At 37.2% G+C, this 57,671-nt stretch carries 41 protein-coding genes and 3 pseudogenes (1 of these 44 running past the window's edge); 16 read left to right on the top strand and 28 right to left on the bottom strand.

Annotation, left to right across the window (positions count from 1 at the left end; translation table 11 throughout):
- Window positions 1–317 carry the 5' end (the start) of an AAA family ATPase gene (locus FNZ60_RS03935; RefSeq protein ID WP_142416397.1) on the bottom strand. Its footprint begins 715 nt before the window's first position, so only the first 317 of its 1,032 coding nucleotides appear in the window; the start codon lies at window positions 315–317; its stop codon lies beyond the left edge, outside the window.
- 247 nt (window positions 318–564) lie between these two features.
- Between FNZ60_RS03935 and FNZ60_RS03930 the strand changes: the two genes are divergently transcribed.
- A complete protein-coding gene (locus tag FNZ60_RS03930) occupies window positions 565–1,815 on the top strand; it encodes a CCA tRNA nucleotidyltransferase (protein ID WP_142416396.1) in 1,251 nt (416 codons plus the stop codon).
- A gap of 729 nt (window positions 1,816–2,544) precedes the next feature.
- On the opposite strand, the gene FNZ60_RS03925 is transcribed toward FNZ60_RS03930, so the two are convergent.
- Window positions 2,545–3,021: a tRNA (cytidine(34)-2'-O)-methyltransferase gene (locus FNZ60_RS03925; RefSeq protein WP_142416395.1), complete on the bottom strand. Its 477-nt coding sequence runs from the start codon at window positions 3,019–3,021 to the stop codon at window positions 2,545–2,547.
- A 1,042-nt stretch (window positions 3,022–4,063) separates the two neighbouring features.
- On the opposite strand from FNZ60_RS03925, the gene petA reads away from it, so the two are divergent.
- From petA to FNZ60_RS03905, 4 genes are all read left to right on the top strand, one after another.
- The gene (gene petA / locus FNZ60_RS03920; RefSeq protein ID WP_142416394.1) at window positions 4,064–4,612 is read left to right on the top strand and encodes a ubiquinol-cytochrome c reductase iron-sulfur subunit; all 549 of its coding nucleotides are present in this window, start codon (window positions 4,064–4,066) and stop codon (window positions 4,610–4,612) included.
- Window positions 4,613–4,616: 4 nt separating this feature from the next.
- Window positions 4,617–5,873, top strand: a complete 1,257-nt coding sequence (locus FNZ60_RS03915) for a cytochrome b (RefSeq protein WP_142416393.1) — start codon at window positions 4,617–4,619, stop codon at window positions 5,871–5,873.
- Window positions 5,867–6,757 (top strand): cytochrome c1, encoded by an 891-nt coding sequence (locus FNZ60_RS03910; RefSeq protein ID WP_142416392.1) that lies wholly within the window; start codon window positions 5,867–5,869, stop codon window positions 6,755–6,757. The genes FNZ60_RS03915 and FNZ60_RS03910 overlap by 7 nt, the downstream gene beginning before the upstream one ends.
- 133 nt (window positions 6,758–6,890) lie before the next feature.
- Window positions 6,891–7,331, top strand: a complete 441-nt coding sequence (locus FNZ60_RS03905; protein ID WP_142416391.1) for a PRC-barrel domain-containing protein — start codon at window positions 6,891–6,893, stop codon at window positions 7,329–7,331.
- A gap of 177 nt (window positions 7,332–7,508) precedes the next feature.
- Here FNZ60_RS03905 and ychF read toward each other — a convergent pair whose 3' ends face one another.
- Window positions 7,509–8,612 carry a redox-regulated ATPase YchF gene (gene ychF, locus FNZ60_RS03900; protein WP_142416390.1) on the bottom strand — a complete coding sequence of 368 codons (1,104 nt, stop codon included), beginning with the start codon at window positions 8,610–8,612 and terminating at the stop codon, window positions 7,509–7,511.
- Between the two features lie 254 nt (window positions 8,613–8,866).
- On the opposite strand from ychF, the gene FNZ60_RS03895 reads away from it, so the two are divergent.
- A complete protein-coding gene (locus tag FNZ60_RS03895) occupies window positions 8,867–9,613 on the top strand; it encodes a L,D-transpeptidase (protein WP_142416389.1) in 747 nt (248 codons plus the stop codon).
- Between the two features lie 390 nt (window positions 9,614–10,003).
- On the opposite strand, the gene pth is transcribed toward FNZ60_RS03895, so the two are convergent.
- The gene (pth, locus tag FNZ60_RS03890) at window positions 10,004–10,585 is read right to left on the bottom strand and encodes an aminoacyl-tRNA hydrolase (RefSeq protein ID WP_142416388.1); all 582 of its coding nucleotides are present in this window, start codon (window positions 10,583–10,585) and stop codon (window positions 10,004–10,006) included.
- A gap of 76 nt (window positions 10,586–10,661) precedes the next feature.
- On the bottom strand, window positions 10,662–11,291 hold the full coding sequence (locus FNZ60_RS03885) for a 50S ribosomal protein L25/general stress protein Ctc (RefSeq protein WP_142416387.1): 630 nt from the start codon (window positions 11,289–11,291) through the stop codon (window positions 10,662–10,664).
- A 287-nt stretch (window positions 11,292–11,578) separates the two neighbouring features.
- Here FNZ60_RS03885 and FNZ60_RS03880 point away from each other — a divergent pair, with 287 nt between their 5' ends.
- Window positions 11,579–13,084: a helicase HerA domain-containing protein gene (locus tag FNZ60_RS03880; protein WP_142416386.1), complete on the top strand. Its 1,506-nt coding sequence runs from the start codon at window positions 11,579–11,581 to the stop codon at window positions 13,082–13,084.
- On the opposite strand, the gene FNZ60_RS03875 is transcribed toward FNZ60_RS03880, so the two are convergent.
- The 4 genes and pseudogenes from FNZ60_RS03875 to lgt form a co-directional block, all read right to left on the bottom strand.
- Entirely contained in the window at window positions 13,081–14,013 is a 933-nt protein-coding gene (locus FNZ60_RS03875; protein WP_142416385.1) for a ribose-phosphate pyrophosphokinase, read from the bottom strand. The two genes, FNZ60_RS03880 and FNZ60_RS03875, sit on opposite strands and share 4 nt — an antisense overlap.
- Window positions 14,014–15,345: 1,332 nt before the next feature.
- Entirely contained in the window at window positions 15,346–16,128 is a 783-nt protein-coding gene (gene pgeF, locus FNZ60_RS03870; protein WP_142416384.1) for a peptidoglycan editing factor PgeF, read from the bottom strand.
- Between the two features lie 94 nt (window positions 16,129–16,222).
- Window positions 16,223–17,301, bottom strand: a pseudogene (locus FNZ60_RS03865) (class I SAM-dependent methyltransferase).
- Window positions 17,276–18,154 carry a prolipoprotein diacylglyceryl transferase gene (gene lgt, locus FNZ60_RS03860; RefSeq protein WP_142416383.1) on the bottom strand — a complete coding sequence of 293 codons (879 nt, stop codon included), beginning with the start codon at window positions 18,152–18,154 and terminating at the stop codon, window positions 17,276–17,278. The pseudogene FNZ60_RS03865 and the gene lgt overlap by 26 nt, the downstream one beginning before the upstream one ends.
- A 271-nt stretch (window positions 18,155–18,425) precedes the next feature.
- Between lgt and FNZ60_RS03855 the strand changes: the two genes are divergently transcribed.
- Window positions 18,426–18,695 carry an accessory factor UbiK family protein gene (locus FNZ60_RS03855; RefSeq protein ID WP_142416382.1) on the top strand — a complete coding sequence of 90 codons (270 nt, stop codon included), beginning with the start codon at window positions 18,426–18,428 and terminating at the stop codon, window positions 18,693–18,695.
- Between the two features lie 376 nt (window positions 18,696–19,071).
- Entirely contained in the window at window positions 19,072–19,572 is a 501-nt protein-coding gene (locus tag FNZ60_RS03850) for a type III secretion system chaperone family protein (protein WP_142416439.1), read from the top strand.
- Between the two features lie 46 nt (window positions 19,573–19,618).
- Here the strand turns inward: FNZ60_RS03850 and FNZ60_RS03845 are convergent, their stop codons facing one another.
- Entirely contained in the window at window positions 19,619–20,959 is a 1,341-nt protein-coding gene (locus FNZ60_RS03845; RefSeq protein WP_142416381.1) for an ATP-binding protein, read from the bottom strand.
- A gap of 8 nt (window positions 20,960–20,967) precedes the next feature.
- A complete protein-coding gene (locus FNZ60_RS03840) occupies window positions 20,968–21,672 on the bottom strand; it encodes a response regulator (RefSeq protein ID WP_142416380.1) in 705 nt (234 codons plus the stop codon).
- Between the two features lie 146 nt (window positions 21,673–21,818).
- Here FNZ60_RS03840 and FNZ60_RS03835 point away from each other — a divergent pair, with 146 nt between their 5' ends.
- Window positions 21,819–22,469 carry an MBL fold metallo-hydrolase gene (locus tag FNZ60_RS03835; protein WP_142416379.1) on the top strand — a complete coding sequence of 217 codons (651 nt, stop codon included), beginning with the start codon at window positions 21,819–21,821 and terminating at the stop codon, window positions 22,467–22,469.
- Window positions 22,470–22,528: 59 nt separating this feature from the next.
- Here the strand turns inward: FNZ60_RS03835 and FNZ60_RS03830 are convergent, their stop codons facing one another.
- The 3 genes from FNZ60_RS03830 to FNZ60_RS03820 all read right to left on the bottom strand — a co-directional run bounded on the left by FNZ60_RS03830 (window position 22,529) and on the right by FNZ60_RS03820 (window position 27,493).
- The gene (locus FNZ60_RS03830; protein WP_142416378.1) at window positions 22,529–23,251 is read right to left on the bottom strand and encodes a BA14K family protein; all 723 of its coding nucleotides are present in this window, start codon (window positions 23,249–23,251) and stop codon (window positions 22,529–22,531) included.
- Between the two features lie 1,535 nt (window positions 23,252–24,786).
- Window positions 24,787–26,922: an excinuclease ABC subunit UvrB gene (gene uvrB / locus FNZ60_RS03825; RefSeq protein ID WP_142416377.1), complete on the bottom strand. Its 2,136-nt coding sequence runs from the start codon at window positions 26,920–26,922 to the stop codon at window positions 24,787–24,789.
- Window positions 26,923–27,172: 250 nt separating this feature from the next.
- Complete coding sequence (locus FNZ60_RS03820) at window positions 27,173–27,493, bottom strand: SH3 domain-containing protein (RefSeq protein WP_185913469.1); 321 nt, start codon at window positions 27,491–27,493, stop codon at window positions 27,173–27,175.
- 335 nt (window positions 27,494–27,828) lie between these two features.
- Between FNZ60_RS03820 and greA the strand changes: the two genes are divergently transcribed.
- On the top strand, window positions 27,829–28,302 hold the full coding sequence (gene greA, locus FNZ60_RS03815; RefSeq protein WP_142416376.1) for a transcription elongation factor GreA: 474 nt from the start codon (window positions 27,829–27,831) through the stop codon (window positions 28,300–28,302).
- A 14-nt stretch (window positions 28,303–28,316) separates the two neighbouring features.
- Window positions 28,317–29,375 carry a glycosyltransferase family 4 protein gene (locus tag FNZ60_RS03810; RefSeq protein WP_142416375.1) on the top strand — a complete coding sequence of 353 codons (1,059 nt, stop codon included), beginning with the start codon at window positions 28,317–28,319 and terminating at the stop codon, window positions 29,373–29,375.
- A 1,161-nt stretch (window positions 29,376–30,536) separates the two neighbouring features.
- On the opposite strand, the gene FNZ60_RS03805 is transcribed toward FNZ60_RS03810, so the two are convergent.
- The gene (locus tag FNZ60_RS03805) at window positions 30,537–31,931 is read right to left on the bottom strand and encodes a TrkH family potassium uptake protein (protein ID WP_142416374.1); all 1,395 of its coding nucleotides are present in this window, start codon (window positions 31,929–31,931) and stop codon (window positions 30,537–30,539) included.
- A 314-nt stretch (window positions 31,932–32,245) separates the two neighbouring features.
- Here FNZ60_RS03805 and trxB point away from each other — a divergent pair, with 314 nt between their 5' ends.
- Complete coding sequence (gene trxB / locus FNZ60_RS03800; RefSeq protein ID WP_142416373.1) at window positions 32,246–33,202, top strand: thioredoxin-disulfide reductase; 957 nt, start codon at window positions 32,246–32,248, stop codon at window positions 33,200–33,202.
- 42 nt (window positions 33,203–33,244) lie between these two features.
- Window positions 33,245–34,150, top strand: coding sequence for a LysR family transcriptional regulator (locus tag FNZ60_RS03795; protein ID WP_142416372.1), 906 nt, complete (start codon window positions 33,245–33,247; stop codon window positions 34,148–34,150).
- A 1,360-nt stretch (window positions 34,151–35,510) separates the two neighbouring features.
- Here FNZ60_RS03795 and FNZ60_RS10075 read toward each other — a convergent pair.
- The 4 genes and pseudogenes from FNZ60_RS10075 to carB all read right to left on the bottom strand — a co-directional run.
- Window positions 35,511–35,732 (bottom strand): annotated as a pseudogene (locus tag FNZ60_RS10075) (Arm DNA-binding domain-containing protein); the annotation flags it as partial.
- Between the two features lie 2,139 nt (window positions 35,733–37,871).
- Window positions 37,872–39,074: a pyridoxal phosphate-dependent aminotransferase gene (locus FNZ60_RS03780; RefSeq protein WP_142416371.1), complete on the bottom strand. Its 1,203-nt coding sequence runs from the start codon at window positions 39,072–39,074 to the stop codon at window positions 37,872–37,874.
- Between the two features lie 347 nt (window positions 39,075–39,421).
- A complete protein-coding gene (locus FNZ60_RS03775; protein WP_142416370.1) occupies window positions 39,422–39,631 on the bottom strand; it encodes a cold-shock protein in 210 nt (69 codons plus the stop codon).
- A 245-nt stretch (window positions 39,632–39,876) separates the two neighbouring features.
- Window positions 39,877–43,362, bottom strand: coding sequence for a carbamoyl-phosphate synthase large subunit (gene carB, locus FNZ60_RS03770; protein ID WP_142416369.1), 3,486 nt, complete (start codon window positions 43,360–43,362; stop codon window positions 39,877–39,879).
- A gap of 1,134 nt (window positions 43,363–44,496) precedes the next feature.
- Between carB and FNZ60_RS03765 the strand changes: the two genes are divergently transcribed.
- Complete coding sequence (locus FNZ60_RS03765) at window positions 44,497–45,042, top strand: methylated-DNA--[protein]-cysteine S-methyltransferase (protein WP_142416368.1); 546 nt, start codon at window positions 44,497–44,499, stop codon at window positions 45,040–45,042.
- Here FNZ60_RS03765 and FNZ60_RS03760 read toward each other — a convergent pair.
- From FNZ60_RS03760 to thiC, 9 genes are all read right to left on the bottom strand, one after another.
- Window positions 45,029–47,350 carry a sensor histidine kinase gene (locus FNZ60_RS03760; RefSeq protein WP_142416367.1) on the bottom strand — a complete coding sequence of 774 codons (2,322 nt, stop codon included), beginning with the start codon at window positions 47,348–47,350 and terminating at the stop codon, window positions 45,029–45,031. The two genes, FNZ60_RS03765 and FNZ60_RS03760, sit on opposite strands and share 14 nt — an antisense overlap.
- Before the next feature lie 285 nt (window positions 47,351–47,635).
- Window positions 47,636–50,263 carry an aminopeptidase N gene (pepN, locus tag FNZ60_RS03755; RefSeq protein WP_142416366.1) on the bottom strand — a complete coding sequence of 876 codons (2,628 nt, stop codon included), beginning with the start codon at window positions 50,261–50,263 and terminating at the stop codon, window positions 47,636–47,638.
- Between the two features lie 72 nt (window positions 50,264–50,335).
- Entirely contained in the window at window positions 50,336–51,175 is an 840-nt protein-coding gene (locus FNZ60_RS03750; RefSeq protein WP_142416365.1) for a uracil-DNA glycosylase, read from the bottom strand.
- A gap of 346 nt (window positions 51,176–51,521) precedes the next feature.
- Window positions 51,522–52,280, bottom strand: coding sequence for a hydroxymethylpyrimidine/phosphomethylpyrimidine kinase (locus FNZ60_RS03745; protein WP_142416437.1), 759 nt, complete (start codon window positions 52,278–52,280; stop codon window positions 51,522–51,524).
- A complete protein-coding gene (locus tag FNZ60_RS03740; protein ID WP_142416364.1) occupies window positions 52,271–52,876 on the bottom strand; it encodes a thiamine phosphate synthase in 606 nt (201 codons plus the stop codon). Before FNZ60_RS03740 ends, FNZ60_RS03745 begins: the two co-directional genes overlap by 10 nt.
- Entirely contained in the window at window positions 52,876–53,646 is a 771-nt protein-coding gene (locus FNZ60_RS03735; RefSeq protein WP_142416363.1) for a thiazole synthase, read from the bottom strand. Before FNZ60_RS03735 ends, FNZ60_RS03740 begins: the two co-directional genes overlap by 1 nt.
- 5 nt (window positions 53,647–53,651) lie before the next feature.
- A complete protein-coding gene (thiS, locus tag FNZ60_RS03730; protein ID WP_142416362.1) occupies window positions 53,652–53,849 on the bottom strand; it encodes a sulfur carrier protein ThiS in 198 nt (65 codons plus the stop codon).
- A gap of 3 nt (window positions 53,850–53,852) precedes the next feature.
- Entirely contained in the window at window positions 53,853–54,803 is a 951-nt protein-coding gene (locus FNZ60_RS03725; RefSeq protein ID WP_142416361.1) for an FAD-dependent oxidoreductase, read from the bottom strand.
- Complete coding sequence (gene thiC, locus FNZ60_RS03720; RefSeq protein ID WP_142416360.1) at window positions 54,800–56,620, bottom strand: phosphomethylpyrimidine synthase ThiC; 1,821 nt, start codon at window positions 56,618–56,620, stop codon at window positions 54,800–54,802. The genes FNZ60_RS03725 and thiC overlap by 4 nt, the downstream gene beginning before the upstream one ends.
- A gap of 555 nt (window positions 56,621–57,175) precedes the next feature.
- On the opposite strand from thiC, the pseudogene FNZ60_RS10585 reads away from it, so the two are divergent.
- A pseudogene (locus FNZ60_RS10585) lies at window positions 57,176–57,365 on the top strand (hypothetical protein); the annotation flags it as partial.
- Between the last annotated feature and the right edge of the window lie 306 nt (window positions 57,366–57,671).

Here is a 57,671-nt window from a genome sequence, read left to right as displayed (position 1 = left end):
CCAATAATGTCCGATGGCATTAAGTCAGGGGTAAACTGGATGCGTTTTTCATTAAGCCCTAAGACGGTTCCCAATGTTTCAACAAGACGTGTTTTAGCAAGTCCTGGAGCACCGACAAGAAGAGCATGACCACCAGCAAAAAGTGCAATTAAGGCATATTCGATGATATGACTTTGCCCAAAAATAACTTTATCAATTTCTTGTTGTAGAATATCCAATTCTTTGTGTGCTGTATCAATATCCCCAATAATGATTTGAGCATCATGATTGGTATTGACCTTTTTTACAGAATTAGATGATCGATTACAGTGACTCATATTTCTTCCTTAAGGAGTTTGGCGCAAAATGGTAATTTTCTCTGTATGATAATGGATATTTTATTGTTTGTAACAGAAAATGAGAAGAAAAGAAGCATCATATGTCGTTTTTTTTTCATATTTATCTATAAAGGGAAAAGTTTTTTTGGAGGAAAGAGACATGTTTTATAAGGGATGTCTTAAAAAATTTGTTTTATGAAGAGAATTTTTTAAAGCAAGGGAAACAACTTTTTTGAAAGGTTAAAGGGTGAATATAAGGCAGAACTTCAAACAGGTTGCGTGGTTACAACAAAGTGATATTCAAACACTTCTTCGTGTTCTATCTTTAGAGGGGGAAGAAGCGCGTATTGTAGGCGGAGCTGTGCGCAATCAACTGCTAGGGCAGCCTATTAATGATATTGATATTGCGACAACCTGCTTGCCGCAACAAGTTATTACGCGTGTAGAAGAAGCAGGATTTAAAGCTATTCCTACGGGGATTGCTTTTGGTACCATAACAGTGGTTACGCATTCATGTTCTTATGAGGTCACAACGCTTCGCAGTGATATTGAAACAGATGGTCGTCATGCAAAAGTAGCCTTTGGTCGTGATTGGAAAAAAGATGCTGAACGGCGGGATTTTACGATCAATGCCCTTTATTGTGATGCGGAGGGCAACCTTTATGATGATGTGGGAGGTTTGAGTGATATTGAAAGCCGAACAGTTCGTTTTATCGGTGTTGCAGAAAATCGTATTAGTGAAGATTATTTACGTATTTTACGGTTTTTTCGCTTTTTTGCGTGGTATGGAGCAGGGCGACCTGAAGGGCAAGGATTGAAGGCATGTGTTCGTTTAAAACACGGTTTAAAAAAACTTTCTTCTGAGCGTATTTGGGCAGAAATGAAAAAGCTTCTGTTGGCTTGTGACCCAACACGTGCTCTTTTATGGATGCGACAAAGCAAAATTTTGTCACTCATTTTTCCTGAAACAGAAAAATGGGGCATTGATGCAATTCACACATTGGTAAGAACAGAACAGATGCTTGGTTGGAAAGTTGATCCATTTTTAAGGCTAGAAAGTCTTCTTCCTCCTGATCCTATACGTCTTCATGAAATGGCACAGCGCTTGCGTTTTTCCCATAAGGAAACAATACGGTTAAAGGAATGGGCAGAATTAGAAATAATAAGCCCAAACTGTTCTGATCATTTTCTGCAAAAACTGCTTTATTTTCATGGGAAACAGCCGGTTTTAGATCAATTATCTTTGTCTGTCTCAGCATCACATGTCGATACTCTAGAAAAAATGGATACTTTGCAAAAAACAGAAAATTATCTCAAACTTTATCAATTGGCTCAAAAATGGCAGATTCCAACTTTTCCCATTAATGGCAACGATTTAATAAAAAAGGGTTTTTCAAAAGGTGTTCTTTTAGGAAAAAAGCTTAAAGAGCTAGAAACGATATGGGTTGAAAGCGGTTTTTTAATGGATCGTCATGCATTATTAGAAAAAATTGATTGATAATATCATTTGTTTATAAATGTATGAGTTTTTTTATTTTTTAAGTTAACATATTAATTTATAATAATAATTTATCGCTTCTCATGAAAAATAAGAGCGTCGAATATTGTAAGGTTATTTTATAGCCTATTCATATTAAATCAATTACAATTACGGTCTTAATGTGTCATAAGCAGGCAAGTCGTGTGAGGAAAAACGATTATAGGGAGGAAAAATGCCTCTTATGAATCATTTCAAAATAGAGGAAAAACTTTTGAAAGGGCAAAGAGTGTGAAGATGCTGACTTGCATATTTATTGAGCATAGAGAGGAGGATGCTCAATGTTTTTTTATGTACATGGGATATTTATATTATTGATAGGCGTGGTACGAAATGGATGTGATGGATCTAAGAAAAGTTTATTTTAACAAGTGTATGAATGAGCAACACAATGGCGTTTTGTACTTTGTGATAAAGTGACTTTAGTTAAGTTTTTTTCTTATTTTTGCGCATTATAAGCTTATCGCTGTTTATTTTTCAGCACTTGATTATTGGAAAATAGCAGGAGTTATATGCTTTAACTGTTATTTATATGATAGCTTGTAGGCTTTATTCCAAGAATATTATTGAAAAGTATGTGCTTTTAAGATTTATAAAATTTTTGAAAGGTGAATTTTTTCTACTTATTTGAAAACCAGAGTTCATGCATTTTGATCATTCTATTCAAGCTTTGATAGAATGATTATGTTTTTACAGATGATAGTTTCCTTCATAATAACCAATTTGGCGCAGTGCTTCTCCTGTTGTTATGGCTACGCTCATAGCAAGATTGAGAGAGCGTGCCTGTGGTTGCATGGGAATTTTCAATGTGTAATCGGCAGATGCATGAACATAGTCGGGAACGCCAGCTGATTCACGACCAAAAAGTAAAACATCATTTTTTTGATAACCTATCTGTGTATAGGGTGTTTTTGCTTTTGTACTTAAAAGCAAAAGACGGCGGTTAAAGTGTTTCATGGAGCTTATAAAATGTTGCCAATCAATGTGTCGTTCTAAGGAAGCATATTCGAGATAATCCAATCCTGCACGTTTGAGATTACGATCCGACAGATTAAAACCTGCAGGTTCAATAATGTGCACATGTAAACCAAAACAAGCACTAAGACGCAAAATCGTTCCAGTATTACCGGCAATATCAGGTTGGAAAAGAGCGATATGAAGTGTCATGTTCTCTGTAGTATGATTTTTTTTTCGACTTTGTAAAGAAGCACCATAATTTATTCGAAAAATATGTTTGAGAAATACATGTTTTTTATAGTGAGTTTTTATTCATTTTAAATTTCAGGGAAAAGTTATCTAAATGGATTTGTTTGAGATGAGAGAGAATTTTCTATTATGAACTTCCTTTGATTGAGCAATACATAAAATAGATTGGCTTATTATGATGAAAAGTAGGATATTTAAAGAGGTTGGATCATTCATTTTAGTTAAAATCGACAAAAGATGCTTTTTATGTATAAAGAGGAAACAGAAAAAGTACGTATTCTAAAACGAGTTGAATCTGGGAGATGAAGAGATATTATAAGTTTATTTGAAAGAGATAACCAATGAGTTTAAACTTATTGGCTGAGATTAGATCATGATAACATATTTATTTATAATGATAATCTAGCGTTATTTATTTTGAATGAGAGATCCAAATATCGTAGGATTCTCTCATTTCAACCTGTTTATCTTGAGACAATCAATATCACTTGCTTGCACGTCATAAGCGGGGCTGGCGTGGGGGGTAAATACTGTGCAAAAAAAGACTAAAAACGCCATTTCATGAACCCTCTTACAAGTCCAAGGGATGGTCTGAAACACTCAAAGGTTGGCACAAGTGTGTGATGGTGCTGGTTTTCTTCTTCACAAATGTAAAGATGGCGGTGCTCAATAGCTTTATCATTGCACCATAACAAGACAAGTTTTTTAAGAGTGTTTATTTACACGCTCTTTGTGTTTTTATCACGCAAGGGAAGGGTTTTGATTGATTGAACATGAATAGGTTTGAAATAAAAGAAATCAAGGTATTTAGGAATTCTTCTTGCTCTTTAAAATGGCAAATTATCATTATAAAACAGCTTATTGTATAAATCATATAAATGGCATGTTTGTTTGACGGAGATATTTTCATGGGTTAAGGCAACGAAGTAATCTAAGCATTGTACAATAGGAGAGGGTATGATAAAAAAATAGTTTAGAAAAGTATCTCTTTAAAGTTAAGGCAATGGGTGAGCAGACGAGACGGGATTTTCTGTTTTTGGTAACGGCTGTTGCAGGAGCCGTTGGGATGGGGGTGGTTGCGTGGCCTTTTATTCGTCAGTTGCGTCCAGATGAAGCTGTTTTGGCATCCTCTTCCGTTGAGGTTGATCTTTCTGGTATTGAAGAGGGGATGTCGGTGACAGTAAAATGGCGAGGACAGCCTGTTGTTATTCGAAACCGTACGGCAAAAGAAATTGCTGATGCACGCGCTACGAATTTAAGTCTTCTAAAAGATTGTCAAGCTCGCAATCCTAATCTTGAAGGGGAAAAAGAAGCGACAGATTTTGCACGTTCAGCAGGTAAAGGGCGTGAAAATTGGCTTATTGTCATTAACCTTTGTACGCATCTAGGTTGTGTGACACTTGGGCAATCGGGTAAATTTGGAGGGTGGTTGTGTCCGTGTCACGGGTCTGTTTATGATACCGCTGGAAGAGTGCGGTCAGGTCCAGCGAACTATAATTTAGCTATACCACCTTACCAATTTCTTTCTGATACTTTGCTCAAAATAGGATAAGGTTATGACAAGGTTTCCTCCTTATTATCCTAAAAATGCTCTTTCCCGTTGGTTGGATAAGCGTTTGCCTCTTCCGCGTTTTTTTTATAATGCATTGGTGATTTTTCCTGTTCCGCGTAATCTTAATTACTTTTATACATTTGGCGGTATTTTGACCATTATGCTGTTATCACAGCTTTTGACTGGTCTTGTCTTGTCACTACATTATGTTCCAGATATTCATTTGGCTTTTGAAACGGGTGAACGATTTCGACGTGAGGGGCAGTTTGGCTGGCTTTTTCGTCCATGGCATAGTGTAGGCTCTTCGTTTTTTTTTATTGCTGTTTATATCCATTTGGCACGCGGGCTTTATTATGGTTCTTATAAAAATATGCGGGAAATGGTGTGGGTCACAGGAATTTTTATTTATATCATCATGATGGCAATTGCATTTTTTGGTTATGTGCTTGTTTGGGGGATGATGTCTATTTCAGCCGCTTCTGTGATTGCAGGGCTCTTAAAAACGATCCCTTTGGTGGGATCATGGTTGCATGAGACACTCCTTGGTGGTTACGGTGTAGAACAACCAACATTGAATCGTTTTTATGTTTTCCATTATGTTTTATCCTTTGTTTTGCTTCTTTTTGTGGGGCTTCATATTTGGGCAATCCACTGTGTTGGGCAAGGGAATCCAACGGGTCTTGCTGTACAATCAGATAAAGAAACAGTTCCTTTTTCGCCTTATGTGCTGATCAAAGATATTTTTGCCATTACTGTTTTTTTGATCTTTTTTGCTTGGTTTTTGTTTTATATGCCCGATTATATGGGGCAAGCTGAAAATTATAATGTCGCCGATCCTTTAAAGGCACCGCTTCGTGTGGTCCCGGAATGGTATTTCTTACCTTTTTATGCAATGCTGCGTGCGATAACTTTTGATACTGGTATTTTTTCTTCAACTTTTGTAGGTTTTATTCTCTTCATCAGTTCGATTTGTGTTTTAATTTTTGTTCCATGGTTAGATCGCTCTAAAATATGTTCAGCAAGGTATCGGCCTGTTTATAAAATTTTCTTTTGGGTGTTGGTTTTTGATGTCGTTTTTCTTGGTTGGCTGGGATCAAGAGAAATAAGTGACGCAATTCTTTTATGGACGCAATTGGCTACGGTATATTACTTTATATTCTTTTTGGTTATTTTGCCGATTTTGCCAGCATTTGAAAAAACGCCTTCTCTTCCATTGTCAATTATGCAAGATCTAAAACAGAAAAAAAAGAGACTATGGTAAATGTTTTTGTAGGACTGATTATTATCGTTTCTCTGAGCCTTTCTGTTCAGAGTTTAGCGAGTGATGTTTCTGATCGGTTAGATCAAGAAGAGGAAGTTATTTCTTTTCCTTTACAGATTCCTAAAAAACAAGAATGGAGTTTTTCAGGCCCATTTGGGCTTTATGATAAGGCGCAATTGCGGCGTGGATTAAAGGTTTATAAACAAGTTTGTTCTAGCTGCCATGGGCTAAAATATGTGTCTTTTCGTCATTTAAAAGCTCTTAGCTATGATCAAGAACAGATTAAAGCTTTGGCAGCACAATATGAAGTGCGTGATGCTTCTCATCGGGAAGGAAAAATTTTAAAACGTCCCGGGGATGCAACAGATTATTTTCCTTCTCCCTTTTTGCGTGAAGAAGAAGCAAGATTTGTTTTGAATGGTGCTTATCCTCCAGATTTATCATTGATGGCACGTGCACGGGGCGTATCTTTGCCGTTTCCTGCTTTAATTAGCGATGTATTGATTCATTATGATACGGCTGGTCCAGATTATATTACAGCTCTTTTAACAGGATATCAGGAGGCGCCAAAGAAGATAAAAATTGCGGATGGTTATTGGTATAATCCTTATTTTATTGCCAGTAACGCTTTAACTATGGCACCTCCTTTGAGTGATGGTGTAGTTGCTTATGAAGATGGAACCCCAGAAACTGTTGAACATTACGCGCGCGATGTTTCTGCTTTTTTAATGTGGGCAGCCGATCCTCATATGGAAATTCGTAAAAAAACCGGTTTTCGTGTTATTTTATTTTTAATCATTTTTGCAGGACTTGTTTATATTTTAAAAAATCGTATTTGGTATGATTTAGAGAAAGAGTTTGAGAAAGATAAAAAGACAAAATAAAGCAAAAATGATAAAGAAACGGCTCTTGAAAGAATAGAGAATATGAAGAGTATAGAGAGCATAAGGAACAAATTTGTTTATAATGCATTGAGGTTTTATAAAGTAAAAGCAAAGTAAAAACGGAGATGTTAAAATGAAAAAAACTATATGTACTACTCTTATATCAATTTTGATGGTTTCTAGTACTTATGCTCAGTCTTTTGAAGTGCCTTCTAAACCTGAAATGATTTCTTCGACGGGTATTGTACAGGTGGGGATCGATAAGTCTGTGCGTTATGTAACACCTTTAGCAACGGATTTTGTTGCTTCCAGTCTTATAGGCGCCAATGTCTATAATATAGAAGATGAAAATATTGGTGAAGTAAAAGATATTATTTTACGTGAAAATAATATTGCAGGATTTGTAATTGCTGTTGGTGGTTTCCTTGGCATAGGGGAGAGTTATGTGGTCGTTTCTCCAGAAACAATACAGATGACAAATGATTATGGTAAGTGGAAACTTATTACAAATGCAACAAAGGATTCCTTAAAGGATGCTCCAACATTTAAATACGAAGGTCGTTGGACACGCTAATCTTATATTGCCATTTTTTAATAAATAAAGAAGTTGCTATCATCATAATGTGATAGCAACCACTTTTTGTTCAGAAAAACTTTAGGCTGTACAGGAAAATGTTAGGAGTTTTTACAACAGTCTTCTATGAACTTACAACAAAATCTTCAAAATAAACTACTAAGACAGAGTAAAGATTTAAGTATTATGTTTAAATAACATGATGTCGCCATCTTGTACAATGTATTCTTTTCCTTCATCACGGGTTTTGCCTGCTTCTTTTGCACCACTTTCTCCCCCCAAAGCGATATAGTCATTGTAGCTGATGGTTTGGGCACGAATAAAGCCACGCTCAAAATCTGAGTGAATAACGCCAGCGGCTTGGGGAGCTTTTGTACCACGTGTAATTGTCCAGGCTCGTGTTTCCTTAGGTCCGCAGGTGAAGTAAGTGATGAGATCAAGTAAATGGTAACCAGCGCGAATAAGGCGATTTAAACTTGGTTCAAAGAGTCCTAGAGCATCGAGATATTCTGATGCTTCAGCTTCACTCAATTGTGTGATTTCCGCTTCGATAGAAGCAGAAATGATAATGCTTTGCGCATTTTGCTCTGTTGCCATTTTTTCAACGGTTTGGGTAAAGTTATTTCCATGAGAAGCATCATTTTCGTTTACATTGCAAACATAAAGCACAGGCTTGGAAGTTAAAAGATTAAAACTCTTCAGAATGTGGTGTTCATCTAAAGAGATATCTTTGAGTAATAACCGGATAGGATTTCCCTTTTGCAGGATATTTAATGCTTTTTCCATAACGGGTAGAATTGTAAGAGCCTCTTTATCTTTTCCAGTTGCTCGTTTACGGATTTGTACGATTCGTCTCTCAAGACTTTCTAGATCCGCCAGCATGAGTTCAGTTTCAACCGTTGTGGCATCAGAAATAGGATCAATACGTCCTTCTACGTGGGTAATATCTTCGTTTTGAAAACAGCGTAAAACGTGCACAATAGCATCGACTTCGCGAATATTGGCTAAAAATTTGTTCCCTAAACCTTCACCTTTTGAAGCACCTCGTACAAGCCCCGCAATATCAACGAAATTAATCCGTGTAGGAATAATTTCTTTTGAACCAGCGATTGATGCAATTTTTTCCATTCGCAAGTCTGGAACAGCAACTTCACCGGTATTCGGTTCAATGGTGCAAAAAGGATAATTAGCAGCTTGTGCAGTAGCTGTTTTTGTTAATGCATTAAAAAGAGTTGATTTCCCAACATTAGGTAATCCGACAATACCGCATTTAAAGCCCATGAGAGTCTTTCTTTTCTATTGATTTTATGGTCAAGATAAAACTTTGTTCTTATAGCATATTTTCAAAAGAGTTATAGTGTTTGTATTGCGATAAGTGAGAAAAAAGTCTACAGCAATGAATAATTTGCTTTTTTATCCTTTAAAGCTTTTCTTATCTCAAATACTTAAGAAAACTTCAAGTTAATGTTAATAGTGTGCTAAGTTTTTCATGGTAGGAAAATCTACATAAACAATGAATCGGAGAAAATAGAAGAGTGTTATCTCGTTGTGCCTTTTTAATTGCAGCACTTTTAGCTTTGGCTGGATGTGCGACAACACATCAATCAGATATGTTATCGGCTTCTTTTCAACAAGCTCGATACATTCCACCAGAAATACAAGCTTTGTACGGTCCTGTAACCAATGAAACTTATCCGTTACCTGCTGTTGATCTTGCAACAATTAATCCAAAGTTTTGGCGACAAGAAGTGATTTATTATACATCTTATCCTCCTGGAACATTGGTTATCGATACGCAAGAATGTTTTCTTTACCTTATTGGTGAAAATGGAAAAGCTTTACGCTATGGGATTGGAGTGGGTAAAGAAGGCCTAGCATTTGAAGGTGAGGGGGTTGTACAGCGCAAGCGTCGGTGGCCCAATTGGGCTCCTACTGCAGCCATGATGGCGCGAGAACCAGAACGTTATGGTCATTTGGGGAAAGGAATGCCACCAGGACCTGATAATCCATTGGGTGCGCGAGCACTTTATCTTTTCAAAAATGGAAAAGATACACTTTTCCGTATTCATGGCTCACACGAATCTTGGTCAATTGGGCATGCTATTTCAAGTGGGTGTATTCGTTTGCTCAATCAAGATATTATTGATCTTTATGATCGTGTTCCCATTGGTTCGCGTGTCGTGGTCTTGCAAAAAAATGAGAGTACACCTAGAGTTTATAGTCAACAATCAAATGGGTACGATCCACTACAATCAACCATTCAACCAAATGATTTTTATTAATTTTAGAGAGAAGATTGGTGCAAGCTACTTGAGTATTTTGATTTGCCGTTCAATCTTCTCTTTCTTCCAAAAGAGAGAATAAACTTTCCTTTTTCAAAAGATGTATAAGTATCATTGTTCTATTTTTCAGCTTTTCATGTTGTCAAAAGCTTTTTTTTGAGAAGATTCATAAGAGATATTTTCTTTTCAAGAGTTTTTATCAAGGATGTCTTCCAATTTGTAAGATGCAAGTCAATGGTTTTGATTTTTCCATGATTAATAGATTTGCATAATTCTTATGATATTCAAATTTTTTATTCAGATTACAAAACAACTAATTTTTATAAATCAATAGATTATGTGAAATCTATAGAGAGGAGTTGATTTTCTACCGATGAGAGAAATAAGCGATTAGGGTAAGTTCTTGCTTTTTATCGTTTGTGAAACTTCATTCATAAAGAGGGATTGATCATCTTTTATAAGCAGAGCAATATTTTTTGCAATTGCCTCTAAGAGAGGGGATAACCATTCTTGATCAGATTTGGTAAAATTTCCTAAAACATGCTGATGAACAAGTTCTTTTCTTCCAGGATGACCAATTCCTATACGTATCCGACAATAATCAGTGCCACAATGGGCATCAATAGACTTAATACCATTATGCCCATTACTTCCACCTCCGATTTTTACACGAACTTTTCCCGGAGACAGATCTAATTCGTCATAAATAACGATTAAATTCTTCAAATCTAATTTATAAAATCGCAAAGCTTCACCAATAGCTTGACCAGAGTGATTCATGAAAGTTTGCGGTTTTATAAGAAAAATTTTCTCATTATTTATGAAACCATTAGAGATTTCTGCTTGAAACTTTTTAGACCATGGGGAAAAAGGAAAAGATTGATAAATGGCATCGACAGCCATAAAACCGATATTATGGCGGTTATTTTGATATTGTAAACCAGGATTGCCAAGACCCGCAATAAGCCACATGTGTACCTTTGCTCAAAGTATGAGGGAGGGGAATATCTCATAAATGAAGGCGGGAAATATTCCCGCCTGTTGATTTTTATGAAGTTTGTGTATCGTCTTCATCATTTTCTTGTTCAGGAGTTTCATCACTGATCTCCAAGGTAGCAGGAGCTGCAATGGTTGCAATGGTAAAGTCTCGATCTTGGATGATGGGCGTCACATCTTTTGGTAGCTGTACGGCTGAAATGTGAATAGAATCACCAATAGAGTAGCTGGAGAGATCAATTTCAATAGCTTCAGGGATAGCATTTGCTGGAGCAGTACATTCAATTTCGTGCCGAACAATATTGAGGACACCACCCTTTTTAATTCCAGGTGCTGTATCTTCATTAAGGAAGTGAACTGGAATATTGACTTCCACAACCGATTTTGCTGAAATGCGCAAGAAATCGACATGGAGGGGAAAGTCACGCACGGGATCTAATTGATAATCCTTTGGCAAGACCATAATTTTTTGCTTGTCGAGAATAATTGTTGCGACAGTGGTCCGAAAGCCACCGGCGTGAATTTTATAGAAAATTTCTTTATAGGGAACTGTTATTGCCAAAGGTGGCTGTTTTCCACCATAAATGACAGCAGGAATAAGACCGTTGCGGCGAAGTTCACGGGAGGACCCCTTACCAACCCGCTCGCGTTTTTCGGCCTTAAGAGTGTAGCTTTTGCTCATAATTTAAGTCCTTATTTACATGATTGGAGATCCTTCAAAAACAATAATAGTTTTTGCATGGATATGAAGATATGCACTGATAAACAGCGATTGCTCCATTCTGCGTTGCCTCCAAGGGTGTCTACGCAGAAGTTTGTTCTATAATTCAAACTATTCATAGATGCAAGAGTTGTGGGAAAAATCGATGATTTCTACCGTTAAAAAGGAGGAAATGTTACAAATTGCGGTGCGGATGAAGAATCAACCAATAGGCGCTGATATGTTTAAGGTCAAATACTGGAGATGTTATGAAGGTTGAGATTGCCTTGGGTGAGATGTCAGAGAGTCGTGCTTTACATAAATCGATGCCAGCACTTCTTGACTTGGAAGAATTATTGGCGACACGTCTTCTTGTACAAGGAAATTCTGGTTCAGGGAAATCACATCTTTTACGCCGTCTTTTAGAGCAAAGTGCTCAGTGGGTGCAACACTGTGTAATTGATCCAGAAGGTGATTTTGTAACTTTGGCAGATAAATTTGGTCATGTTATTGTAGAGGCTCAACGCAGCGAATTAGAGTTGACGCGTATTGCTCATCGCATTCGGCAACATCGGGTTTCGGTGGTATTTAATCTTGAAGGGTTGGATACTGAACAACAGATGCGTGCTGTGGGGGCTTTCCTTGGAGCACTTTTTGATGTGGAACGTGATTATTGGTATCCTATGCTTGTCGTTGTTGATGAAGCACAATTGTTTGCTCCAACTGCGGCAGGAGAAGTTTCCGATGAAGCACGTAAGATTTCTCTGAGTGCTATGACCAATCTTATGTGTCGAGGGCGTAAACGGGGGCTTGCTGGTGTTATTGCGACACAACGTTTAGCTAAGCTTGCCAAAAATGTTGCTGCTGAAGCTTCAAACTTTTTAATAGGACGGACTTTTTTAGATATTGATATGGTGCGTGCGGCTGATCTTTTGGGAATGGAGCGTCGTCAAGCAGAAATGTTTAGGGATCTTGAGCGGGGACATTTTATTGCTTTAGGTCCTGCTTTATCAAGACGCCCCTTACCCATTATCATTGGTTCGGTTGAAACGTTAGCACGCTCTTCTAGCCCTAAATTAATGCCACTTCCGATAGAACGGGATGATGTAGATGTACAAGAACTCGTTTTTACGGCTTCACCAGAGGAAATTTTAACACCATTTAAACAAACACGAGAGCCGGTGAGAGAAAAATCAATGCACGAGATGTTAGAAGAGGTGGTGCATAAAAAACAAGAAATATTGAAGGAAAACCCAAGCTTATTTCCTGAATTTTCTGATGTTGAGCATAACAGTCAAGCAGAACAAGTTATTCGGGAAATTCTTGAGGACCCTGAGGCTTTTTATCGTTCAACAGCGGTACTTTATCAAGATTTTTCGGTTCGTTGTCGTATCCATGGTATGTCAAAGGTTCCTTTTAATCTTTCACAATTTCGGCGTAAATTAGCGATTGCGCAAGCATTTGTTGATGAACAAACAGCTGTCAGTGAACATTGGAAACATATTTTGCAGATATCAGAAAGTTTGGAAGATGATGTCCAAGGCGTTTTTTTGAATGTAGCACAGGCTGCATTGGGCGGAAAGCCGTGCCCATCTGATGCATTCTTAGCCCATCTTTATGGAACACATTCTTTAAGTCGTGCACGTCGGCTTTTAACCTACTTTGAAGAGCGCGGACTCATTGTTATTCATACGCATTTTAGTGGTCAACGTATTGTTGCATTTCCTAATCTTGGTGTCGAAACAGCACCAGGAGATCCCAAAGAACCACTTTAACCAAATAAACTGGAAACGGATTGTTCTGCTGCTGTTCTGGCGATTGCTTCTCCAATGAGATCGGCAATGGGCAAAACGCGAATATTATGGGCCTTTTCAATGGCCTCTGTTGGCATAATTGAATCGGTAATAACCAACTCTTTCATTTCTGAGTGGGTAATGCGCTCAATAGCACTACCAGAGAGAACGCCGTGCGTGATATAAGCCGTGACACTATTGGCACCGTGTTTAAGCAGAGCGCTTGCTGCATTGCATAAAGTTCCACCTGAATCAACAATATCATCTAGCAAAAGACAATCTTTTCCCGATACGTCTCCAATAATATTCATAACTTCTGATTCACCAGGGCGTTCACGACGTTTATCGACAATAGCAAGCAAGCTGTTTAAGCGCTTGGCGAGCGAGCGAGCGCGAACCACACCACCCACATCCGGTGAAACAACAATAACATTTTCAAGAGAATAGTGTACTTTGACATCGCGAGAAATGACAGGAACAGCATAAAGATTATCCGTAGGGATATCAAAAAAACCTTGAATTTGTCCTGCATGAAGGTCTAATGTTAAAACCCGATGGGCGCCTGCTTGAGTAATTAGATTAGCAACAAGCTTTGCAGAAATGGGAGTCCGTGGTCCAGGCTTTCTATCTTGGCGGGCGTAGCCAAAATAGGGGATAACCGCTGTAATACGACGCGCAGAAGAACGACGAAGGGCATCAATCATGATAAGCAGTTCCATCAAATGATCATTTGCGGGATAAGATGTGGATTGCAAAACAAAAACATCTTGTCCACGGACATTTTCATGTAACTCTACGAAAATTTCTTGATCAGCAAAACGCTTTACAGTTGCTCTTCCTAAGGGAATGTTTAGATAATTTGTAACATCTTCGGCTAGGCGTGGATTAGAATTTCCGCAGAAAAGTTTCATAGTAGAACCTCTGAATAATCATGGTGGGAATGCGACACGGTTTTTACTTTCTTTTTACTAAATTGCAAGAAAACAATTACAAAAGCCTTACAATTTTATTGATGATTATTAAAGAACTATGCGGCGTTCTTTCTCTTTTTCCAAAATTTTTGTTCTTTGGAGAGTTAATTCTTGAAATTGTAACAAAAAAAAGGATATGATTTAATTGGTCCAGGGGGATTTAGAATAGAGAATGATGTATGTATTTTATCTGTTTTGATCATTGAGTAATAAGATTTTTAAAAGAGTTTAGTGACAAAATCCCATTTAAATGCGTATGCTCTTTATATTTTTAAACGAGTCATGTTCATTACATAGATGAATTTTACTTTATAATAAAAAATTATCTCTATGAGTCTTTATACGCTGTTTATTGTAAGGATGTTTTTACCTATGCTTAAAGCATGCCATGTTTATTGATATTTTAAAAATCAAAGTGTCTTTTAGGACTATTTACTGCTAAAGCATGAAGTCAGTGAATATATTTTAATCATCCAATATTCGTTTAAGTTTTTTGTTCTCTAAAAGAATAGCTTTAATACGAGGGTATTTTAATAGAAAAATATCTTTCATGTAAAATAGAACATCCCAAATAAATTGTATTTGTGTGTTTGTTTGAAGGAAAGTTTTGCAATATGTGTCATAAACCCATTTCATTGTGGTGTTTGTGAAGGATATAACGGCAAAGTCAATTGTGAAGAGTTTAAGACCATTTGGCTTCCATCATCTTTATTTACGCAATACCATCATATTCTTTTTTTAATGATTTTTATTTATACCACAACCTTTCTAGCGATGTATAAGAAAATGACTTTTATTGATTTAATATAAAGAGAAACGAGAGAAGTCTCACGATATTTTTCTTTTTATGCAACATATAAAATGACGAATTATAAATCTAATATATGAAATAAATGAAGATACGTAAGAGTTTATCTTTTTTGTTGTAAGTTTCTGAAACGTATATTTAGCTGTGAAAAAGGGGACTGTGAAGATTTTTTATCTTCAAATGCTTATTCAATATTGATTGTTTTTTTTCTAGAGTTATTTATAAAAAAATAGTTTTCATATGCATGATATCTCATGTTCGAGGAAAAAGATGGGCATATCTAAATAATTATTTTGTTAGAAATCATGATAATCAAATAGTGAAAAAAAGGGAGCAATCGTTATAGCGACAGTTTTCGTGTTTTATGAAGCTGATAAGAATTTCATGAAAAAGCCATAGTACAAAAGAACTTACTTCTTATTTTGCTGTTTTGATCTTTTTATGAATGAAAAAATATTTATTTTTTATTGTAACATAATAGCAGAAATTTGCCGTCCATAATCAGGCTCATCGCGGTGTGTTGCACGTCGATAAGAAAAAAAACGCTGTTCATCTTGATAGGTACAAAGCTCTACACAAGAAGCATTAACGCCTGCTTCTTTGAGTTGATTGATAATAAATGCCCACAGATTAAAGTAAAAGTGATCGACTTTTTCTGTTTTTAAAAAATATTTTTGAAATTTGCTATGATACTCCATAAATTGGTTATAAAATTCACCGGTTACTTCATAGTGGCAAGGGCCAATACAAGGTCCCAGCACTGCTGTTATTGATTGCCTTTTAGCGCCTTGTTGTTCCATAACAGCAATTGTTTTCTCGATAATTCCATTTAAACTTCCGCGCCAGCCAGCATGTGTTGCGGCGATGACTCCAGCTTGCGGATCAGCAAATAGAATGGGGCCACAATCTGCTGTAAGAACCCCAATAGCGAGTTTTGGTGTGGTCGTAACAAGAGCATCAGCTTGCGGAAGAACACCGATCATGGCTTGATGAACGACGACAACATTACAGGAATGTATTTGATTAACTGTAACGAGATTTTGTGCCTCAATACCAAAATAATCAGCGATCAAAAGACGATTGTGCACAATATGTACAAGTTGATCATTTGAACTTTTTCCAACATTAAGGCTATGATAAAGATCTTTTGAAACACCCCCTTGGCGTGTAAAAAAACCATGTTTTATTCCATGGAGGTGTAAAGCAGAAAGATTTTTTGCAAGGATAGGATGAAGGATAGGTTTCATAAAAGTTCCTTATGGGGATTATGGGAAGTAAGGGGAGGGGAGATGCTCGTAAAGTTTCAGATAATAATGGATTTATTGCCACAATCGCCAATCATCAAAATTGAGGAGGTATCGATATATTTTTATCACTGACATGTAACACTTTAAAGAGTTTGCCCATTTGATCTGGATCCGTGAGTCGTATAATGTCTTGGCAGATTTTTTCTTGCAAGGGGGCATTTTTATCCATTCCAAGCTGTTTTGCACGTTCTAAAATTCCCATTTTAAAGAGAAAGTCTCCTTGCTCTAAGATTTCAGAAAAACAGCCTTTTTCAAGAGCAATGTTTTTTAAAAAAGAAAAATCAACATGGGATGTTAAATCATGTTCACCAGGGGCATCAAAAACATCGCGAAATTGATGTTTTGAGAGTGCTTGCAAGGTATCGCCAAAAGCAAGTTCACAAGCACCATAGTCGATAAGCAAAGCAGAACCTGTCATTTGCACTAAATGGTGGCTGACTTGTTGCATGAATTGATGTCGTAAGGGGGCATGTTCAAAAATTGTTCCATCAGGAACTTTAGAGCAATGGGTTTGTAAACAAGAAGAGGGAAGCTTATGCGGGGCAGCAATAAAGATAAAATCTCCATCTTGATTAATAGTAATGCAGCGCTCTTTCCATTCTCCATTGACTTTAATATATTGGTTGATGGGGAGTGCATCAAGGAATTCATTCGCAATAAGGAAGAGAGGTTTTAAAGGAATTTGATTAAAGTTTTCAATGTGATTGATTTTTTTTGATAAGAGCTAAGGCGCGCTTTTTGTTCTTTTGCAAGTTGTTGGCTTATTTCGACCAAAAAAATTTCAGCCGCATTAAATGCTGTTGTAGAGAGCTTTTGAATGGTTCGCAAAATGTCATCCATCAAAGTTCCACGTCCTGGACCTATTTCAGCAAGAATAAAAGGCTGAGGACAATTTTGGGCTTTCCAGCTTGCAAGAGTCCAAATGCCAATCATCTCTCCAAATAATTGGCTTATTTCTGGGGCTGTAATGAAATCACCAGCACGCCCAAAAGGTATTTGTGTTTGATAATAACCATATTGAGGGTCGCTAAGTGCTAACATCATATATTGGCTAACGGTGATTGGTCCATTAAGGGCAATAATTTCTTTAATTTTTTCTTTGAGATTGGCCATTTTCTGTCAATTTATATTTAAAGGCATGGCGAAGAAGATAAAATCCTAAAAGAAACATGGGAAGAGATAAAGCCATGCCATAGGTAAAACCAGTAGAATGGAAAAGTGTCGAAAACCATTCTGGATCTTCTTGAGGTGCACGGTAAATTTCAGAAATACTGCGTGCTATTGCGTAGCCTATAATAAATATTCCTGCTACAGTTCCAGGGCGTTTTAATACTTTGAAAACAAAAATCAAAAGACATAAGATGATAAAGAGAAGAAATCCTTCCATGAAGGCTTCGTAAAGTTGGCTTGGATGGCGTGGTAGATAGTAAGGATCAAGAGGAAAACAAACAGCCCAAGGATGTGTGGTCATATTGCCCCATAACTCTTGGTTGATGAAGTTACAGATTCGTACAATGCCGATACCAATAGGAGCCCCTGCAGCAATAATATCAAACATGGATCGTATGTTGATATGATTTTTACGGGCAAACCAGATCATTGCAATGATAATGCCAATGAGTCCGCCATGAAAAGACATTCCCCCATCCCATACGGCGATAATGGCACTGGGATGGTTAAAATAGTAAATGGGATCCCATACAAGGACTTGTCCTAAACGTCCTCCGACAACAACACTTATGGCAGACCAGACAACAAAATCTCCGATCTTCTCTTTATCCATAGGAGGATGATTTTTATGCCATAGAGATGTTTTGTTTAATAATTTTTGTGCATACCACCAAGCAAAAAGAATACCCACGACGTAACCAAGTCCATACCAATGGAGAGCTATGGGCCCTAGCTGAACAATGACAGGATCAAGAAAAGACGGAAAAGCAATGGCAGGACAAGGCAGATTATTCATGGATTAAGCATTTACATTCTACGAGATGAATATGAAGTGACTTTGATGATCAGAAATGACAGATGAATGCATAATGGTCAAGTCAAGAGAGAGACAAGTCAGAAAGGTAAAGAAGTTTCCACTGATTTATCATTGTCAAAAAAAATTCAAACAAAATCGTCATGAAAAGTCCGCACAGCAAAAATAGAGTAAAAGGAACAAATTACAGTATCTAAATGTTATGAGAATACGCTATAATGCGTGTGTCAATAATTATTTAAGGAAGATTTTTATGCGTAATGGATCAAACCGTATTTTTGATGAATTAGCGAAATTAGCAACGGATGCTGCTGACGTTGTGCAAGGTATACGACGTGAAGCTGGAACAGCTTTTCGGGGGCAGGCCGAAAAGATAGCAAACAAACTTGATCTTGTTTCTCGCGAAGAATTTGAAGCCTTTAAGGAGTTAGTGCTGAAAGTTCATGCTGATAATGCTGATTTAAAAAGGCGCCTTGATGATTTGGAAAAAGATGATCTTAAAAAAAACGCGGACACGAAATAAAGCAAAATAGTTTCTTTAAAAAAATATCCCCAATTTTTCAATATGATGCGTGAAACTAAAAAATGCTTAATCTTGAGTCTGTTAGAGGAGAGCATTTGTTTATTTTTGCTAAAAATACATTTTTTGAATCAGGGGGGGCTGGCGCTATGAAATTGTATCAATACACTGAAAAGACTTGATGATTCGTTTTATGATTATCTGGTTGCCCTCAAAGAGTACGCCTCCAAGCGTGTGGGTGTGTTCTGGGTATTTGTGTATTGTCGATGTCTTTAATGTGTAATTGTTTGGTGTAAAGATTCTGATTGTAGCAAAATATTGTTACAGTTTAGGTATTTTATATTTTGTTGACGATGTTTTAAGATGATTGAGGATTATGATGAGGCTTGCATTTTGCGCCACAGAGAGAAAAGAGCATCCTGTTGACTTTATTGAACAGATAGCTTGTGAATATGATTGGTCGTTTGAGCGGGATGCACAAGATGAAATTAGCGTTTGTGTGGAAGGAAAACGAGCAAATTATCGTCTTGCTTTTTCATGGATGGAAGAGCAGGAAGCACTTCATTTGGCATGTTCATTTGATCTTTCTATTGAAAATGCTCGAACAGCCGAAATACAGCGTTTATTACTAGCGATTAATGAGAAATTGTTGTTGGGACATTTTGATTACTGGCAAAGGAATAATTCGGTTATTTATCGACAAGGTCTTCTTTTGGCTGGGGGGGTGCATCCATCTCATATACAGGTTGAAACATTGTTGATACATGCACTTAAAGTCTGTGAAAGCCATTATGTTGCCTTTCAGATGGTCGCTTTATCAGGAGAAAACGCTTACAAAGCACTGCAATACACTTTATTTGAAACTGTAGGGAATGCCTAAAATATCAAGTCTGTTATTTTTTACAGATGTTTTTCTGAAATATTGCTCATAGGGGGATATCGAGAATAGCGCGTAAACCCCCCAGAGGGCTCTCATCGAGTTGTATATTGCCGCCATGGCTTCGTGCTATGTTTTGAGCAATAGAAAGGCCAAGTCCTGTTCCACTTTCATCTTGATTTCGTGCTTTATCAATTCTAAAAAATGGTTTAAAAACTTCTGTTCGCATATCTTTATGAATCCCAGGTCCATCATCATCGATGATCAATATAAAGGATTCTTGTTGAGAGTGAGCCGTTAGTTTTACGGTTGTGCCATAACAAAATGCATTCGAGACAAGATTGTTGACCAAGCGTGTGAAAGCCCAGGGGCGTACTTGTATCTCTGTAGGGCCTTCAATGGTGTAGGAAAATTGACGTTTGTGAAGATGAGCATCGGCAGAGAATTTTTGCATAAGAGCATTGAGGTCAAAGGTTTTAACACTTTCACTTCCTTCACCACGGGCAAAAGCAAGATAATCTTCTAACATATTTTGCATATCACTGACATCTTGCTCAAGTGGTTTAATATCAAAATCAGTATTTGCTAATGCTAACTGAAGTTTAAAACGTGTCAGAATAGTTCTTAAATCATGGCTTACACCTGAGAGCATCATAGTGCGTTGTTCTATCTGACGTTCAATTCGTTCGCGCATGCGCAAGAAAGCAATACTAGCACGACGAACTTCATCGGCTCCTTGTGGTTGAAATCCTTTTGGTAAAGGACGACCACGCCCAAAACTTTCAGCCGCTTCAGCAAGTTGTTGAATGGGTTTTATTTGGTTGCGTAAGAAATAAATTGCTATCAGCAATAACACAAGAGCAGTTCCTACCATCCAGCTTAAAAAAATAGCCGTATTGGAAGCATAAGCTTGACTGCGTGGTGCAAAGACGCGCAAGATGCTGTGACCAAGGTGAATACGGATTTCAACAAGGTCAGAATCCCCTACGGTATCAATCCAGAAGGGACGATTAATTTGGCGGGTGATTTCTTCACTGAGAAAATAATCAAGAATTGCAAAAAATGGCTTAGGTCCTGGAGGAGGAAGAGGGGCAGGAGAGAGAATAGAAATATTTAGTTCCATACGTTGTTGTGCAATACGTTTGATATCTTCATAGTTATCTTTTTGCGGATATGTTTCAATAATATCAATAATAGCTGCAATATCATGCACAACAGCTGTTGAAAGACGCTCAGTTACCATTTGCCAATGACGTTCCATAAAGACATAAGCAATGACTGTTTGCAAAAGCACCATGGGAGCAATAATAATGATCAAAGAGCGAGCATAAAGCCGTTTAGGCATCTTTTTCGTTAACCATCGAAAAAAAAGTCTTAAAGGTTTAGTCATTCTGGCGCCTATTCAATTGAGAGCTTATACCCTATTCCTCGCACGGTTTGGAGCCATATAGGCAGGGCTGGATTTTTTTCGATCTTACGACGAAGGCGGTTGATTTGTACATCAATGGCACGTTCACTAATCGTGTTTTCATCCATTGCAAATTGATGACGCGGAATAATGTCACCAGCATTTTCAGCAAAAATGACCATCATTTTTTGTTCTTTATCGGTTAACTTAATAACTTCTCCTCCCCTTTTAAGTTCACGCCGTGAAATTGAAAATATATAAGGACCAAAAACGATTTGCTCAATTTTAGGTTGGGATAGGGGGAAACCGCGTCGTAAAATGGCGTTGATGCGAAGGAGAAGTTCACGAGGATCAAACGGCTTGGCGAGATAATCATCTGCGCCTGCTTCTAATCCACGGATACGACTGTCTGTTTCTGATAAAGCTGTTAGCATGAGGATAGGAACATCTTTTGTTTGGCGCAGTGAATGGGTAAGATTAAGACCATTTTCACCAGGCATCATGACATCAACGATAAGAAGATCAAAATCTAAACTTGCCAATAGTCGTCTTGCTTGATTGGCATTGGCTGAAACGGAAACACGAAATCCATTTTTAATGAGAAACTGAAATAAAAGATTGCGAATACGTGTATCATCATCAATCACAAGAAGGTGAGGGGCATCGTCACACAAAACTTGAACGTGATTGGTCATTCTTCAAAACCTTTAAATTATTTTTAAAAAAGATTTAACTTTACATAAGTTGCATAAAGCTGTCGAGCAGGCTATCCTATAGAAAGAAGGAAATGTTTCTTGTAAGCTTAAGTAATCTTGAAAAATTTATTTTTGAAAAGGGTTTCATGAGTCACTTTAGTACACATATTATCCCGGTTACGTCTTTTCAGCAAAATTGTACTCTGCTTTTTGATGAGAAACAAAAAAGTGGCGTTTTAGTGGATCCTGGTGGAGATTGGCTTCGAATTCAAGAAGTCATTAAAGAAAAGGGGGTTACCGTTGAAGCGATTTGGATAACACATGGTCATTTTGATCATGTGGGGGCAGCAATGCAAGCAAAAGAGGCTCTTGGCGTTAAAATTATCGGTTCACATTGTGATGATAAACCTGTAATGGATGCTGTGGTTGAGAGTGCAAGAAGCTATGGTATCACGGATGCTTCTGTTTGTATTCCGGATCAATGGTTAGAAGATGGCGATAGTGTCCATTTTGCTGAACATGTATTCCAAGTTTTTCATACACCAGGGCATTCTCCTGGTCATGTGATTTATTTTAATGAAAAACAACGTTTTGCCTTATTGGGTGATGTTCTCTTTCGTGGTTCTATCGGACGTACAGATTTTCCTTTTTGTTCTCATGAAAAATTGATGAAATCACTTCAAGAAAAAGTTTTACCTTTAGGGGATGATGTCCGTTTCATCTGTGGGCATGGTCCTGGGAGTCATCTAGGCTATGAGCGTCAGTGGAATCCTTTCCTTCAAGAATTTAATACATAACCCAAAAACGCTTGAAAGCGTTTTTGGGTTATTTAAAATTTTTTAGCAAAACAAAGATATTAGTTCAATGGAGCATAACAAAAGTGGTCTCGTCCATCATAGCCTCGAAAAGTACCTGTTTGGGGGTTGAATGAACGGTACTTTTTCTTGCAATATTGAAGCCAGCCACGAGTCCACGGTTGCTGAAGAGGTTGGCCCGTTACTGTTGACTGAACTTCATAAATGACTTGGCTTTCTGGAACTTGCTGATAGATCACTTGCGGAACTTCTTGATATATGACCTGTCTTTGTGGCACGGGTTGATAGATAACTTGTGGCTGTTCTGGTTTTTTCAAAACATTGCCAAGAATTGCCCCGGCCGCAAGACCCAGAATACCTGTTGCTAAAGCATCTCCTGAGTTATCACGGGTTACATGATGTTCATGTATATGATGATGTGTTGTCTTTTTGCGTTCAACATAACGGTATGTTTTGCGCTCAACATGGTGACGATTATGTTCGCGTCTTTTATGGTCCACATGATAATGGGGATGAGTATGAGAAGAGTGATGTTTTTCAACAGTAGAATGGGTCTTAGAATGATAAGAAGGGAAATAGGAATTCATTTCTCTCCTCATATCGTTCATTTGCTTATCCATATTTTTTCTCATATCATTTATTTGCCTATCAATATGATTTTCACTATGCATCCATGTCATATCCGCAAGCGCTGTATTGAGTGGCATCAAAATGGTTGCTGCTGATACCGCTGATAATACCGCTTGTTTAGTAGATTTTCTCATAGCGACACTCCTTAACTTAAATTCATATTTTTTCATATCATACACGTGACAAACTGAATATAATCTGAACAACTTTTGACTTTATTTTGACAAAACGAATAAAGAGCTATTTGGTTGACAAAAAATGATAAAATAAACGGAAAATAAAAATCTCTTTTCATAAAAAATACATCTATTAATATTAATTGATTAAGAATCATATTTATAAAATCTCATTTTTTACAAGAGTAACAAAACTTTTTATTGAATAGATAAATCTTGCATCATATGATACCCTATAACTAAAAAAATATAAATCAAAAAAAGCACCAATGTTATCATAGGCTCATCATATTATAATGAGGGGATATGTTATATTTTTTAAGCACGTAGATCATTATTTACTTTTTGATAAGTTCAATTTTTTCGGTAGACGTGGAAGAAAAATGAGAAAGATTAAAGCACTTTTCTTTTAAGGATTTGCAATTTTCTGCAGAAAAGAGCAAATGGTTATCGTAAAGATTTTTAAATGAAGTTTTCGTCTCTATTTCACCGTGATGTTGTTTATATGTTTTTTAGAACTGTTTGTTGTTTTTTATTAACAAAGAGCAGGTAGAAAAAGAGGTGCTTTGTAGAGAAAATTTAAGAATCCTATTGCTTATTTTTATGGATATATTCCTCACATTTTAAAATACATTAAACGAGCATATTTTTTGATTAATAAACAATAATGCTATATGAAGACATTAAAAGAATAGTTCTCATTGTAAAGGTCGTTTTGAAATGGTTTTACTCTTTTCAAAAGCATTCGTTTGCAATGTTTCTTAATAAAAATTCTGTATTGCTTTAAGCTATTATTCCATAGTTCCTTCAAAGATATATTTCTTATGTAAAATAAAATGCTATTATATTGTGAGTTTATGTGCTGACTAAACAAACTTGTCGCTCTCAACTTCATTTTAGCATATTGCATCATAAATGATATGCAGCATTATCTTTACACTTAATAAAAAGATAAGGGTGATGACATCGTTATATTTATGAATAGCATGTATAAGCCCTTCATTTTGCAATCGGTCTTAGTATTGAGAGAATTTGGAAAAGATGAAAATCTTTTTCTTAAATGGATGTTAGTTAAATGCGCGTTGCTTTTGATTTGGTGTAAGTCGAACGTTTTTGTGTCTCATCATGAATAGGTTTGAAATGAGAAAATCTCATAGTATTTGGGATTCTTATGTACTCTGAAAAGCGATCAGTTATATTGATAAATTAATTTTTATGGTTATAAAAATATTCTCTTTAATTTGTTATTACTGATTAAGAATTTATAAATGTTTTTTAGAAAAGCTTACAGTTTTTATAATATGTTTAAATAAGAAAAACTGTCTAAAAAGACTCATATTTGAAGTTTTTTAAAGTATTTTTTTTCGTTACATGAGATACTTTTCTTTGTTTCTTTGATTTTTCGAAACGTTGATATCTATGGATGAACCTTTGTGATTTAAGATTTGTATCACTGAAGAGTTAATGGGATTATGGATAGGATGTTTGCTGCGTTACTTTAAGGGCTCATCGGCAATTACGAGTTCTATTTTCTGGAGTTGTTTTATTTCATCACGAAGTTTTGCAGCTTCTTCAAAATTAAGATCTGCTGCTGCTTTACGCATTCGTTTTTCCAGAGATTGAATATGGCTTGCTAAATTGTTACGATCCATATTATTTTGCGTGATAAAATCAGAAATATTTGAAGGAGTTTGATAGTTTTCACTTCCTGCATTGAGAATATCGTCGATATTTTTTTTGATACTGGTTGGTGTGATATGGTGCTCTTTATTGTAAGCTATCTGTTTTTGTCGACGTCTTTGTGTTTCTTGTAAAGCACGTTCTATAGAGCCCGTAATGGTATCTGCATAAAGAATAACGTGACCATCTACATTGCGTGCGGCACGCCCGATGGTTTGGATGAGCGAGGTTTCTGAACGCAAAAAACCCTCTTTATCGGCATCTAGTATGGCAACAAAACCGCATTCTGGAATATCTAAACCTTCTCGAAGGAGGTTGATCCCAATGAGGACATCAAAGGTACCAAGTCGCAGATCACGAAGAATTTCAATACGCTCTAATGTATCAATGTCAGAATGCATATAGCGTACGCGAATACCTTGTTCGTGGAGATATTCCGTTAAATCTTCGGCCATACGCTTGGTTAGAACAGTGACCAATGTACGGTGGCCTTTTTGAATTGTTTTACGAATTTCACTTACCACATCATCGACTTGAGTGCGTGCTGGACGAATTTCTGTTTCTGGATCAACAAGTCCTGTTGGACGAATAATTTGTTCAGCAAAAATGCCATGGGATTGTTCTATTTCCCAGCGTCCTGGTGTTGCAGAGACAGCAATCGTTTGTGGGCGCATAGCATCCCATTCTTCAAAGCGTAAAGGACGGTTGTCCATACAGGAGGGGAGGCGAAAACCATATTCTGCTAGAGTGGCTTTTCTGCGAAAGTCACCGCGATACATGCCGCCAATTTGGGGAATAGTTACATGGCTTTCATCGATAAAAACAAGAGCATTGAGTGGAATATATTCGAATAAGGTTGGTGGTGGTTCACCAGGATTTCGTCCGGTTAAATAACGTGAATAATTTTCAATTCCTGGACATGAGCCTGTTGTTTCTAACATTTCTAAATCAAAAGTTGTACGCTGTTCTAAGCGTTGTGCTTCTAAAAGACGTCCAGCAGCATTTAATTCATCAAGACGTTGAACGAGTTCTTTTTTGATCGATTTCATTGCTTGATTTAAGGTTGGACGGGGTATGACGTAGTGTGAATTGGCATAAATTTTAATAGATTGAAGGTCATCTGTTTTTTGTCCTGTTAGAGGATCAAATTCGGTAATTTTTTCTACTTCATCACCAAAAAGCGAGATACGCCAAGCACGATCTTCAAGGTGAGCAGGAAAAATTTCAATGGTATCTCCTCGCACACGAAAGGAACCACGAACGAAATTAATGTCTTGTCGATAATACTGTTGAGAAACTAAATCAGCCAAGAATTTTCGTTGATTGAGTTTTTCCCCTTTTTCTATTTGGAAGGTCATCGCCGTATAGGTTTCTACGGAACCAATTCCGTAGATACAAGAGACAGATGCAACGATGATAACGTCATCACGCTCTAAGACAGCACGTGTTGCAGCATGGCGCATCCGGTCAATTTGTTCATTAATAGAGGATTCTTTTTCGATATAAGTGTCAGAACGTGCCACATAGGCTTCTGGTTGATAATAGTCATAATAAGAAACAAAATATTCGACAGCGTTGTGAGGAAAAAAGCTTTTAAATTCTCCGTAAAGTTGTGCGGCAAGCGTTTTATTAGGGGCTAAGATGAGAGCTGGACGTTGTATTTTTTCAATGACTTTCGCCATTGTATAGGTCTTTCCTGAACCAGTAACCCCCAAAAGCACTTGTGTACGTTCATCTTTTTCAATTCCATCAACCAGAGTTTTAATGGCTTGAGGTTGATCGCCTGCTGGTTTAAAGGATGTTTTGAGTTGAAATGGAATACCGCCTTCAGATTTTTCAGGACGAATAGGGCGGTGAGGTGTCCATAATGCACCATTCTTAAAAAGAGGATTACCTGAAGCAATGAGAGCAGAGAGAGCTTCTACGGTCGCAGTAACACCATTTTTCATTGTTGTATCCTTTGATAGATAAAGTTCTGATAATTTTAAAGGAAATATGAATTTTTACAATTTCATGACGCTAACGGCAAAACGTGATTGAGCAGATTTATTTTGGTTTACTAGAGTTTTCATAAGGATATTGATCAAGTTTTTTCTATGAGACGAATTCTTTGAAAGGGAATATTTGTGGTTGTTCGCGGATATTATTGCATTTTAGCCGTGATGATAATGCTCAAGAGAGCATAGGGTATTATAGCTGTTATGGAGAATAATCATATGAAGTATGTTTTGAAATTAAAGAGGTTATGTATGCGTTATAAAGATCGTTTCCATTTTTAAATGAAAGATAACGAGATGACACCCAACCTGTTTGAGTGTTATATCGGATATGACACCAGTTTCCTTTACAGTTTTTAACAAAAACCAACTCTCCAGCAGAGATTAGGCCAAAAAGTGCATATTGAGTGCTGGGCCCTGTTCTAAAATTAAGATTTGTTGTCACAAAAGCATCTGCTGCCTTCGATATTGTAGGGGCTAAAAAGAAAGAGGCAATCATAAAAAAAATGATGAGTTTTTTCATTTTTCTGCAAAGAATTTCTTTAAAAATTATCCTTCTCTCTCCATATCCCGTACGATTTCTTTTTCTAGATTATGATAAAACAAAAAAAAGTACAATTCTTTCTTCTTTAGAAGAATGTAAAGAAGGAGAGTGAAGTTGAACGTTTTAAAGACCAAAATGAGATGTTTTAAACACTATTAGTGCATGTTTTGTTTCTTTTATTTATTTTTATATGGAAAACAGGCATACTGTGCTATATAATAAAAAAGATCGTAGTTTTCGGATTCCAAAAGTAATTTTGGAAGCCGTTTTTTGTATTTTTATTAAACCTTCCGTGTAATAGAAAGGGACGGATTATGGAAAAAGTTCCGATGACTACAACTGGTTTTGAAAGTCTTAAAGAAGAGTTGCGTTGGCGTCAACAACAGGAACGTCCAAGAATTATTGAAGCAATTTCTGAGGCGCGTGCACATGGTGATTTGTCTGAAAATGCCGAGTATCATGCTGCTAAAGAAGCACAAAGCCATAATGAGGGGCGTATCAATGAGCTTGAAGATTATATTGCGCGGGCAGAAGTTATAGATGTATCCCGTCTTTCAGGCGACAAAATCAAATTTGGAGCGACCATTAAACTCTTGGATGAGGATACTGAAGAAAAAAAGGTGTATCAGATTGTAGGGGATCAAGAAGCTGATGTAAAGATTGGTAAAATCTCTATTTCTTCACCGATTGCACGTGCACTCATTGGCAAGCAAGAGGGTGATGTGATTGAAGTTAATGCGCCCGGTGGCGCGCATAATTACGAAATCATTAAGGTTCAGTACATCTAAATATCTAAATAGTTATGCGTGTATCTTTGCAAGAAACGGAAATTATTGTGCCTCACTTTAAAAAGCGTTTGTCTGGAGTAACATCTACGGTTATTCAGCTTATTCCATTACAGCGCCAACAGGGGGTGCGTATATCCACTTTTGGCTTTGGACTTCCAAAGAATTTGCCAGCTCTTGCTTTTAAGGATCTTTTTGGACTTTGGAAAAGTCCGAAAGGGAAGTCATTTCGTATTTGGCATGCAAGGCGCAATATTGAGATGCTTTGTGGGATTTTGTTGCGTGATGTCTTGCGTATGAAGCTGAAACTTGTCTTTACATCCGCTTCACAACGTCATCATAAGTCTTTTACCAAATGGTTGCTTCGGCGTATGGATAAGGTGATTGCTACAAGTGTGCAGACGGGATCTTATCTAGAAGTACCTCATAGAGTTATTATGCATGGGGTGGATGTGAAGCGTTTTACGTCACCCCAGACTCTTGATGATTCTTTTTCCTCGACAGAATTTCCAGGAAAATATGCGGTGGGATGTTTTGGCCGTGTGCGCAGCTCAAAGGGAACAGATTTATTTGTTGATTCCATGATAGCATTATTGCCACGCTATCCTGAGTGGACAGCACTTATTGCTGGTCGAACGACAGAACAACATTATAAATTTGAAAAAGAATTACGTCGAAAGGTTGCTAAAGCAGGTTTGGATGATCGCATTATTTTTCTTGGTGAGATTCTGGATACACCTTTGTGGTATCGTCGTTTATCGCTTTATGTTGCACCTTCTCGTACAGAAGGTTTTGGTTTAACGCCCTTAGAGGCAATGGCATCACAGGTTGCGGTTGTAACGAGTGATGCAGGAGCTTATAAAGAATTGGTGGTGGAGGGAACCGGAACAGTTGTTAAAGCAGGAGATGGGGGGGCTTTAACAGAAGCCCTTGAACCTTATTTTGCGGATGTAGAAGAAACATTGGCAGCCGGAAAAAAAGCTTTAACCCATGTACGTGCGCACTTTCCTTTGGAAAAAGAGGCAAGAGAGATCGAAAATGTTTACAAAGAACTGTTTGCGGAAAAAACAGTTTAATATTATATAAAAAGTCTTTTTGGGAATGATAAAACGTGCTTTTCTTGAAGGTTATTTCATAATCACCAAGAAAAATAGCGCACTGATATAAATGTTATTTTACAAAATTTATCTTGTCTTTAATAAAATGTTGTAAAGATTTCCCAAAATTTTGGATAAAAGACTAAAAATGTCTATGCTTGAGAGCGATATATGACTTGTGATAAAGTATACGCAGAGCAAGAAAAGTCACTCCTATGATATATTCAAAATAAGGCAATAATACGTTAGCTAAAATCTGGAAATTTATGCACTATCTTAACGGTGTCGTGCTGATATTGTGCGTTTTATAGGACTAAATAGATAATAAAAAATGTTTTCTGATCTTTAAAAAGATAATGATGGTATTTTTTATAAGAGAAGATTTCTAACCCTAGTCTTTTCATGGATAAAATAGTCATACATATTTTCAATAAATTCATAATAAGAAGGATCTAAATCAATATATTGATTCATAGAGATAATTTACCTTTTCAATTTGAATAAGAGCTTTGAATATCGTAAGATTTTTTTATGTCAAATCTGTTGATGTTCAATCAATGAGAGTTCTCCTTTTGCACATCACAATTGGAAGATGGCATGGGGTGGATAAAAACGATTAAAGACAAGGGGTAAAGAGATTTCTTATAAATTGTCTGAAATACTGGTTGTTACAACATTAACAGAAAAAAATAGTATGGCGTTAATTTTATATCTTTCATGTGGGGGGCGTAAAATAGGGTGATGGATATTGTGAGATATCTTTTTATAAGTTTATAAATTCGTTATTTAATAGCATTTTATTTTTTATAAGGACTGTGCTCTATTAAAGAGAAAAAACGTTTGATCAGCGAATATTCATCTTGTTTGCATGGAGAGATTATTCGTAAAAAAGAATATTCTATGGGTGTATTTTTATTTAATAAAGAACGCAGCAAAGTGAAGTATTATATGTTATGGTTTTGAAAGCTATAGACACTTGATTGTTTTTTCCGAAATATTTTTATATCCCTTATTTTTATGCGATGGTGTGTTTGAAATTTTAGAAAATCTTCAATCGGTTGAGTGAAAATTATTCCGTATATTGTTCATGGCTTTTTATATTATCAATTTCTTTATCACGGGAGAATAAAATACTCTACATTAGAATTGTTCACGCCAGAAAGCGGGAATAAAAAGGACGAATATTGTTATGATTTCAAGGCGTCCAGCTAACATCAGAAAACTTAAAATCCATAAAGCATTATCGTTGATTGTAGAAAAGTTACCAACGGGGCCAATAATATCTCCAAAACCTGGCCCAACATTTGAAAGTGCGGTTAAGACGCCTGTAAAGGCAGAGATAAAGTCAAGACCGGTTGTAAGTAAAAGTGCTGTGCCGATAACAAGGCAGAACATATAAAGACAGACAAAAAACAAAACGGCTTGAGCAACGTCGTTTGATATGTTTGAATGATCGTAGCGCGCTTTTACAATGACATTAGGAGAAAGAAGCTTTTCTATATTTGTTTGTGTAATACGCCAAAGAATAATGAGGCGATTGATTTTCATGCCACCAGAAGTAGAACCAGCACATCCCCCTGTAAAAGAAACAATGAAGAAAATTCCAAGCGCAAACGGTCCCCAAAGTTGGTAATCTTCAGCGCTGTAACCAGTGGTGCTAATAATGGATGAAAGGTGAAAAATGGCATCAAGAAAAATCACGTGAAAAGCACGATGATCATGAAACCGTAGCCATGCTGCTAAAGCAAAGCTAAAAAGGAGAACAATAGAGAGAAAAACAACCACTTGTGGATCAAGGAAGCGTTTGGAGTGTCCTGGAAGGACTAATTTAACATAAAGCACGAATGGCAAAGCAGAAAGCAACATGAAAATTGTTGAAATAATTAAGATGGCTGGTGTATCAGAAAAATAGCCAAAAGAAGCATCGTGCGTTGAAAAACCAGCGGTTGCGATTGTACTCATTGCATGGTTAATGGCATCAAATAAATTCATGCCTGCAGCAAAATAAGAAAGCATACAAGCCAACGTGAGTCCAACATAAGCAATGATAATTCCGTTAGCAATTTGGTTGATGCGAGGCAATATTTTTTCAGATTTATCAGATGATTCCATATGAAACAATCGCACCCCCCCTACACGCAGTGAAGGCAAAAGCAAAAGGGCTAAGCCGATAAAACCAATGCCTCCAATCCAGCATATAATAGAGCGCCATAACAAAATGCTTCGCGATAAATTATCAAGACCAGAAAGGACTGTGGAGCCTGTTGTTGTGATTCCAGAAACAGATTCAAAGATGGCTCCTGCTAGAGAAATGGGAAGAGAAGAAAGATAAAGAGGTAAGGCACCCACGATGCTTCCTGTGAGCCAAAGACAAACAGTAAGCATAAAGCCAAGCCGTGCTGAAAAACGACAAGTAGCTCCCTTCGTTGCTAAAAGAATCAGTGTCGCTAACATGGTGGTTATGGCACAAGAATAGAGAAAGATTATCCAATTACGGTTGTTGTCATGCAAATCCACCAGAATTGGCAGAAGCATCGCTCCTGCCATGATTAAGGCAAAACGTGCACAGACATTAATAATAAACTGAAAAATGACCGTTCCCTATCTTTCGTATCTCTTTTTATTATGGTTTTGTGCTCATAAGAATTTACGTTTTTCTCTTTATAGGATAAAGATCAATTCTTAAACATTAGCATACCTTAATGAATTGGTAATCAGACCTTTTCATAAAACTTGAAAAGAAGTATATATACAACATAATTGAGGCTATTGAAAAATGTTTTTTTAAAAAGGCTGCATTCCGTTATCATTTATAGAATTATTAAGTTGTAAAAGGTGAAGGGGATTTAATGATACAATCGCATGTTCGTCTGCTGATTATTGGCTCAGGTCCGGCTGGTTATACAGCGGCAGTCTATGCGGCAAGAGCAATGCTCAAGCCAGTCTTAGTGACAGGTTTGCAGCAGGGGGGGCAATTAACAATTACAACGGATGTCGAAAATTATCCAGGTTTTGCTGATCACATTCAAGGCCCATGGCTAATGGAACAAATGGCAAAACAAGCTGAGAATATGGGGACAAAAATTGTTTATGATACGATTACAAAAGCAGATTTATTGAAGTATCCTTTTGTTTTATATGGGGATTTAGGAACACAATATTCTTGTGATGCCTTGATTATTGCGACAGGAGCTCAAGCGCGCTGGCTTGGTTTAGAAAGTGAACAGACTTTTATGGGCGGTGGTGTTTCTGCTTGTGCTACATGTGATGGTTTTTTTTATCGGGGTAAGGATGTTATTGTTGTAGGAGGCGGTAATACGGCCGTTGAAGAAGCCCTTTATTTATCGCATATAGCAAAAAGTGTAACTGTTGTTCATCGGCGAGAACAATTTCGGGCAGAGAAAATTTTGCAAGATAGGTTGCTGACTTGTAATAATGTACGTGTTCTTTGGAATCATGTGGTCGAAGAAATTGTGGGGCTACCAGCTCAGGGAGCGAAGGGAGCTGTTGTAACCGGGGCACGTTTGAAAAATGTTAAAACAGGTCACGAGATAAAAGTAGAAGCAGAGGGAATATTTATTGCTATTGGGCATGATCCTGCTGTGTCTCTATTTGAAGGACAACTGAAACAAAAACGAGGTGGCTATTTATGGACGGCACCGGATTCAACAGCAACAAGTATTGCTGGTGTTTTTGCTGCAGGGGATGTAACAGATGACACATTTCGTCAAGCTGTAACAGCTGCGGGAAGGGGATGTATGGCAGCATTGGAAGCAGAGCGGTTTTTAGATAGATCTAAGCATTAATAATTCATTGAAAACATAGAGAATCTAGAGGTAGAATTAATTGTGGCGTCACCGTTGGATTGGGATAAGTTAAGGGTTTTTCATGCTGCGGCAGAGGCGGGATCGTTTACGCATGCTGCTCAAAAGCTTCATTTATCCCAATCAGCAGTTTCACGACAGGTTGCGGCTTTAGAACAAGAGGTTGGGGTCTCTTTATTCAAGCGTCATGCACGTGGTTTGATTCTTACAGAACAAGGAGAAACTCTTTATCGTACAGCTCATGATGTTTTGATGAAGCTTGAAAATGTACGTTTGCAATTAAGTGAAAGCTATGCAAAACCAACAGGACACTTGCGTGTGACTTCGACCTTTGGAATGGGGGCAGGGTGGATTGCAGAACGTATGCCAGAATTTCTTAGTCTTTATCCAGATATGCAGGTTCAGCTTTTGCTTTCCGATGAAGAACTTGATTTGACAATGTGTCATGCAGATTGTGCTGTTCGCTTACATCGTCCCCAACAGCCTGATCTTATACAAAGAAAATTATTTACAATTCATATGCATGTTTATGCTTCGGAAAAATATATTGCAAATTATGGAAAACCGGAAAAATTATCTGAGCTCGATGAGCATCGTATTATTTCGTTTGGTGAACCTGTTCCCCCTTATTTATCTGGTTTAAATTGGTTGGAAAAAGCTGGTAGAAGTGATGGATCATTGCGCACTTCAGTCCTACAAATCAACAATATTATTTCAATAAAGAATGCGCTTATGCGCGATCTTGGGATTGCTGTGCTGCCTGATTATATTGTCAATAATGATGAGCACTTAGTGCGTCTTTTTCCTGACATGGTTGATATTCCTTCTTTTGATACCTTTTTTTGTTATCCTTATAATTTAAAAAATTTGGCAAGGTTAAATGCTTTTCGAGATTATATTTTTTTGAAAGCGCGTCAGTGGTCTTTTTAATATTCATGCCTTAATTTATAAGGAATAATTAATTATTTCGCACTTTGAGACTTTCGTAATATTCTTTCGTTTCAAATTTTCTCCCTATTAAAATAATGAGAAACATTCATTGTATGATATTTTAAATGCCCAACTTATTGATTTAATAATGATAATCCATCGTTATTTATATTGAATTAGCAGTTTTAGTACCTTAAGTTTTTCTCATTCCAAGCCTGTTGATATCGAAACAATCAAATTACTTTCTTGCACGTCACAAGCGGGGGAACATGTGGATAAAAATTGTATAAGAGGTATGTTTTTTCATGAACTGTCTCAAGTTCCAAGTACTGTCAAGACATGTTAGGGCTGGTACAAGTGTGTGATGGTGCCGGCTTTTTCTTTCACAAGCGTAATAATGGGGGGCTCAATAGAGTTTTATATTATTTCATGGGGGCTTTATTGTTAGACCATTCACGGGTGCCGCTGCAGAATAGACTTGGCTACCTTAAGAAATGTTTCTTAAAAACAAACGTGTGAATTGGCAACGCAATTAATTCGATTTAGGGCAATTTATTTTACATGAAGATTGAAGGGTGTAACCCCATTAAAGAATGCGATAAACAAAAGCGTAAAGCAATAAGCAATCTTTTATTATTTAAAGGATATTTCTCTAGAGACTTTTGAAATCTGTAAAGCAGAACTAAAGAATGATAGTAAAGATGGGAACGGATTCCTATCCTTAAAATTTCATATTTGTTCAAATGAGATTGTCTGCTGTTTTGAGAAATTACACGAATAGAGAGACACAATACTCTTGTTCTCATCTAGCATATAAAAGCTGATAGAGTTCTTAAAGCGCTGAATTGTCTTAATATTTATCTCAAATATGCTGCGACGTTGGGATTGAGTGTTGATTAACAAACAGCAGAAAAAGCATGTACTCTCTTAGAGAAAAAAATACCATAAAACACGAGACTCTTATAAATTGGAGAGATACTGCAATTTTTTACAAAATGCTTTGCCAAACAATAATCATAACACAACTGATTTTACATTTGCTTATTCTTGCAAGGGGATGTGCCTTTCCCTTATGTCATCTTCATAAAATCAGGTTGCGGGTGATATTTGGATTATCCTTGGTTTAAGAATGCGAAAGGTTAACAGGATACGATAACAGAGTTTCGTGTGTCAGTATCATTAGAGGTATGAGAAATTTTGCAACAAGTGCGCCTACCTTCTCATAATGATTTCTTTTTTCTGCTAGAGATCGCAGTTATTTAGCTGATAACTGTATGTCAAAGTATATGAGAAAAATAAATTTAAATTTTTTCTGCATGGGTTTCACTCTAGTTTATGGGATTGGTTTGCTGAAACAACCGATGCCTCTCAATTGGTTTGCATATTCGCGCGTTTGTTTTAAAGAAATATTTCGCAACGCCCCCAAGCTGATTTCGCGACATCGCTCGTGATGGTATAACGATAAATCCATTGAGCACCCCCATCTTTACGCTTATGAAGAAGCAGGCCGGCACCGTCAACTATTTGCTAGCCCCCAATGTTGCGACAGACCTTGGCACGTAAGATGGTTCATAAGAGCCATTTTTATTATACAAATTTTATCCACACACTCATCCCGCTTGTTATATGCAAATGAGAGGTTTTGATTGATTCAAGATAAAGAGATTTGAAATGGGAGGATCTTACGTTATTCGGGTCTCTCATTCAATATGAATAATGCTATATTATCATTATAAATCAATGTCTTGCCTAAGGATGCTGAGATTATTTTTTTAGGTCATACGGAGGAAGGCGTTCGTGTGGATAAACATTTTTTCAGAAAGGCATAGAGCATTCGTAAAATGTCTTTTATAAATGCTCTCAAATAGTAAAGGCTTGACGAATATTGAAAACTGATAAGCGTATAAGGGTAACTTCTTTCTATTGAATTAAAAAGAGTGAAATATGATTGAGAGTAATTTAAAGCTATGTGTTTATTGCATAGCAGATACGCTTAAGTCTTTATTGTGCTTCTGCTTATAAAATGACATATGATGTTATCTCTTGATTATGTTGCCTCCCATTGCATTTTCTTGAGTGTTCCCTTACGAAGATCTGTCAGATTGAGTTTATCTCTGAGGATTTTCCAAATTTGCCGGACATTTGTCCGGCTTTTTTTTATTTCCGAAACAGTTCCTAGAAATTGCAATGCATGAGAAGATTGATAATAAGAAATTTTGCAATTTATGGATATCCAACAATTTTTTTTAAGAATACTGAAGTTCAATAAGGAATTTGGGAGCGATTTATTCTATTGTACTACGAAAATTCTATCTTTATGGGCATGATATAAAGCATGTAAAACTTTTACATGAAGTGTTTTTTACGAGAGTATGAGGTGAATATTAAGGGCTTTTTCGAAAAAAAACTTCAGAAGTAAATCAATTGATTAGTAGATATAACTTAAGAAAAATTGAACTATTTATACAGTGGAAAAAGATAAGCTCTTCTTCATTTTAAGCTGAAGAGGAATCTGAGAAAAAGAAAAGGTTTAATTAAGGAGCATTTAATTATAAGGGCGCTTATATTAAAAGTACGAGGTCTTTTTTAGTATTATAGTTGAATAGAGAAGGAAGTTTTATCATTTCACGCGCTTCTTTAAGTGGTGTTTTGCAGTGGGCTCCAGCCTTACGGCATCTATAAATAACGTAAAATTTGTGACCAAGAGCTATAAGGTTTTTTGTGTAGAGCTATTTGTATTCATGAAGAAACAGGTTAAGCATTAACATTTTTTTATCAGCTTTCAATAGTTATGCTTTCTTTTTATTGGAGAGAGAAAGGTATTTTGGTTCTTTTTTAGTGTTTTGATCCACAGATTCAATCTTTTTTGATGAGAAAGACAACGATTTTGATTAGTTTCAGATGAATAATAGATCTGAAACAAGAGAATCTTGCAAGAGGGATAATACAAGTTAAAAATCAAAGCATTATAATCAGTAAGTATTTTTCTATATATCATTTATTATAACTTAATGTGACTATAAAATATAATATGATTTGTATTGCTCTTGGAGAAAATAAAGAGATATGAAATTTAAATCAGTTCAGTTTCATAAGAGGGGTGAAGGACCGCGATAGACCTTCATTTGGAGGGAAATATTATACGATATAAATTTTGCTTGAGGGGCTTTGGTTTATAATTTCTCATATGAGATATATGTTCAAAAATGATAAAAAAACTAAATTTTTTTAATGTATAAAAATATCTCTTTTCTAGAAATTTCTCTGTATATGGAAAAAATATTGATTATAATTCAACTAAAATTTGCGTGAAGAATGTTCTTATCTATAAATTAAAAAAAATGTAGATATAGTAAGCTGTATCTGAAATTTTTATTTTTATCGTGCATTTATAACAACAAACGCAATCGTCACTTTCTTTAAGTGAGGTGAGGAGAAACAAAATAATTTCTTAATTTGAATTTCTCTATTAATCTTGAAATTTATGTTTTGGATAGAGAAAGCTGAACAGTTTTTTTTCATCTCTCATGACAATAGACTAATCATTTATTTGATCGTCGGATTTTTTGTAATCTTTATCTGCAGCTTCTATTTTTTGCTATATTTATTCATAAATATTTTTGCTGAATCGGTAGGCTCTGTCCTGAAGAGAGCTTTTGATATTTTCCTGAATAGATCGATATTTAGCAAAAAAGGATCACAAGAGATGATGTTAAAATTTTTAAATTAAACTATTGCAAAAGCGTTGGATACGTGTGCAAGCTTCTTCAAGTAATTTTTCTGATGTTGCATAAGAAATACGAAAAGCAGATCCAAGCCCAAAAGCAGATCCTTGGACGACCGCAACAGCTTCTGTTTCTAGAAGCGCTATAGCAAAGTCTTCATCATTCTTAATATATTGGCCGTTCGGTGTTTTTTTGCCAATAAGTTCTGCGCAAGAAGGGTAAACATAAAAAGCACCTTCGGGGGTTGGACAATGAATTCCAGGAGTTTGGTTTAGCATAGAGACAACGAGATCACGGCGTGCTTGAAAAATACTTTTATTTTTAACAATAAAGTCTTGCGGCCCATTGAGTGCTTCAACAGCAGCCCATTGTGAAATAACACTCGTGCCAGATGTTTGCTGACCTTGAATAACATCCATTGCTTTAATGAGTTCTGGTGGGCCACCGGCATAACCGATCCTCCAGCCCGTCATCGCATAGGCTTTAGAAACGCCATTCATTGTGAGTGTACGCTCATAAAGTGCGGGTTCTACTTGAGCGGGGGTCACAAAGGTAAAATCTTCATACGTGAGATGTTCATAGATATCATCAGAAAGGATATAGACATGAGGATATTTTACTAAAACATCCGTGAGGCTTTTCAATTCATTATATGTATAAGCGGCACCTGATGGATTTGAAGGAGAGTTAAAGATGAACCATTTTGTTTTGGGAGTAATGGCCGCTTCAAGCTCTTGTGGTTGGAGTTTATAAGAAAATTCGGCTTTTGTTTCTAAAAAGACAGGTGTACCATCATTAAGAGCAACCATTTCTGGATAACTCACCCAATAAGGGGATGGAATGATGACTTCATCTCCTTTATTCAAAGTTGCCATCAATGCATTAAAGAGAATTTGTTTTCCACCGGTACCAACAATAATTTGTTCTGGTTGGTAAAGAAGGTTATTTTCTCTTTTAAACTTGGCAGAAATTGCTTGACGTAATTCGGGAATTCCAGATATAGGAGGGTATTTTGTTTCTCCCCTTCGGATAGCTTCAATGGCCGCGTTTTTTATGTTGTCTGGGGTATCAAAGTCTGGTTCTCCAGCACTTAAAGCAATAACATCGCGCCCTAATGTTTTTAAGTGACGGGCCTTTTGGGAAGCAGCAATTGTTGCAGAAGGTTTGATACGAGACAGCTTGTCGGCAATAAAAGCCATAATTTAAAATCCTTATATTATATCAACAAATGGTTATTTGCTTTAAGGATATTCTATAAGAGATTATATTGTATGCAATAAAAAACTTCTAAAATACTTTGATACAGATTTTATATTCTTCTTTTTTGAGGTTTTTACAAGGTCATTTCCTATTAGATTTTATGAAAGTTTTAGGAGAAGCATAGGAATGTCTTGATAAATTGTGTAAAATAAATAAGCAGAGCTTTCTTTTAACAAGGTCAATTTTTTTTTACACAAAATAAAAAAATCTTCATCTGTAATGACGAAGATTTTTAAATAAAATAAAGCCGGACAAAACGTCCGGCAAATATTGCAGAATTTAAATTTTAAAGAGCTGCGAGGTTGCTAGCGGCAAATTTTCCTGAACGACGATCTTGAAGAACATCGTAAGAAATCTTTTGTCCTTCATTAAGATTGCTTAGACCAGAACGCTCAACAGCGGAAATGTGTACAAATACGTCTGCACTGCCATCACTAGGCTGAATGAATCCGAAACCTTTTGTTGTATTAAACCACTTAACTGTTCCTGTAGACATAGGAAACTCCTTAGATATATAATTATATTGTGTACTGAAGTTATAATTCTTCAATACGGTTGTAAATCGAAATTAGGTGGGAGAGGTTTCGTCAAAAGCGCAGAACGCACAGGAAAGAAAGTCACGTAACCGAAAATTCGATAGAACTCATATAGAAGTCTTGAGAATAAAAAGCAAGCTTTAATTGCTGTTTTTATACAAAGAAAAAATCGAAAAAGCATATGTTTTTCCACATAGCAAGAAATTCAACTGAAATAACTTTGCAGGGAATGTACTTCAAGGCGCTTTTTTTTGAGTGCTTTGATCGCTTCTACGACGGCTTCAGCCCCTGCTATTGTTGTATAATAGGGAACATTTTGCATGAGTGCGGCATAGCGTAATGATTTGGAGTCTGAGATGGCACTGGCTGTGCTAGTTGTATTAAAAATCAGTTGAATTTGGCGATTCCGAATAGCATCTTCAATATGTGGATGTCCCTCTAAAACTTTGTTGATTTTTTTTGCCTCAACATGATGTTCAGTGAGAAATTTTTGTGTTCCACTTGTGGCAACAACAGAAAAGCCAAGCTCTGTTAAACGTTTGACAGGATTTAAGATGCGTTTTTTGTCTTCATCTCTTACAGAAACGAATAAAGTTCCCTCCTTAGGGAGTTTTACACCAGCTCCAAGTTGCGCTTTAGCAAAAGCAAGCGCAAACTCATAGTCAAGCCCCATAACTTCACCGGTTGAGCGCATTTCTGGGCCAAGAAGAGTATCAACACCTGAAAAACGGGCAAAAGGAAACACGGCTTCTTTGACGGCAATATGTTGTTTTTTCTGCGAAGAAGGTAATCCACCATAAGCTTGGAGAGCATCGTGTAGCGTTTCTCCTGCCATAATACGTGCAGCCATTTTAGCAATAGGACGACCAATTGTCTTTGCAACAAATGGTACGGTCCGTGAAGCACGGGGATTGACTTCTAAGACATAAATGGTGTCCTCTTTAATGGCATATTGTACATTGATTAAGCCACGAACATGCAGTGCTTGTGCTAGTGCTTTGGTTTGGCGCTCTAATTTAGCGACGATGCTATGTGAGAGCGTATAGACTGGTAGGGAACACGCTGAATCACCAGAGTGGATTCCTGCTTCTTCAATATGCTCCATAATACCAACAACAAGTGTTTCTTTGCCATCACACAGACAATCAACATCGACTTCAATGGCTTCTGTTAGATAGGTGTCAAAGAGAAGCGGGTTTTTACCAAGCAATATATTGATTTGTCCTGTTTTATCGTTGGGATAACGAGCTTTTATATCTTCAGAAATTAATTCAGGAACACTCTCAAGTAAATAATTTTGCAAGCTTCGCTCGTCACGGATAATTTGCATAGCACGTCCTCCTAAAACATAAGAGGGACGTACAACCAATGGGAATCCTAGTTCATGGGCAATAAGACGCGCCTGTTCGATAGAGTGGGCAATGCCATTTTTAGGTTGTGTTAAATTAAGTTTAAAGAGTAGTTTCTGAAAGCGATCTCTATCTTCTGCTAAATCAATGGCATCAGGTGAAGTTCCGAGGATGGGAATGTTGTGTTGTTCGAGAGCGCTTGCTAATTTCAAAGGTGTTTGTCCACCAAATTGGACGATGACTCCAACAAGTTCACCTTTTTCCTGTTCTGCTTCTAAAATAGCGATAACATCTTCTGTTGTTAAAGATTCAAAGTAAAGACGATCAGAGGTATCATAGTCAGTTGAAACGGTTTCAGGATTGCAGTTAATCATAATCGCTTCAAAGCCTGCATCGCGCAGCGCAAAAGCCGCATGGCAGCAACAGTAATCAAATTCAATTCCTTGCCCAATGCGGTTTGGACCACCACCTAAAATAGCAATTTTTTTGCGCTCAGAAACGTGTGCTTCTGAGTGTTCTATACCTGCAAAGGGAACTTCATATGTTGAATACATATAAGCTGTAGGAGAAGAAAATTCAGCAGCACAAGTGTCAATCCGTTTGAAGACTTGTTTAACATTTAGTGATTTTCGTAAAGCAACGATATCATCGGGTTCTTGTCCGGTAAGGGTGGCTAATCGCGCATCTGAAAATCCCATAGCTTTCAACATACGTAAGTTATTTGCATCTTGGGGTAATCCATGGATGCGGATACGTTGCTCCATTTCAATGATGGAAGCTATTTGTTCTAAAAACCATGGATCAATTTTGCTGATTTGGTGAATTTCATTTAAGGGTAAGCCTGCACGCATGGCTTGAGCAATATAGCGTAGACGATCAGGGCTTGGTATGGCAATAGCTGAGCGTATAGAACTTTTTTCATCACCTTCAGCATGTTCTGGAATGACAATTTCATCAAGACCAGTAAGACCAGTTTCAAGTCCACGGAGCGCTTTTTGTAATGATTCTTGAAAAGTACGTCCAATGGCCATGACTTCTCCTACAGATTTCATCGCTGTCGTGAGGACAGGTGATGAGCCAGGAAACTTTTCGAAAGCAAAACGCGGAATTTTTGTCACAATATAGTCAATAGAAGGCTCAAATGATGCTGGTGTTTCCCCACCGGTGATATCATTTTTTAATTCATCAAGCGTATAACCAACGGCGAGTTTTGCTGCTACCTTGGCAATGGGAAAACCTGTTGCTTTTGAGGCAAGCGCTGAAGAGCGAGAAACACGCGGATTCATTTCAATAACAATGAGACGCCCATTTTCAGGATTGACAGCAAACTGTACATTGGATCCACCTGTTTCAACACCAATTTCACGCAAGACAGCAATCGAAGCATTGCGCATATATTGATATTCTTTATCTGTTAAGGTCAGAGCAGGGGCTACGGTGATCGAATCACCAGTATGAACCCCCATCGGGTCAATGTTTTCAATAGAACAAACAATGATACAGTTGTCGTTTTTATCACGAACAACTTCCATCTCATATTCTTTCCACCCTAAAACACTTTCTTCAATTAAAACTTCTGTTGTAGGAGAAGCTTCAAGTCCCCGTTCAATAATTTCATAAAATTCAGAACGATTATAAGCGATTCCCCCACCGGTCCCACCAAGGGTAAATGAAGGACGAATAATCGCTGGAAGCCCAACAATATCAAGCGCTTGAACTGCTTTTGCTGTTGCATGAGCGATATAATGTTGTTTCCGATCAGCTTCGGTATGGCGCCAGTTGCGTTCAAGTTCTTCAAGGGCTTTGTTAAGGGCTGCACCAGAAAGTTTCTCTTTAAGTTCAGCACGCGTTTTTGCATGTTGTTGGCGATTTTCTTCTTTTAATTCTGTTGCATTGGCTAACATAGACTTTGGTGTTTCCAAACCGATTTTTGCCATCGCTTGGCGAAATAAAGCACGATCTTCTGCTTTATCAATAGCTTCTGCATTGGCGCCTATCATTTCAACATGATAGTGGTCTAAAATACCCATACGCTTTAATGATAAAGCGGTATTGAGAGCTGTTTGTCCTCCCATGGTTGGTAAAAGGGCATCGGGACGTTCATGAGCAATAATTTTTGCAACAATTTCCGGTGTAATGGGCTCTATATAAGTTGCATCAGCGAGATCTGGATCTGTCATAATCGTGGCAGGATTAGAGTTGACCAAAATAATTCGGTAACCTTCTTCTTTTAATGCTTTACAGGCTTGTGTGCCTGAATAGTCGAATTCACATGCCTGACCAATGATAATAGGTCCTGCTCCGATGATAAGAATAGATTTTATATCTGTGCGTTTGGGCATGGCTTTTTCCTATGACAAATATCCGTGCACGATTGTGGCAAGAAACATATTTAAGTTTTGAGGCTACAGTCATTTTATAAGTTAAGTGACAAAGAAAGTAAGCACTAAAATACCTTTTCCATGTTTTTTTTCATAAAATTGAAGATATTTTTTTTGAGTTGGGTTACTTGATCAATATATCAAAAAGATAACCTTGGATAGAAAATAAGAGTACTCCGAAGAATGAGAGTAATTCAAGCATTGGTGGGGAATAAGATATAAACCATTATTGATGGTTCGATAGAGTTTCGTAAAACAGAACGCCCCAAATGAATATAGGGATGTTGCACATTCACGGGCTTGTTTTAAAGAGATACCTCTCCAAAGTACCTAAGCCTATTTCACGTTGGTGCTCATAAATGGTATCACAATAAAACCTCCATGGAATAATATAAAAGTCATTGAGAACTGCTTCTTTACATTTATGAAGGAGTAAGCTGGCACCATCACACACTTGTGCAAGCCCTAGAATATCGCGACAGATCTTGGAACGTAAGACGATTCATGAAAGGCCATTTTATTATACAGTTTTTATCCACACGCCAGCTCAGCTTTTGATGTGCAAGGGAATGGTTTTGATGAATTCAAGATGAGAGAGATTTGAAATGAGGGAATCTTACGATATTTGGGGGAGGGGCAATATGAATAATGATATCTATATAAATCAATATATTGCTGTAAAATTAAATAGGAAGCTTATTGTGTTGTTTCATAAAATACGACTGTTGAGAGCGGTGTGATATAAGGCATGAAAATTATACATGAGGCATTTTTTGTTAGAGTTTTTTTTAGGTGTATGATAGAATTCAATCTAGAATTTGTTAGGAACGTTTATGAAGTAAACCATATTGAAGTGTTTGGGGGTGGAAATAACGAGATGCGTTAAAGATTGGCTCTGGTTGCAGTCTTGGGGCTTTGGGATAGGAAGAAAGTCAATCTCTGTATGATTTTATTCCATAAAATAGTGAGAGTGTATTTTAGTACAATAACGATAATTTTAAGAATAATCATGTTTGACTTTAAAAGATAGGAAATATGATCTCTTGATTTTATGGATGATGTTCAAAACTTTTTAAAATATAAAGAAAAGTTAAAATGCTGAACATGTCTCAAAAGAGAATATTTTGTCTAAAAGATGTATCCATAGGAAAACTTTTGGTCGCTAAATCTCAAAAAGGGATTTGTTATAGTGCGTTAGGCGATACCACAGAGAAACTATTACAGGAGTTTACGGTATGCTGTGGTGATGCACAACAAGTTGTGGGTGACAATGCATTTAAGAGAGAGGTTGCTCATATTATAGCTATGATAGAAACGCCTAAGTTGGTTCAAAAATATGATTTCCCTTTAGATATAAAGGGTACAGTTTTTCAACAAAAAGTATGGGCACGATTATGTGATATACCGTGTGGTGAAACAATTTCATATGAAGAATTAGCGTGTCGTGTGGGGATGCCAAATGCTTTTCGTGCCGTTGCGAATGCATGTGCCCGTAATGCATTGGCTGTTATTATTCCTTGTCACCGTGTTGTGCGTAAGAACGGTTTTATTTCAGGATATCGTTGGGGCGTTAAACGCAAACAGATTTTGCTTCAACGGGAACAAAATGGGGAAATTAAAAACCAATTTAACTTTGCGTGATAGGCATGATAATCGTTACCGTTGTTCCTTTCATTTCTTTTGAAGTAATTTCAAGTTTTCCTTTATGGAGTTCTAATAGGGAGCGTGAAATAGCTAACCCAAGACCTGAGCCTGTATGGGATTTCGTGAGCTGATTTTCAACTTGTTCAAAAGGTTGCCCAAGTTTTTTGATGGCTGATTGCGGAATACCAACACCTGTATCGGTAATTTTAAAAATAAGGTTATTTTTTTTCCTAAAAGCACAGACATCAATATTTCCACCAGAAGGCGTGAATTTAACGGCATTAGAGATGAGATTAAGAAAAATTTGTTTCATTGCACGCCCATCAACTTCAGCATGAAGTTCTGGGGTAATATTTGTTGTAACAGCAATATTTTTTTCTTGCGCCTGTGGTGTAAGCGTTCGTACTGCTTCACTAATGATGGGCTCAAGATCGGTATTTTTACAATCAAGCGTAAATCTTCCAGCTTCGATTTTTGACATATCAAGGATATCATTAATAAGGGTTAGAAGATGAGTTCCTGAATTATAAATATCATGCATATATTCCTTATAGCGCTGTGAACCAAGAGGGCCAAAAGTCGATTGTAACATGATATCTGAAAAGCCGAGAATAGCATTCAGTGGTGTGCGCAATTCATGAGACATATTGGCTAAAAATTCTGATTTAGCTTTATTCGCACTTTCGGCGCGTTCTTTTTCTGCTTTCAGACTTTTATTAAGTTTTTCAACTTCTGTTGCACGTTGTTGAGCACTGCCGCGTGTACGTTTGAGTTCTTGAATAAAAGAAAAAAGACGCCTTTCACTGTCTTCAAATTTTTCCTGTTGTTGCTTAAGTTCAGAAATATCAGTACCAATACAAACTAATCCTCCATCTTGGGTTCGTCGTTCATTAATTTTAAGCCAACAACCATCGGCTGTTTGGCGAATGCTGGTTAAGTTACCAGTACCATCATCTTTGAGGGGATATTCACTGAGTGCAGGGCGGGCCATAGCTTCGACGGTTGCACGTTGGATTCCTGATTGTAGAATTTGCTTAGGAATAGCGGCATATTCGCAAAATTTGCTGTTGGACATGACTAAACGTCCTTCAGCATCCCATAACACAAAAGATTCTGAAATGTTTTCAATTGCATCGCGGATACGAAGGTCAGCTTGTGCTGTTTGTTCAGCCAATTGTTGTTGTTCACTAATGTCGAAAGAAATACCAACCAAATGGGGTTCTTCTTCTTCAGTAACTTCAGCGCGAAGTCGCATCCATACATAATGACCATCAGCATGACGCATGGGAATATTGATATCGATATGCTTTTTTTTGCTTGCCATTAATTCTTGAGCAAGGTCAAAAAAATTAGCATCATTGGGATTGATAATGGCGCTAATTTGGGAAATTGAGAGTAATGCATCTTGAGGGACATAGCCAAGCATTTCGTACATGGCTCGTGACCAATAGACGCGTCCACTTGCCATATTCCAATCCCATAATCCACAACGCCCACGCATCATTGCCATATCAATACGGTTTTGAATTTTTTCTGAAATACGATCTGTCTTACGTGCGCGTAAAAGTTGATTATAATAAGCATAAAGAAGAGCAAGAATAATACCGCTCGTGCCGATGAATAGCGTTATATTAAGCGAAAAAAATTTGCGCCATTCCAGAGCGTTATCGTGCATCTTTTCGCCAATGAATACGCCATATTGCCCGTTTTCTGTTTGGCGAAATGAAGCAAGAGCAGAGTTATCCTTGCTTATGGTGATTTTCATCACTCCAACGTGTTGTCCAAGAGATTGTAAAGAAATGCTGTCAGAGATAAAATCTTGCAACGGTTTTCCTAATGCAATTTGTGAACTGGACGAAGCTAAGACATTGCCCTTTTGATCAACAATGGCGATGAGAGTGCTGGGATTAATAAGATTTTGATTGCGAAAAGTGGTGAGGATATTTTGCAAATGATCATGGGAAAGGGCTGAGACTTTTCCTTTCTGAGAAACAGCCAATAAGTTACGCTCAATTGTATTGGTAATATGAGAAGCTAAAAGAGCGATGGTCGAATGCGTGCTTTTATCAATTGTATTGCGCCAATCATAGAGTGATACAAAACGAATTGTCGCAAGGATAATCAGAAATGCGACAATCACAAATGGAAGTGAGCGTCGTAACCAAGGTTCAACAAAGAGAAGCTTTTGATAGGCAGAGCCAGAAAAAAGATGAACACCCTTTGTCTGCGCTTTATGATTTTGAGCGCTCGATTTTGAATCAGCATACATTTCCGTTGGCGCATCATATGCGTCCAATTTAGCCATCTCTTGTTCCTTTAATTCCGGAATAATGTGATTTAAAAACTGCTTCGATTTGCATGAGTAACCCCATCGAGTGCAGTGAATCAAAACAGGAGTCTTCTGTCTAGTCTTTTTTTAAAAAAAAGTATTTTACTTTTATGATTGTGGAATATGAAGAGGAAAAGGCATTTGAAATATGACCGATAAACAGGCTTAAATTGCCTGTTTATCGGTTTAATGATGAACGAGATGTTTGTAGAATTTATTTTAAAAATATTATAGTATATTGATTTAAAATAGTTTTTTGTTTCAAGTGAGCAGACGGTCGATAATATCAGCAACATCGCTTGATAATTTTGGCGCAGCAGCAATTGTTTTTAATTCAGTTTCAAGTTTTTGTTGACGAATGGGTTCTAATTGTCGCCAAGAGCGCATCATTGTTAATAACCGTGAAGCCAGCTGTGGATTTTTTTTGTCAATTTCCAAAATAATTTGGCAAAGAAAATGATAAGACGCTCCATCCAGTCGGTTAAAGCCCGTGAGGTTGTGAGATGCAAAGACACCGATGAGGGATCGTACACGATTAGGATTATCTAGTGAAAACAGTGGGTGTTGCATGAGCTTTTGAACATGTTCCAAAGTTGATGCACCAGCAACCATTGCTTGAATAGAGAACCATTTATCCATGACCAAAGGATCATGCCGATAGCGGTTTTCAAAATCATTTAGAGCATTTTGTGCCTGCTCGCTTTTGTTAAAACGCTTTACGAGAACAGCAATACTCGCCATACGGTCCGTCATATTGTTGGCTGTTGCGTATTGTGTCGCAGCACGGTTTGGATTGTCTTCAGCAATAGAAAGGTAATCCAGTGTGATATTCTTTAAGGCTCGCTTTCCAGCTTGTACAGTGTTTGGGGAATAGGGCTCATTACTCTCCATTTGCGCATAAAACTTTGTTAAGAGCTCTTGGTGTGTTTGTGCAAGTGAAACGAGAAACTGATTACGTATCTGATGGATACGATCTGGATCAATATTTTTACCGATTGTCTGAGCAAGCTCAACTTCACTAGGTAAATTTAAGCAGAAGGCACGAAATTCAGGCTCTAACTTTTCATCTGCTAGGATCGTTTCAATGAGATTGAGCAAAGCAGAGGGAAGTGTTGCTTTTTCTTTTGTTTTATCTTGAATGCTTTGAATTAAGGCTTGCGTCATTAACTGGTTAAGAGATTGCCAGCGATTGATGTGATTGTCATCATGTTGCGCAAGAAAAATAAGTTCGCTTTCATTGAATGGCGTGTGTAAAATGATTGGTGCAGAAAAATCTCGCAGCAGTGATAAAACAGGTTTTTCACGAAGACCCTTTAATGTGAATGTTTGGCTTTCCTTAGACAGCAGCATAACATCTGATTGAATATCTGTATCCGCTTCATAAGCAAGTTTTTCTCCCTTAGATCCTAACAAACCAAATGCAATAGGGATAAGCATGGGTTTTTTTATATTTTGTTGTGGGGTTGCGGGAATATGTTGCTTGGCATGAATTGTTAAAACACCATCGCTATAGTGGCTGTTGATTTCTACATTGGGGGTGCCTGCTTGTTCATACCACAGCATAAATTGAGAGAAGTCTTGATGAGATACTTCAGCAAAACAAGCAATAAAATCTTCAATTGTACAAGCTTGTCCATCATGGCGTTGAAAATAAAGATCCGTGCCTTTACGAAACAGAGTAGGACCCAAAATCGTTCGTATCATGCGAACTACTTCAGCACCTTTTTCGTAAACAGTTGTGGTGTAAAAATTATTAATTTGGCTATATTGGCGAGGACGTACAGGATGAGCGAGAGGTCCAGCATCTTCGGCAAATTGCGTTGCTTTTAATATTTTTACATTTTCAATTCTCTGTAGGCTGCGGACATTTTGATCTGATGAAAATTCTTGATCACGATAAACAGTGAAACCTTCTTTTAAGCAAAGTTGAAACCAATCGCGACAGGTAACACGATTACCACTCCAATTATGGAAATATTCATGGGCAATGACACGCTCAACATTTCTATAATCCTGATCGGTTGCTGTTTCAGGGTCGACAAGAACATATTTATCATTAAAAACGTTAAGTCCTTTGTTTTCCATTGCGCCCATGTTAAAGTCGGAAACAGCAACAATGTTAAAAACATCAAGATCATATTCGCGTCCGAAACATTGTTCATCCCAACGCATGGAGCGTTTGAGTGCATCCATCGCATAAGCAGCTCGTTGGGTTTTTCCTTTTTCCACATAGATACCAAGCTCGATACGTCGTCCAGATACAGTTGTAAAATGGTCTTCTAACTTATCAAGATCGCCACCTACTAAAGCAAAGAGATACGATGGTTTAGGATAAGGATCTTCCCAAATCGCAAAATGACGATTATTCTTTGACGTTCCTGTTTCCACCAGATTACCGTTTGAAAGCAAGATTGGGCTTGTTTGGGAATCGGCTTCAATTTTCACTTTATAGGTAGAAAGAACATCTGGGCGGTCGTAAAAATACGTCATACGACGAAAACCTTCCGATTCGCATTGTGTACAATAAACACCATTTGAAAGATAAAGCCCCATAAGTTGGCGATTGCTTTCAGGATTTACTTCCGTAACCAAACTCAATGTAAAAGGCGCTGTTGGTGGCGTTGTAATTTCTAAACGTGAAGGCGTAACTTTATAAGCGTTTGGGGCTAATGTCTCACCGTTAATCGCAACAGAAATTAAAGTAAGATCATCTCCAGAAAGCACAAGAGGTGTTAATTCTTTTGTATTTTGACGGGGTTCAATAGACAATATGGCTGTAACAGAGGTTTTTGTTGGTGCCAATTGGAAGGAAAGTTGTGTTTTAGGAATGGCATAAGGGGTTAGCTGGTAGTCTTCCAAACGATAAATAGATGTTGTTGGCTGTTTCATAATTTTCTCCCATTTGTATTTTTTTAAGTTAAAGAAGATATTTAATTTTTTAAGACAAAGAAGATTAAAAAATCACACAAGGTTATCGAGACGATTTTTTACTTCTAAAAAGTCTATCCATGTAAGCTTTTTTTGACTAGGGGTTCGAAGAAGGTAAGCAGGGTGAAAAGTTGGCATAACAGGTATTTTTATACTATTCTCACTTTCATAAATATGCCATTTCCCTCTTGTTCGGATAATCCCATTTTGAGATCCCGTAAGAAATTGTGCAGCAACGCCTCCCAGTGCTATAAGCACACGAGGACGTGCTAAATAAATGTGCCGTTCAATAAAAGGGCGGCACAAGGCAACTTCTCTTGGTGTTGGTGTACGATTTCCTGGTGGACGCCAAGGAATAGTGTTCGCAATGTACACATTATCTCTTGTTAAGCCAATTGATGCCAGGATTTTATTCAGTAACATTCCTGCTTTTCCCACGAAAGGAATTCCTTGTATATCCTCTTCTCGTCCAGGTGCTTCGCCTATGAGCATTAAGGGGCTTCCTGCTGTTCCATCTGAAAAACAGGTGTTTTTTGCTGTCAATTTTAATGAACAACCATTAAATGAAAGGAGAGCAGATTTTAATTCATCGAGTGTTTTTGCATTCCTAGCACTCTCTATTGCTGCGGGGTTATTTTGTATGACCTTAGAGTTATGTTGCGTATGATGATCTAATTTTATGGTTGAAGATGTTTGGGGGGATGTTCGTTGCTTATGAGAAATGTTCACAGCGGGTGTTGATTTTTTCTCTGAACAAGCAGATTGCTTAAAACGATCAATGGGTAAGTCTGTCAGAACAGCATCCGCACCACTTTCTTTATAAAAGTTTAAGAGTTCTTCATAGGAAATTGAGTACGGCGTTTGATTTAACATTTTATTTTTTCTAATGATCTAACGACTATAGATCAAACAAAATTATCCTTCAAGTTTTATAAGTATTTTTCTTAGCGTTCGTATATAAGAATGATCATAGCATTTTTTCTTTATCATAAAAAGCTAGATCGTAAAATGCAGGTGTTTGCGATTATACACACCATTAAATGTACAATTTATTTAAATTTCAATATATTATCTTCTAAAAGAGAAGTAATTCCTTCATGGTAAAAGAATTTTTTATTGGATGCAAGTGACTGTTATCATATTCTATTTATAAATTTTATTAAAAAATATTAATCATATGAATAAAAGATATCAATATATATGAAAAAATATAAAGACTTTAAAAACTGTTTTTACAATGGTTTAAAAGCAATGTGTGTGTATATTCTTTTGCTTTTTTTACAGCTGAAATAAGAGGTTCATTGAGTGCTAAATGAGCCGCAATAGCGCTTGAGAGAATACACCCTGTTCCACGCATTGTTCCTTTTACACGTGGAGCAGAAATATTTATGATTTTCATTTTGTCAATAAAACTATCAATTGCAAGGGGGCCCTCTGCATGTCCCCCTTTTACTAAAATAGAGCCTGCTCCCAATGATAAAAGTGTTTTTGCTTGTTGTATCGCCTCTTCCTGATGAGATGCTAAAGGGGTTTGGCTAAGAAGAGCGAGTTCGCCTCTATTGGGTGTTAAAAGAGTAACACGTGGGAGAAGCTGATAGATCATAATTTCTATGATTTTTTCTGTCGTCAGCTTTCCTCCTGATGAGGCAACCAGTACAGGATCAAGAATAACGGGAATATGAGGATAATCTTCAAGGACACGACAAATTGCTGCTATAATTGCTTGATTTCCTGTCATACCAATTTTTATTGCTCTGATGGAATGAACGTCTAAGGCACTGCGCATTTGCGCGGCAACAAGCTTTTCATTCATGGGCACAATTTCAGCAACGTGATAATCATCTTGTACATTGACACAAGTGATAGCTAAATTTGCTTTGATGTGAAAATATGCCGCTGTTTCTATATCACGAACAATGCCAGCACCTCCTGTTGGATCAGTGCCTGCAACAATAAGAATAGAAGGTGTTAACGCCATGGCTGGGTCACCGTAAGCCATTGTTGTACCCGCTCTTCGGGTTTTTTATGCAGGATAATGTCGGTGACAACAGCCGCGCTATTGGCTCCTGCTTTCAACACATTTATTGCGCGTTCTGGGCTTAAACCACCAATAGCAACGAAAGGTAAAGTACCAATCCGCTTTCTCCATTGTTTAATTTTTTCTAACCCTTGAGGTTGCCATTTCATTTTTTTTAAGATTGTTGGATAAATAGGACCAAGAGCAATATAATCAGGATTAACAGAAAGTGCGCTATCCAATTCATGTTCATCATGAGTGCTAAGACCAAATCTTATGCCATTTCTACGAATTGCAGGAAGATCAGCATTGCTTAGATCTTCTTGTCCAAGATGAATAAAATTGCATTTTTCATCAATGGCTATGCGCCAATGATCATTAATAATGAGTTGTGCGCCCCATTGATCACAGATGTTTTTTGCGCGTTTGATATGTTGACGGATTGTTTGGAGATCTTCGTCTTTCATACGCAACTGTATGAGTTTAACACCAAGAGGAACCAAGCGTTCAATCCAATCAGCATTATCAACGATGAGATAAAATGGATCCAATTTCATCAAAAGACCGCTTTACCAATAACAGGGGTTGAGGGAATCGCTACATTGCGTGCTTCGAGAATACCTGCTTTATATCCCATACGCCCTGCCTGAATAGCTTTAGAAAACGCTTCAGCCATCAAGGCAGGATCACCTGCTTTAGCAACAGCGGTATTAAGAAGAACGGCATCATAACCCAGTTCCATAGCAACAGCAGCATGGGATGGACGCCCAATGCCGGCGTCAATTACAAGAGTAACATCAGGAAGATAAGCACGGATAGAACGCAGTCCATCGGTATGATGAGGACCTTTTGCCGATCCAATAGGGGCACACCAAGGCATAATAACACGGCAACCAACATCGAGAAGCTTTTCAGCAACAATGAGATCATCGGTTGTATAAGCAAAAACTTTGAAATCTTCGCTGTTTAAAATTTTTGCGGCTTCAATTAAAGAAAAAACATTGGGCTGTAAAGTATCGGAATTACCAATAATTTCGAGTTTAATCCAAGAGGTTTTGAAGAGATCTCGTGCTAAATGGGCTGTCGTTACAGCTTCTTTAACAGTGTAACACCCAGCGGTATTTGGAAGTATCGTTATATCAAGCTTTTGAAGGAATTGCCAAAATTGTCCCCCTCCTTTTCCACCGGCACTTTCTCGGCGCAACGAAACGGTTACAATTTCTGTATTTGATTTATGAATAGCATCACGCAGAATTGCAGGTGAGGGATATTGCGCTGTACCTAACATAAGACGGGATGAGAATTCACGTCCATAAAGATTTAACATAAAGATTAGCCTCCTTGCATTGGGCTTAAAATTTCTACTTTATCTCCTTCATGTAAAATAAATTGATCGCGTGCCTCTACAGGAACAGCTTCCGCATTAACAGCAGTTGCAAGCCAATCTCCTTCATACCCCAATTCCAAAAGCAAGAGGCTAAGAAAAGAGGTTTCTGTTTGAACTTTTTCACCATTCACAAATATTTGCATGTTTTATTCCAATGCCAATTCCATCGCCTGTTTTGCCATTTCTGGAGATAAAAGAAAACCATGTCTATAAAACCCATTCACAGAAATGTGATTACCATATTTGTATACAGAAGGGAAGTTATCAGGATAAGCTGGGCGAACCCCAACGCCCGCTTCAACAATTTCTGCTTCAGCGAAAGCAGGGTGCAATGTATAGGCAGCGCTGAGCAATTCCATCATTGATCTAACCGAGATTGCACCATCAAAGTCACTTTCAATCATTGTGGCACCAATCATAAAAATATTATCTTGCCGTGGTACAATATAGAGCGGAATCCGTGGATGAAGAAGACGAACTGGGCGGGAAAGTTTAATATCTTGACTGCGCACCAGCAGCATTTCACCACGCACCCCCCGTATATTTTTGTCTTTTCCCAAACGCGCTATGCCCGTTGCATCAATGACTATATCAAAATTTATTTCAGATGTTTTGATATCAACAAAACATGCACCGCTTTTTATCAGGATTTCTTTTAAATAAATCAGCGCTTTGCGAGGATCAAGATGAGCTTCATTTTCATAAAAAAGAGCATAATCAAAATGTTCTGCAAGATCGGGTTCAAGACGCGCTATTTCTGCATGGTTTATGGGTCTATGATTATGCGTGCGAAGTGAAAATCGCTCAAGTTCTCCTCTATCGCGCGTAGGAGCAACTACTAAAGTTCCTTTTTGTATAACAAGATTTGGAAATGTTTTGGACCACCATTGTATGGCTTGTACACCAAGATCTTCAACAATCTGTGCAGCATTTTCTCTTTCACAGTAAGGGGCTAGCATTCCCCCTGCATACCAACTTGCGGTTCCTATAGGAGAAGAAGGAGGGGCCGATACAGTAACATGAGCGCCTTTTTGTTGTAACATAAAAGCAACGGTTAAACCACCGACTCCCGCACCTTTGATAAGAATATTCTTCAACTGTTGACTCTCTTTTTTTGAGGTGCTTCAACATAAAGGTCACCATTTTCTTTATATTTTTCAGCCATAGCTATCATACCTTCACCTTTTGTTTTTTGGAGTGCTGCAGCATCACGAATATCATGAGAAATACGCATAGAACAGAATTTTGGTCCACACATGGAACAAAAATGCACTAATTTATGGGCATCTTTCGGCATTGTTTCATCATGAAAGCTACACGCTGTTTCTGGATCAAGCGACAGGTTGAATTGATCATGCCATCTAAAATCAAATCGTGCACGTGAAAGAGCATTGTCACGCAATTGTGCTCTGGGCAAACCTTTTGCAAGATCAGCGGCATGAGCGGCAATTTTATAAGTGATGACACCCGTTTTGACATCATTTTTATCGGGAAGTCCTAAATGTTCTTTAGGGGTTACATAGCACAACATAGCGGTTCCAAACCATCCAATCATAGCCGCACCAATGGCGGATGTAATATGGTCATAGCCAGGAGCAATATCAGTTGTCAGAGGTCCTAAAGTATAAAAAGGGGATTCATGACAAAGATCGAGTTGCTGTTCCATATTTTCTTTAATTTTGTGCATGGGAACATGTCCTGGTCCTTCAATCATAACCTGTACATTTTTTTTCCAAGCAATTTTTGTCAATTCTCCCAAAGTTTTAAGTTCAGCAAATTGGGCTTCATCATTAGCATCAGCAATAGAGCCAGGGCGTAATCCATCTCCTAAGGAAAGAGAGATATCATAGGTGCTTGCAATATCACAAATTTCATCAAAATGCTCATAGAGAAAGCTTTCTTTATGATGATGGAGACACCATTTTGCCATAATAGAACCACCTCGTGAAACAATACCTGTTACACGATCAATGGTCATCGGAATAAATGGTAATCTTAAGCCAGCATGAATGGTAAAATAATCAACGCCTTGTTCTGCTTGTTCTATAAGAGTATCGCGAAAAATATCCCATGTTAAATTTTCCGCAATACCTTGTACTTTTTCGAGTGCTTGATAAAGAGGAACAGTCCCAATGGGGACAGGGGAATTTCGAATAATCCACTCACGAATATTGTGAATATTCCGCCCCGTCGAGAGATCCATCACTGTATCTGCGCCCCAACGAATAGCCCAAACCATTTTATCAACTTCTTCTGCCATTGAAGATGTTACGGCAGAATTGCCAATATTGGCATTAATTTTAACACGAAAATTGCGCCCAATAATCATTGGTTCGCATTCTGGATGATTGATATTTTGAGGAATAATAGCGCGTCCATTTGCAATTTCATTCCGAACAAATTCCGCAGTGTAAGTTTCTGGTATTTCTCCACTCAATGGATTTGATTGCGCTTTTTGTTGATCTTTTATTGTGAAACCTTCATTTTCTCGTATAGCAACATATTCCATTTCTTCTGTAATAATACCTGCGCGTGCATATGCCATTTGTGTAATTTCTTTACCACTTTTAGCGCGTAAAATAGGACGTTTTTGTTCAAAGGCTGGTATAGGAGAGCTTATTAATCCATTATCTTCAGGTTTAATTGGGCGTGCAGGATAAGGTTCAGTATCAGCACGTTTAGAGAGCCAAGATGAGCCAATTGCGGGTAAACCTTTGGTAAGATCAATGATTGCATCTTCGTCGGTATAGGGGCCAGAAGTATCATAAACATTTAAAGGTTTTTCACCACTGCCATTGGTCAATGAAATTTCACGCAATGGAACACGTACATCAGAAAAGAGAAGGCTCTGTTGATAAATTTTGCGTGAAGCGGGAAAGGGACTACAACTGATTGATGGAATATTCTTTGGCACAAACTTTTTCCTTCTAAATACAGAGTTCAAAAATTAAGGTAGTATGGGGATATATTCAAACGATCAATTATGTACTCTTAAATGAAGAAAGGCTTATAATACTTATAGTAAGTGACCTTCAACAAAGCTTAAGAAAATTTATTTTGAAAAGATTAATGCAATATCTAAATAATATCTGCACTCCCCCATGTAAACACTTTTATTAGCACAGGTATGATTGGCTCAAATACGGATATTGTCAATCACAAAGATATATTTTAACGATTTTAATGTGTTTTTTTTAAATGAAAGGAGCTATTATGAAATGATAAACTATAGTATTAAAACTTAAACAAGAGTAGAGTTAAACATGAATTATCAAGGAAAAAGTAGATAGTTTATAGCTTTGATTTGATATTTTATTTATATTAAATAATAACTCAGAGTATCAGAAGATTCTTTCATCATACATCTTTCTTTTATATTAAAGCCCTTCTTTGTACATGATAAGTGGGAAGCTTATGGGCAAAAACACTTAAAGAAAGGAAGAAAAATATCATTTATGAATACTCTCAGATGCAAGAGGGCTCAAGATATATTGGGGCATTCTATTCTTCATGGGATGATGCCATTAAAGAAAACAATAAACAAAAGTGTGAAATAATGCGTAATCTGCATTATTTAAAGGATATCGCTTGGGATGCTTTTGAAAGTCGTAAAGTTACATTTTAAAAATGACGATAAAAATAGATGTTGGCTTTTCCCTTGAGATTTCATAAACCCTTTTAAAATGGTTGGAAGAGAAAGACAATAAATATGTATTTCAGTATAAAATACGACGTAAATTCATTAATTAGTTTGCAATAGAAATGTGTACAAAGTCCTGTGTTTTAGCTTAGAACGAAGTAACAATTTATCTTCTGAGATATAAGGTGTTTTGTTTTCAAGGTAAATTTATTCAAGATCCATATGATATCGGGCAACAGTATTTATAGATAAGAAATAACCACTTACATGTAAAAATTTTACCAATTATAATAACGTTCTCTTATTTTTATTTATAATATAAAAA

Source organism: Bartonella massiliensis, assembly GCF_902150025.1.
Taxonomy (GTDB): Bacteria; Pseudomonadota; Alphaproteobacteria; order Rhizobiales; family Rhizobiaceae; genus Bartonella; species Bartonella massiliensis.
This window is presented reverse-complemented; position numbering and strand designations above follow the sequence as displayed.

What these genes read in the sequence shown, in the direction of transcription:
- FNZ60_RS03925 (WP_142416395.1), bottom strand. Translation starts at nt 3,021, where the DNA reads ATGACACTTCATATCGCTCTTTTCCAACCTGATATTGCCGGTAATACT.
- petA (WP_142416394.1), top strand. Translation starts at nt 4,064, where the DNA reads ATGGGTGAGCAGACGAGACGGGATTTTCTGTTTTTGGTAACGGCTGTT.
- FNZ60_RS03915 (WP_142416393.1), top strand. Translation starts at nt 4,617, where the DNA reads ATGACAAGGTTTCCTCCTTATTATCCTAAAAATGCTCTTTCCCGTTGG.
- FNZ60_RS03910 (WP_142416392.1), top strand. Translation starts at nt 5,867, where the DNA reads ATGGTAAATGTTTTTGTAGGACTGATTATTATCGTTTCTCTGAGCCTT.
- FNZ60_RS03905 (WP_142416391.1), top strand. Translation starts at nt 6,891, where the DNA reads ATGAAAAAAACTATATGTACTACTCTTATATCAATTTTGATGGTTTCT.
- ychF (WP_142416390.1), bottom strand. Translation starts at nt 8,612, where the DNA reads ATGGGCTTTAAATGCGGTATTGTCGGATTACCTAATGTTGGGAAATCA.
- pth (WP_142416388.1), bottom strand. Translation starts at nt 10,585, where the DNA reads ATGTGGCTTATTGCGGGTCTTGGCAATCCTGGTTTACAATATCAAAAT.
- FNZ60_RS03885 (WP_142416387.1), bottom strand. Translation starts at nt 11,291, where the DNA reads ATGAGCAAAAGCTACACTCTTAAGGCCGAAAAACGCGAGCGGGTTGGT.
- FNZ60_RS03880 (WP_142416386.1), top strand. Translation starts at nt 11,579, where the DNA reads ATGAAGGTTGAGATTGCCTTGGGTGAGATGTCAGAGAGTCGTGCTTTA.
- FNZ60_RS03875 (WP_142416385.1), bottom strand. Translation starts at nt 14,013, where the DNA reads ATGAAACTTTTCTGCGGAAATTCTAATCCACGCCTAGCCGAAGATGTT.
- pgeF (WP_142416384.1), bottom strand. Translation starts at nt 16,128, where the DNA reads ATGAAACCTATCCTTCATCCTATCCTTGCAAAAAATCTTTCTGCTTTA.
- lgt (WP_142416383.1), bottom strand. Translation starts at nt 18,154, where the DNA reads ATGAATAATCTGCCTTGTCCTGCCATTGCTTTTCCGTCTTTTCTTGAT.
- FNZ60_RS03855 (WP_142416382.1), top strand. Translation starts at nt 18,426, where the DNA reads ATGCGTAATGGATCAAACCGTATTTTTGATGAATTAGCGAAATTAGCA.
- FNZ60_RS03850 (WP_142416439.1), top strand. Translation starts at nt 19,072, where the DNA reads ATGAGGCTTGCATTTTGCGCCACAGAGAGAAAAGAGCATCCTGTTGAC.
- FNZ60_RS03845 (WP_142416381.1), bottom strand. Translation starts at nt 20,959, where the DNA reads ATGACTAAACCTTTAAGACTTTTTTTTCGATGGTTAACGAAAAAGATG.
- FNZ60_RS03840 (WP_142416380.1), bottom strand. Translation starts at nt 21,672, where the DNA reads ATGACCAATCACGTTCAAGTTTTGTGTGACGATGCCCCTCACCTTCTT.
- FNZ60_RS03835 (WP_142416379.1), top strand. Translation starts at nt 21,819, where the DNA reads ATGAGTCACTTTAGTACACATATTATCCCGGTTACGTCTTTTCAGCAA.
- FNZ60_RS03830 (WP_142416378.1), bottom strand. Translation starts at nt 23,251, where the DNA reads ATGAGAAAATCTACTAAACAAGCGGTATTATCAGCGGTATCAGCAGCA.
- uvrB (WP_142416377.1), bottom strand. Translation starts at nt 26,922, where the DNA reads ATGAAAAATGGTGTTACTGCGACCGTAGAAGCTCTCTCTGCTCTCATT.
- FNZ60_RS03820 (WP_185913469.1), bottom strand. Translation starts at nt 27,493, where the DNA reads ATGAAAAAACTCATCATTTTTTTTATGATTGCCTCTTTCTTTTTAGCC.
- greA (WP_142416376.1), top strand. Translation starts at nt 27,829, where the DNA reads ATGGAAAAAGTTCCGATGACTACAACTGGTTTTGAAAGTCTTAAAGAA.
- FNZ60_RS03810 (WP_142416375.1), top strand. Translation starts at nt 28,317, where the DNA reads ATGCGTGTATCTTTGCAAGAAACGGAAATTATTGTGCCTCACTTTAAA.
- FNZ60_RS03805 (WP_142416374.1), bottom strand. Translation starts at nt 31,931, where the DNA reads ATGCTTCTGCCAATTCTGGTGGATTTGCATGACAACAACCGTAATTGG.
- trxB (WP_142416373.1), top strand. Translation starts at nt 32,246, where the DNA reads ATGATACAATCGCATGTTCGTCTGCTGATTATTGGCTCAGGTCCGGCT.
- FNZ60_RS03780 (WP_142416371.1), bottom strand. Translation starts at nt 39,074, where the DNA reads ATGGCTTTTATTGCCGACAAGCTGTCTCGTATCAAACCTTCTGCAACA.
- FNZ60_RS03775 (WP_142416370.1), bottom strand. Translation starts at nt 39,631, where the DNA reads ATGTCTACAGGAACAGTTAAGTGGTTTAATACAACAAAAGGTTTCGGA.
- carB (WP_142416369.1), bottom strand. Translation starts at nt 43,362, where the DNA reads ATGCCCAAACGCACAGATATAAAATCTATTCTTATCATCGGAGCAGGA.
- FNZ60_RS03765 (WP_142416368.1), top strand. Translation starts at nt 44,497, where the DNA reads ATGCTGAACATGTCTCAAAAGAGAATATTTTGTCTAAAAGATGTATCC.
- FNZ60_RS03760 (WP_142416367.1), bottom strand. Translation starts at nt 47,350, where the DNA reads ATGGCTAAATTGGACGCATATGATGCGCCAACGGAAATGTATGCTGAT.
- pepN (WP_142416366.1), bottom strand. Translation starts at nt 50,263, where the DNA reads ATGAAACAGCCAACAACATCTATTTATCGTTTGGAAGACTACCAGCTA.
- FNZ60_RS03750 (WP_142416365.1), bottom strand. Translation starts at nt 51,175, where the DNA reads ATGTTAAATCAAACGCCGTACTCAATTTCCTATGAAGAACTCTTAAAC.
- FNZ60_RS03745 (WP_142416437.1), bottom strand. Translation starts at nt 52,280, where the DNA reads ATGGCGTTAACACCTTCTATTCTTATTGTTGCAGGCACTGATCCAACA.
- FNZ60_RS03740 (WP_142416364.1), bottom strand. Translation starts at nt 52,876, where the DNA reads ATGAAATTGGATCCATTTTATCTCATCGTTGATAATGCTGATTGGATT.
- FNZ60_RS03735 (WP_142416363.1), bottom strand. Translation starts at nt 53,646, where the DNA reads ATGTTAAATCTTTATGGACGTGAATTCTCATCCCGTCTTATGTTAGGT.
- thiS (WP_142416362.1), bottom strand. Translation starts at nt 53,849, where the DNA reads ATGCAAATATTTGTGAATGGTGAAAAAGTTCAAACAGAAACCTCTTTT.